At 67.5% G+C, this 57,671-nt stretch carries 54 protein-coding genes, 2 tRNA genes and 1 other RNA gene (1 of these 57 running past the window's edge); 38 read left to right on the forward strand and 19 right to left on the reverse strand.

The genetic code is table 11. The annotated features are described in order from the left end of the window. A partial coding sequence (locus EII34_RS15820; protein WP_185711087.1) for an isopeptide-forming domain-containing fimbrial protein occupies positions 1–1,763 on the forward strand: 1,763 nt, incomplete at its 5' end. Between the two features lie 63 nt (positions 1,764–1,826). Here EII34_RS15820 and EII34_RS00005 read toward each other — a convergent pair. Beyond that, positions 1,827–1,900: transfer RNA gene (locus EII34_RS00005), tRNA-Ile, on the reverse strand. 90 nt (positions 1,901–1,990) lie between these two features. On the opposite strand from EII34_RS00005, the gene EII34_RS00010 reads away from it, so the two are divergent. The 8 genes from EII34_RS00010 to EII34_RS00045 all read left to right on the forward strand — a co-directional run bounded on the left by EII34_RS00010 (position 1,991) and on the right by EII34_RS00045 (position 11,035). Further along, entirely contained in the window at positions 1,991–2,962 is a 972-nt protein-coding gene (locus EII34_RS00010) for a phosphodiester glycosidase family protein (RefSeq protein WP_124841536.1), read from the forward strand. Continuing rightward, a complete protein-coding gene (locus EII34_RS00015) occupies positions 2,959–4,011 on the forward strand; it encodes a bifunctional glycosyltransferase family 2/GtrA family protein (protein ID WP_185711088.1) in 1,053 nt (350 codons plus the stop codon). The genes EII34_RS00010 and EII34_RS00015 overlap by 4 nt, the downstream gene beginning before the upstream one ends. An 18-nt stretch (positions 4,012–4,029) precedes the next feature. Continuing rightward, complete coding sequence (locus EII34_RS00020; RefSeq protein ID WP_124841540.1) at positions 4,030–5,676, forward strand: DUF885 domain-containing protein; 1,647 nt, start codon at positions 4,030–4,032, stop codon at positions 5,674–5,676. 18 nt (positions 5,677–5,694) lie between these two features. Next, positions 5,695–8,739, forward strand: coding sequence for a glycine--tRNA ligase (locus EII34_RS00025; RefSeq protein ID WP_221620169.1), 3,045 nt, complete (start codon positions 5,695–5,697; stop codon positions 8,737–8,739). A gap of 20 nt (positions 8,740–8,759) precedes the next feature. Continuing rightward, the gene (locus tag EII34_RS00030) at positions 8,760–9,182 is read left to right on the forward strand and encodes a hypothetical protein (RefSeq protein WP_124841544.1); all 423 of its coding nucleotides are present in this window, start codon (positions 8,760–8,762) and stop codon (positions 9,180–9,182) included. Between the two features lie 227 nt (positions 9,183–9,409). Then, on the forward strand, positions 9,410–9,778 hold the full coding sequence (locus EII34_RS00035; RefSeq protein ID WP_124841546.1) for a roadblock/LC7 domain-containing protein: 369 nt from the start codon (positions 9,410–9,412) through the stop codon (positions 9,776–9,778). 5 nt (positions 9,779–9,783) lie between these two features. Further along, on the forward strand, positions 9,784–10,257 hold the full coding sequence (locus EII34_RS00040; RefSeq protein ID WP_260424987.1) for a PAS domain-containing protein: 474 nt from the start codon (positions 9,784–9,786) through the stop codon (positions 10,255–10,257). Position 10,258: 1 nt separating this feature from the next. Beyond that, entirely contained in the window at positions 10,259–11,035 is a 777-nt protein-coding gene (locus EII34_RS00045; protein WP_260424988.1) for a phosphate/phosphite/phosphonate ABC transporter substrate-binding protein, read from the forward strand. 61 nt (positions 11,036–11,096) lie between these two features. Here the strand turns inward: EII34_RS00045 and EII34_RS00050 are convergent, their stop codons facing one another. From EII34_RS00050 to EII34_RS00065, 4 genes are all read right to left on the reverse strand, one after another. After that, the gene (locus EII34_RS00050; RefSeq protein ID WP_124841548.1) at positions 11,097–12,575 is read right to left on the reverse strand and encodes a carbohydrate-binding domain-containing protein; all 1,479 of its coding nucleotides are present in this window, start codon (positions 12,573–12,575) and stop codon (positions 11,097–11,099) included. Between the two features lie 10 nt (positions 12,576–12,585). Continuing rightward, positions 12,586–13,323: a polyphosphate polymerase domain-containing protein gene (locus EII34_RS00055; RefSeq protein ID WP_124841550.1), complete on the reverse strand. Its 738-nt coding sequence runs from the start codon at positions 13,321–13,323 to the stop codon at positions 12,586–12,588. Then, on the reverse strand, positions 13,323–13,892 hold the full coding sequence (locus EII34_RS00060; protein ID WP_124841552.1) for a DUF4956 domain-containing protein: 570 nt from the start codon (positions 13,890–13,892) through the stop codon (positions 13,323–13,325). Before EII34_RS00060 ends, EII34_RS00055 begins: the two co-directional genes overlap by 1 nt. 109 nt (positions 13,893–14,001) lie before the next feature. Beyond that, the gene (locus tag EII34_RS00065; RefSeq protein WP_124841554.1) at positions 14,002–14,856 is read right to left on the reverse strand and encodes a hypothetical protein; all 855 of its coding nucleotides are present in this window, start codon (positions 14,854–14,856) and stop codon (positions 14,002–14,004) included. 112 nt (positions 14,857–14,968) lie between these two features. Here EII34_RS00065 and EII34_RS00070 point away from each other — a divergent pair, with 112 nt between their 5' ends. From EII34_RS00070 to EII34_RS00085, 4 genes are all read left to right on the forward strand, one after another. Then, positions 14,969–16,045 carry an AAA family ATPase gene (locus EII34_RS00070; RefSeq protein ID WP_124841556.1) on the forward strand — a complete coding sequence of 359 codons (1,077 nt, stop codon included), beginning with the start codon at positions 14,969–14,971 and terminating at the stop codon, positions 16,043–16,045. Between the two features lie 70 nt (positions 16,046–16,115). After that, positions 16,116–17,108, forward strand: coding sequence for a DUF58 domain-containing protein (locus EII34_RS00075; RefSeq protein ID WP_395858059.1), 993 nt, complete (start codon positions 16,116–16,118; stop codon positions 17,106–17,108). Next, entirely contained in the window at positions 17,105–18,064 is a 960-nt protein-coding gene (locus EII34_RS00080; RefSeq protein WP_124841558.1) for a VWA domain-containing protein, read from the forward strand. Before EII34_RS00075 ends, EII34_RS00080 begins: the two co-directional genes overlap by 4 nt. Further along, positions 18,061–19,020 (forward strand): VWA domain-containing protein, encoded by a 960-nt coding sequence (locus EII34_RS00085; protein WP_124841560.1) that lies wholly within the window; start codon positions 18,061–18,063, stop codon positions 19,018–19,020. Before EII34_RS00080 ends, EII34_RS00085 begins: the two co-directional genes overlap by 4 nt. A 1-nt stretch (position 19,021) precedes the next feature. Here EII34_RS00085 and EII34_RS00090 read toward each other — a convergent pair whose 3' ends face one another. Continuing rightward, positions 19,022–19,801, reverse strand: coding sequence for an LLM class flavin-dependent oxidoreductase (locus EII34_RS00090; protein ID WP_124841562.1), 780 nt, complete (start codon positions 19,799–19,801; stop codon positions 19,022–19,024). Positions 19,802–19,839: 38 nt separating this feature from the next. Here EII34_RS00090 and EII34_RS00095 point away from each other — a divergent pair, with 38 nt between their 5' ends. The 9 genes from EII34_RS00095 (at position 19,840) to EII34_RS00140 (ending at position 28,403) form a co-directional block, all read left to right on the forward strand. Then, complete coding sequence (locus EII34_RS00095; RefSeq protein WP_124841564.1) at positions 19,840–21,276, forward strand: recombinase family protein; 1,437 nt, start codon at positions 19,840–19,842, stop codon at positions 21,274–21,276. Between the two features lie 181 nt (positions 21,277–21,457). After that, positions 21,458–21,670, forward strand: a complete 213-nt coding sequence (locus EII34_RS00100) for a hypothetical protein (RefSeq protein ID WP_003780572.1) — start codon at positions 21,458–21,460, stop codon at positions 21,668–21,670. After that, positions 21,670–21,918 (forward strand): hypothetical protein, encoded by a 249-nt coding sequence (locus EII34_RS00105; protein ID WP_003780556.1) that lies wholly within the window; start codon positions 21,670–21,672, stop codon positions 21,916–21,918. The genes EII34_RS00100 and EII34_RS00105 overlap by 1 nt, the downstream gene beginning before the upstream one ends. 351 nt (positions 21,919–22,269) lie before the next feature. Then, positions 22,270–23,682, forward strand: a complete 1,413-nt coding sequence (locus EII34_RS00115; RefSeq protein WP_260424989.1) for a Rep family protein — start codon at positions 22,270–22,272, stop codon at positions 23,680–23,682. A 125-nt stretch (positions 23,683–23,807) separates the two neighbouring features. Continuing rightward, positions 23,808–24,269: a hypothetical protein gene (locus EII34_RS00120; RefSeq protein WP_003780588.1), complete on the forward strand. Its 462-nt coding sequence runs from the start codon at positions 23,808–23,810 to the stop codon at positions 24,267–24,269. Next, positions 24,266–25,552 carry a relaxase/mobilization nuclease domain-containing protein gene (locus EII34_RS00125; RefSeq protein WP_076067769.1) on the forward strand — a complete coding sequence of 429 codons (1,287 nt, stop codon included), beginning with the start codon at positions 24,266–24,268 and terminating at the stop codon, positions 25,550–25,552. Before EII34_RS00120 ends, EII34_RS00125 begins: the two co-directional genes overlap by 4 nt. Before the next feature lie 37 nt (positions 25,553–25,589). Continuing rightward, complete coding sequence (locus EII34_RS00130) at positions 25,590–26,045, forward strand: hypothetical protein (protein ID WP_008731400.1); 456 nt, start codon at positions 25,590–25,592, stop codon at positions 26,043–26,045. 88 nt (positions 26,046–26,133) lie between these two features. Beyond that, the gene (gene cmtR, locus EII34_RS00135) at positions 26,134–26,502 is read left to right on the forward strand and encodes a Cd(II)/Pb(II)-sensing metalloregulatory transcriptional regulator CmtR (RefSeq protein ID WP_003780589.1); all 369 of its coding nucleotides are present in this window, start codon (positions 26,134–26,136) and stop codon (positions 26,500–26,502) included. Further along, a complete protein-coding gene (locus EII34_RS00140; protein WP_124842572.1) occupies positions 26,499–28,403 on the forward strand; it encodes a heavy metal translocating P-type ATPase in 1,905 nt (634 codons plus the stop codon). Before cmtR ends, EII34_RS00140 begins: the two co-directional genes overlap by 4 nt. 33 nt (positions 28,404–28,436) lie before the next feature. Here EII34_RS00140 and EII34_RS00145 read toward each other — a convergent pair whose 3' ends face one another. Both EII34_RS00145 and EII34_RS00150 read right to left on the reverse strand, forming a co-directional pair. After that, positions 28,437–28,688 (reverse strand): LLM class flavin-dependent oxidoreductase, encoded by a 252-nt coding sequence (locus tag EII34_RS00145; RefSeq protein WP_221620147.1) that lies wholly within the window; start codon positions 28,686–28,688, stop codon positions 28,437–28,439. 27 nt (positions 28,689–28,715) lie between these two features. Further along, a complete protein-coding gene (locus EII34_RS00150; RefSeq protein ID WP_185711089.1) occupies positions 28,716–30,578 on the reverse strand; it encodes an alpha/beta hydrolase family protein in 1,863 nt (620 codons plus the stop codon). A gap of 129 nt (positions 30,579–30,707) precedes the next feature. Between EII34_RS00150 and EII34_RS00155 the strand changes: the two genes are divergently transcribed. Then, a complete protein-coding gene (locus EII34_RS00155; protein ID WP_124841571.1) occupies positions 30,708–31,232 on the forward strand; it encodes a DUF3145 domain-containing protein in 525 nt (174 codons plus the stop codon). Positions 31,233–31,298: 66 nt separating this feature from the next. Here EII34_RS00155 and EII34_RS00160 read toward each other — a convergent pair whose 3' ends face one another. The 6 genes from EII34_RS00160 to EII34_RS00185 form a co-directional block, all read right to left on the reverse strand. After that, a complete protein-coding gene (locus EII34_RS00160; protein ID WP_124841573.1) occupies positions 31,299–32,555 on the reverse strand; it encodes a beta-ketoacyl-[acyl-carrier-protein] synthase family protein in 1,257 nt (418 codons plus the stop codon). 76 nt (positions 32,556–32,631) lie between these two features. Beyond that, on the reverse strand, positions 32,632–32,877 hold the full coding sequence (locus tag EII34_RS00165; RefSeq protein WP_124841575.1) for an acyl carrier protein: 246 nt from the start codon (positions 32,875–32,877) through the stop codon (positions 32,632–32,634). Positions 32,878–32,910: 33 nt separating this feature from the next. Further along, entirely contained in the window at positions 32,911–33,909 is a 999-nt protein-coding gene (locus tag EII34_RS00170; protein ID WP_395858060.1) for a beta-ketoacyl-ACP synthase III, read from the reverse strand. Between the two features lie 8 nt (positions 33,910–33,917). After that, positions 33,918–34,871, reverse strand: a complete 954-nt coding sequence (locus tag EII34_RS00175; protein ID WP_124841579.1) for an ACP S-malonyltransferase — start codon at positions 34,869–34,871, stop codon at positions 33,918–33,920. A gap of 114 nt (positions 34,872–34,985) precedes the next feature. Continuing rightward, a complete protein-coding gene (locus EII34_RS00180; protein WP_124841581.1) occupies positions 34,986–36,176 on the reverse strand; it encodes a PucR family transcriptional regulator in 1,191 nt (396 codons plus the stop codon). A 34-nt stretch (positions 36,177–36,210) separates the two neighbouring features. Continuing rightward, positions 36,211–37,593 (reverse strand): ABC transporter substrate-binding protein, encoded by a 1,383-nt coding sequence (locus tag EII34_RS00185; protein ID WP_260424990.1) that lies wholly within the window; start codon positions 37,591–37,593, stop codon positions 36,211–36,213. Positions 37,594–37,772: 179 nt separating this feature from the next. Here EII34_RS00185 and aceE point away from each other — a divergent pair, with 179 nt between their 5' ends. The 3 genes from aceE (at position 37,773) to EII34_RS00200 (ending at position 43,323) form a co-directional block, all read left to right on the forward strand. After that, complete coding sequence (gene aceE, locus EII34_RS00190) at positions 37,773–40,577, forward strand: pyruvate dehydrogenase (acetyl-transferring), homodimeric type (protein ID WP_124841583.1); 2,805 nt, start codon at positions 37,773–37,775, stop codon at positions 40,575–40,577. Positions 40,578–40,676: 99 nt separating this feature from the next. Continuing rightward, positions 40,677–41,084: a DUF3052 domain-containing protein gene (locus EII34_RS00195; protein WP_124841585.1), complete on the forward strand. Its 408-nt coding sequence runs from the start codon at positions 40,677–40,679 to the stop codon at positions 41,082–41,084. Between the two features lie 25 nt (positions 41,085–41,109). Then, positions 41,110–43,323 carry a 6-phosphofructokinase gene (locus EII34_RS00200; RefSeq protein ID WP_124841587.1) on the forward strand — a complete coding sequence of 738 codons (2,214 nt, stop codon included), beginning with the start codon at positions 41,110–41,112 and terminating at the stop codon, positions 43,321–43,323. Positions 43,324–43,329: 6 nt separating this feature from the next. Here EII34_RS00200 and EII34_RS00205 read toward each other — a convergent pair whose 3' ends face one another. The 4 genes from EII34_RS00205 to EII34_RS00220 form a co-directional block, all read right to left on the reverse strand. Then, a complete protein-coding gene (locus EII34_RS00205) occupies positions 43,330–44,259 on the reverse strand; it encodes a hypothetical protein (protein ID WP_124841589.1) in 930 nt (309 codons plus the stop codon). Positions 44,260–44,328: 69 nt separating this feature from the next. Next, positions 44,329–45,180 carry an alpha/beta fold hydrolase gene (locus tag EII34_RS00210; RefSeq protein ID WP_124841591.1) on the reverse strand — a complete coding sequence of 284 codons (852 nt, stop codon included), beginning with the start codon at positions 45,178–45,180 and terminating at the stop codon, positions 44,329–44,331. Between the two features lie 25 nt (positions 45,181–45,205). Next, positions 45,206–45,279 (reverse strand) — tRNA-Val (locus EII34_RS00215). A 57-nt stretch (positions 45,280–45,336) separates the two neighbouring features. Beyond that, positions 45,337–45,789 (reverse strand): GatB/YqeY domain-containing protein, encoded by a 453-nt coding sequence (locus EII34_RS00220; RefSeq protein WP_124841592.1) that lies wholly within the window; start codon positions 45,787–45,789, stop codon positions 45,337–45,339. 72 nt (positions 45,790–45,861) lie between these two features. On the opposite strand from EII34_RS00220, the gene prfB reads away from it, so the two are divergent. The 7 genes from prfB to ssrA all read left to right on the forward strand — a co-directional run bounded on the left by prfB (position 45,862) and on the right by ssrA (position 51,683). After that, positions 45,862–46,977, forward strand: coding sequence for a peptide chain release factor 2 (gene prfB / locus EII34_RS00225; RefSeq protein WP_124841594.1), 1,116 nt, complete (start codon positions 45,862–45,864; stop codon positions 46,975–46,977). Between the two features lie 118 nt (positions 46,978–47,095). Continuing rightward, entirely contained in the window at positions 47,096–47,782 is a 687-nt protein-coding gene (gene ftsE / locus EII34_RS00230; protein WP_124841596.1) for a cell division ATP-binding protein FtsE, read from the forward strand. 14 nt (positions 47,783–47,796) lie between these two features. Next, complete coding sequence (gene ftsX / locus EII34_RS00235; protein WP_221620148.1) at positions 47,797–48,699, forward strand: permease-like cell division protein FtsX; 903 nt, start codon at positions 47,797–47,799, stop codon at positions 48,697–48,699. A gap of 17 nt (positions 48,700–48,716) precedes the next feature. Beyond that, entirely contained in the window at positions 48,717–50,129 is a 1,413-nt protein-coding gene (locus EII34_RS00240; protein WP_124841598.1) for a M23 family metallopeptidase, read from the forward strand. A gap of 9 nt (positions 50,130–50,138) precedes the next feature. Continuing rightward, on the forward strand, positions 50,139–50,627 hold the full coding sequence (gene smpB / locus EII34_RS00245; RefSeq protein WP_124841600.1) for an SsrA-binding protein SmpB: 489 nt from the start codon (positions 50,139–50,141) through the stop codon (positions 50,625–50,627). An 80-nt stretch (positions 50,628–50,707) separates the two neighbouring features. Next, entirely contained in the window at positions 50,708–51,292 is a 585-nt protein-coding gene (locus EII34_RS00250; RefSeq protein ID WP_185711090.1) for a DUF1707 domain-containing protein, read from the forward strand. A 22-nt stretch (positions 51,293–51,314) separates the two neighbouring features. Then, positions 51,315–51,683: a transfer-messenger RNA gene (ssrA, locus tag EII34_RS00255) on the forward strand. A 37-nt stretch (positions 51,684–51,720) separates the two neighbouring features. Here ssrA and EII34_RS00260 read toward each other — a convergent pair. Continuing rightward, complete coding sequence (locus EII34_RS00260; RefSeq protein ID WP_124841604.1) at positions 51,721–52,959, reverse strand: alpha-amylase family protein; 1,239 nt, start codon at positions 52,957–52,959, stop codon at positions 51,721–51,723. A 71-nt stretch (positions 52,960–53,030) separates the two neighbouring features. On the opposite strand from EII34_RS00260, the gene EII34_RS00265 reads away from it, so the two are divergent. The 5 genes in view from EII34_RS00265 to EII34_RS00285 are tightly spaced (at most 57 nt apart) and all read left to right on the forward strand, a layout consistent with a single transcriptional unit that may run on beyond the window. After that, positions 53,031–53,642, forward strand: coding sequence for a TetR/AcrR family transcriptional regulator (locus EII34_RS00265; protein ID WP_124841606.1), 612 nt, complete (start codon positions 53,031–53,033; stop codon positions 53,640–53,642). Between the two features lie 18 nt (positions 53,643–53,660). Next, positions 53,661–54,221, forward strand: coding sequence for a YqgE/AlgH family protein (locus EII34_RS00270; RefSeq protein WP_124841608.1), 561 nt, complete (start codon positions 53,661–53,663; stop codon positions 54,219–54,221). A 57-nt stretch (positions 54,222–54,278) separates the two neighbouring features. After that, positions 54,279–54,983 carry an MtrAB system response regulator MtrA gene (mtrA, locus tag EII34_RS00275; RefSeq protein ID WP_124841610.1) on the forward strand — a complete coding sequence of 235 codons (705 nt, stop codon included), beginning with the start codon at positions 54,279–54,281 and terminating at the stop codon, positions 54,981–54,983. Positions 54,984–55,035: 52 nt separating this feature from the next. Beyond that, positions 55,036–56,526, forward strand: coding sequence for an MtrAB system histidine kinase MtrB (gene mtrB, locus EII34_RS00280; protein WP_395858061.1), 1,491 nt, complete (start codon positions 55,036–55,038; stop codon positions 56,524–56,526). Continuing rightward, positions 56,526–57,671, forward strand: the 5' portion of a protein-coding gene (locus EII34_RS00285) for a GerMN domain-containing protein (protein WP_185711091.1). The gene runs 543 nt beyond the window's last position; 1,146 of the gene's 1,689 nt are visible here — the first part of the coding sequence; its start codon is at positions 56,526–56,528; the stop codon falls past the right edge of the window. Before mtrB ends, EII34_RS00285 begins: the two co-directional genes overlap by 1 nt.

Below are 57,671 nucleotides of genomic sequence, written 5' to 3' on the forward strand. Positions count from 1 at the left end.
CGGTGGCGGTGTCGGTTGATCCGGCGGCGGTCACCCCGAAGGCCGATTTCGACGGTGTGGCGAACACCACCCTGGTGACCGACCAGGCGATCAAGGCCGGTGCCACCCACACCTTCACCGTCAAGGCGAAGGCCAAGGTGGCGCTGGATGCCACGGCCGAGGCCCGGGAGTGTGAGCTCCAGGCCGGCGAGACCGGGACGGGTCTGCTCAACCAGGCCACCATGACCAGTGGCGGCAAGACCGTCGAGGCCCGCGCCTGTGAGCCGGTCAGGCTGCCTGCGGTCCAGCTGGTCAAGACCCACCGTGACTTCACCCAGGACAACGACAAGGTGTCCATCACCTACGACGTCAAGGTGACCAACACCGGGGATGTCGCCACCTCCTACTCCTTGACCGACACCCTCAGGTTCGGTCCGGGGATCACCGTCGACGGTGTCGAGGTGACTGCGGTCGATCCGGCCGATGTGAAGGCCGCAGCCGACTTCGACGGTCGGGACAGGGTCACCCTGGTCACGGACCAGCGGATCGACGCCGGTGCCAGCCACACCTTCACCATCACGGTGACAGGTACCGTCGCCGAGACCATCTCGGCCGAGGCGACGAACTGTGAGCTCCGTTCCGGTGAGACCGGGACCGGGTTGCTCAACGGTGCCGTCCTCACCTGGGCCGGCGGTGAACTCGCCGACGAGGCCTGTGAACCGGTCAAGATTCCCGGCAGGCCGCAGGTGAACAAGGTGGTCACGGACTTCGAGCAGCAGGGGCAGGACGCCTCGATCGCCTATGAGGTGACGGTGACCAACCCGAGTGAGTTCGATGCGACCTACTCGTTGAACGACGAGCTGAGGTTCGGTGAGGGCGTGACCGTGGTGCCGGGCTCGGTGACGGTGACGGCTGATCCTGCCGACATCGTCCCGGCCGCCGACTTCGACGGTGTGGCGAACCCCACCCTGGTGACCGATCAGGAGATCAAGGCCGGGGCCACCCACACCTACACCGTCAAGGCGAAGGCCAAGATCAGGATCGGCTCCGCGGCAACGGCCCTGGAGTGCGAACTCCAGACCGGCGAGAACGGCACGGGTCTGCTCAACCGGGTGGAGATGGTGACAGGCGGCCAGTCGCAGACCGCACGGGCCTGTCGCCCCGTCGAGGTGCCTGACCTCCAGCTGAGCAAGATGCAGCGTGACGTCGCCCAGGACGGTGCATCGGTCGCCATCACCTACGACGTGCGGGTGACCAACACCGGTGGCATCGCCACCTCCTACTCCTTGGCCGACACCCTCGCCTACGGTGACGGGATCGAGGTCAGCACCGTCGAGGTGAGTGCGGTCGATCCGGCCGATGTGAAGGCCGCAGCCGACTTCGACGGTCAGGACAGGGTCACCCTGGTCACGGACCAGCGGATCGACGCCGGTGCCAGCCACACCTTCACCATCACGGTGCGGGGCAGGGTCACCGAGAAGGTCACGGCTGCCACGGCCGACTGCGAGGTCCACGGGGCCGAGCGGGGCACGGGTCTGCTCAACATGGCCGACCTCACCTGGATCGGGGGCGAGCTGAGTGACCGTGCCTGTGAGCCGGTCACCCCGCTCCCGCCGAAGCCGGAACCGACGCCGTCGCCCAGCCCGGCCCCGTCACCGACACCGACGGTGACACCCAGCCCGGCCCCGTCGCCGACACCCAGTCCGGCTCCGAGCCCGAGGCCGACCCCGGCGAAGCCGGAGCCGCCGAAGGTCAGGCCGGGTCTGCCCAAGACCGGTCGCTGACAGGAGAAACCCCGTGGGTCCCATCGGACCCACGGGGTTTCCCGTCCCTCGTCATCGGTGAGGTGGGGCGTGCGGGGCTCGAACCCGCGACCCAAGGATTATGAGTCCTCTGCTCTGACCGGCTGAGCTAACGCCCCTTGGAACGAGAACAGTCTAGAACAGGGCCTCATGCCCGGCTCGAAGGACGGTCACAGGGGGAGCACAGCGTCAGCCGTGACGGTTGACCCATGACGAATTCCACAGCCATGAAGAAGATCTCCCGCCGTGCGGTCATCACCGGCAGCGTCGGGATGGTTGGTCTCACCGCTGCCGGAGGCACCGCGTGGGCCCTCGACCGATTCCTCATCGAGCACGCCGATGTCACCTCGGCCTCCGACTACGAAGGGTTGCCCGGCACCCAGAGCGGTGGCACCACCGCGAACATCAGCAGTTCCGCCGACGACGGGGTGATCGACGGGTTGAGCTACACCTCGTCGGACAGGAGCATCACCATCACCGCGCACAGCTCGGGCAGTGGGGACTCGGCCCTGGCCTGGTACGTCGCCGATGTGCGCCTCGGTGATGCCACGTTCCTGGCCAGCGCCTTCGCCAAGGACACCTTCGGCACCAACATCATCGACACTCCCTCCTCGATCCTCTCCCAGGTGGGTGGGCTGTTCGCCGTCAACGGGGACTACTACGGCTTCCGTGACACCGGCATCGTGATCAGAAACGGCGTCGCATTCCGGGATGAACCTGCTCGACAGGGTCTCGCGATCATGCGTGACGGATCGATGGTGAGCTACGACGAGACCGCCACCAGTGCTGCACGGCTCATCGCCGACGGCGCGTGGCACACCCTGTCCTTCGGGCCCACGCTCGTCGACGGTGGCGTGGTGGTGCCCGGCATCGATGAGGTCGAGGTGGACACCAATTTCGGCAACCATTCCATCCAGGGCAGACAACCACGTACCGGGATCGGAATGATCGAACCCAATCACTTCCTCGTCATCGTGGCCGATGGACGCAGTCCTGGGTACAGCACAGGCACGACCATGACGGACTTCGCCGGTCTGTTCACCGATCTCGGTGCGCAGGTGGCCTACAACCTCGACGGTGGTGGATCGTCGGCGATGGTCTTCAACGGTGCCCTGGTGAACAACCCGCTCGGCCGCGGCAAGGAACGGGGCACCTCGGACATCCTGTGGATCGGGAGGTGAGCGTGGTGCTCGTCCTGATCCCTGCATTCGAACCCGGTGACTCGCTGATCCGACTCGTTCGGGACCTCCGTCGCCACCCCCGGCAACCGGAGATCCTCGTCATCGATGACGGATCCGGGCCGGACTTCGACGAGGTCTTCGCCCTGTCGCGTCTCCACGGTGCCGAGGTGCTCCGCCACCACGGCAACCGAGGCAAGGGCCATGCCTTGAAGACCGGTTTCGCCCACGCCCGCCGTGCCCATCCGGGTGAGGTCGTGGTGTGCGCCGACTCGGATGGCCAGCACGAGGTGGCCGACATCATCAAGGTGGCCGACGAGGTGGATCCGGGAGCGCATGAGATGGTGCTGGGGGGACGCCGTTTCACCGGACGGGTGCCGCTGCGCTCCCGGATCGGCAACACCACCACCACATGGCTGTTCCAGGCCCTGACCGGCATCGGCATCGGTGACACCCAGACCGGACTGAGGGCCTACCCGCCATCGCTGCTGGAGTGGCTGCAATCCGTGCCGGGGGAGCGTTTCGAGTACGAATTGCGCCTGTTGCTCCAGGCCCGCGACGCCGGTGTCGGGATCCGTGAGGTGGGGATCGAGACCATCTACCTGGCAGGGAACGCAGGCTCCCACTTCCGTCCGGTCATCGACTCGTGGCGGGTCTACCGTCCTCTGCTCGCCTTCGCGGGGGCCTCGTTGGTGGGCTTCGTCACCGACACCCTGGTGCTGCTGGCGATGATGACCTTGACCGGGCACCTGTTGCTGAGCGTGGTCACCGCACGAGTGCTGTCCGCGACGCTCAACTACCACCTGGGACGGCGGGTCGTGTTCCGGGCCGGGGACCGCAGTTCGGTGCTGCGTTACGGCGGACTCGCTGCCGGGTTGCTCGTGCTGAACTGTCTGCTCATCGCCGCTCTGGACGCGGTGATGCCGTTGGTGGTGGCCAAGGTGCTCACTGAGCTGAGCCTGTTCGCGGTGAGTTTCGTGGTCCAACGGGCCGTCGTCTTCACCGCTGAGCAACCGGTCGAGGTGGCGCCGGCTGGATCTGTCGGGCGGTGATGGCTCTATCCTTGGGCCATGCGCAACCCCTCCGCCATCGATGCCATCGCTGAATCCCATGTCGACGCACTGGTCGCCCACAACCCGGAACATGCCACCGACCTCGGTGTCCCGGGCCACGATGACAGACTCAGTGACCACGGTCCGCAGGTCGTGGAGCAGTGGGCTGAACACCTGCGGGATGTTCTGGGACAGCTGGAGGCGGCCGAGGCCGTCGATGACGTGGACCGGGCGACCAAGGCCGCCATGCAGGATCGCCTCGGGCTCGAGTTGGAGTGCATCGAGGCGGGTGACCACCTGTCAGCCGTCAACAACATCGACTGCCCACTGACCTGGACCCGCGACGTGTTCGACCTGATGGCCACGGACACCGACGAACACTGGGCCACCATCGCGGCCCGCTTGAGGGCCGTCCCGGGGGCCTTCGCCAGTTGGACCGAGACCCTGCGTCGGGGCATCGCCGTCGGCAACGTGCCGGCCAGGCGGGCCGTGCTGGATGCAGTCGGCCAGGCACGTGACCTGTCCCGGGACACCGGGCGGTTCCAGCAACTGGTGGGGGAGTCCGGACGTGACGGAGCACTCCAGGACGAGATCGAGAAGGCGGCTCTCACCGCCCGGGAGGGGGCTGCCGTGCTGGCCGAGTTCCTCGCAGAGGAACTGGCCCCGGTGGCGCGGGAGGCCGACGGGGTGGGCCGGGAGCGTTACCAGCGGGCCTCGCGTGAGTTCCTGGGGGCGCGCATCGACCTGGACGAGACCTATGAGTGGGGGATCGAGTCCCTGGCCCGCATCACCGCTGAGCAGGAGGAGGTGGCGAAGCAGATCTCCGGCGGCACCGTCGCCGAGACGATCGAGCAGCTCAACGCCGACCCCGCCAATGTCATCCACGGCACCGAGGCCCTCAAGGCGTGGCTCCAGGCCACCGCGGACGAGGCCATCGAGGCCCTCGACGGCAAGTACTTCACCCTCGATCCTCGGGTGCGCACCGTCGAGGGGATGATCGCCCCCTCGGCCACCGGCGGGATCTACTACACCGGCCCGTCGTCGGACTTCTCCCGTCCGGGGCGGATGTGGTGGTCCGTGCCGGAGGGCGTGACCGAGTTCACCACCTGGCAGGAGAAGACCACCGTGTACCACGAAGGGGTTCCCGGGCATCACCTCCAGGTCGGCCAGGCCGTCGCCCAGGGGGAGAGGCTCAACCGGTGGCGTTCGCTGGCCTGCTGGGTCTCCGGGCACGGCGAGGGCTGGGCGCTGTACTCGGAGCGTCTCATGGACTCCTTCGGTTTCCTCAGCCCGGCGGAGCGACTCGGGATGCTCGATGGACAACGGTTGCGTGCCACCCGTGTGGTGCTGGATCTCGGGATCCATCTGGGCAAGCCCGCTCTCGGCCAGTACGGCGACGGTGTGTGGTCCTACGACAGTTGTCATCGCCTGTTGCGGGAGAACGTGGCGATGGAGGAGAACCAGCTGCGCTTCGAGCTGCACCGCTACCTGGGCTGGCCGGGTCAGGCACCCAGCTACCTCATCGGTCAGCGGATCTGGGAGCAGATCCGCGATGACGCGGCCCGGCGTGGCGGGGAGGGCTTCGACCTCAAGGACTTCCACGACCGTGCACTGGCGGTCGGTTCCCTCCCGCTCGACGTGCTCCGGGAGGTGCTGGCCGGGTAACCTGTCCGCGTGTTGACGATGCAAGACGCCCTCAGGATCCTCTCCGACTACTGGACCTCCCGCGGTTGCCTGACCTGGCAGCCCTTCAACACGGAGGTGGGGGCGGGCACCATGAACCCGGCCACGGTGCTGCGGGTGCTGGGCCCGGAGCCCTGGGACGTCGCCTACGTCGAACCGTCGGTGCGTCCTGACGACGCCCGTTACGGGGAGAACCCCAACCGGCTCCAGATGCACACCCAGTTCCAGGTGATCCTCAAACCGGAGCCGGGGGATCCCCAGGAGCTGTACCTGGGGTCGTTGGAGGCGCTCGGCATCGATCTGGACGCCCACGACGTGCGTTTCGTGGAGGACAACTGGGCCCAGCCCGCCATCGGTGCCTGGGGACTGGGTTGGGAGGTCTGGCTCGACGGGATGGAGATCACCCAGTTCACCTACTTCCAGCAGGTGGGTGGGCAGGATCTCAACCCGATCCCGGTGGAACTCACCTACGGTCTGGAACGCATCCTCATGGCTCAGCAGGGGGTCACCCACTTCAAGGACATCGCCTACTCCCGCAAGCCCGACGGCACCGTGGTCACCTACGGTGAGGCCTTCGGGCAGCAGGAGTACGAGATGAGCCGTTACTACCTCGACGACGCGGACGTCGAGGCCAACAAGAGGCTCTACGAGGCCTACGTGTCGGAGGCGGGCCGGATGGTGGAGGCCAGGCTCCCGGTGCCCGCCCACCAGTACATCCTGAAGTCCAGCCACGCCTTCAACGTCCTCGATGCCCGGGGCGCGATCTCCACCACCGAGCGGGCCCAGGCCTTCGGGACGATGCGACGCCTGATGCGTGACACCGCGGCGTTGTGGATCGAGCGTCGTGAGGAGCTCGGCTTCCCCCTGCTCAAGGTGCAGCAGGAGGCAGAACCCGAGCCGCTGGAGCTCCCGGCCCCGACCACGGGCACGGCACAGACCTTCGCCCTCGAGATCGGGGTGGAGGAACTGCCCCCGCACGTCGTGACCACCACGGTCGGTCAGGTTCACGATGCCATCACCGCCGGGTTGGCGGCCTCGCGGCTGGGCCACGGGGAGGTCGTGGTCGAGGCCACCCCGCGTCGGGTCGTGGTGACGGTGACCGAGGTGGCCGCGATGGAGGAGGACTCCACCACACTGCGCAAGGGGCCGAAGTGGGCCGCGGCCTTCGATGCCGACGGCAACCCGACCAAACCGCTGCAGGGCTTCATGCGTGGTCAGGGCGTCACCGTGGAACAGATCGTCAGGGCGGAGGTCGGTGGCACCGAGCACGCCTGCGTGACGCTCGAGGCTCCCGGGCGCACCGTCCTGGAGGTGCTGCGTGGCATCGTCGAGACCACCGTCTCGGGGCTCCGGGCCGAGAAGAACATGCGATGGTGTGATCCGAGGCTGTCCTTCTCCCGCGCCATCCGCTGGGTGCTGGCACTGTGGGGGGAGCAGGTGGTCCCGGCGCGGATCTCCGATCTCGTCACGGGACGCAACACCTACCTGCAGCGCACCACGGCGGCCACCGCCGGATCGCTGCAGCGTGCCGACGGCGTGCCCGTCGGCATCCACGAGGTCGCCTCGGCCGATGACCTGGTGCCCACCATCGCCCGGGGCGGGATCCGGCTCGGTTTCGAGGAGCGCCGTGCCGCTGTCATCGAGCAGGCCACCCGGCTGGCCGAGGCGGCCGGGGGAGTCGTCGACTTCACGGCCAATGCCTCGCTGGTGGACGAGATCACCAACCTGGTGGAGGAGCCGGTGGGGGTGCTCGGTTCCTTCGACGAGCGCTACCTGGAACTCCCGGACCGGATCCTGGTCCAGGTCATGGCCAGGCACCAGCGCTATCTTCCTGTCCGGGACGCCCAGGGTCGGCTCATGGCGCGTTTCGTGACCATGGCCAACGGGTCCTGCGACCATGAGCTCGTGGCCAGGGGCAACGAATCGGTGCTGCGGGCCCGCTACGAGGACGCCCTGTTCTTCTGGAACCAGGATCTGGAGGTCGAGAACATCGAGCGGTTCGTGCCCGGTCTGGAACAGCTCACCTTCGAGAACCGCCTCGGTTCCATGGGGTTGCGCGCCCGCCGCATCGCCGAGGTCGCCCGAACCCTGGCGGGGCACCTCGGGGTCGATGCTGGCGAGGCCGCGACCCTGCGGCGTGCCGGAGAGCTCGCGAAGTTCGACCTCGCCACCAAGCTGGTGACGGAGATGACCAAGCTGGCGGGTTTCGTCGCCCGTGAGTACGCCCTGCGCAAGGGTGAGCCCCGGGAGGTCGCGGAGGCTTTGTACGAGATGGAGCAGCCGCACACCACCGCTGATGCGGTTCCGCAGTCGAGGCCCGGGGCGCTGCTGGCGCTTGGTGACCGGTTCGACCTGCTCATGGCGATGTTCGCCCTCGGGGCGAAGCCGTCCGGTTCCTCCGATCCCTACGGGCTGCGTCGTGCGGCACTGGGAGTGGTTCGGATCCTGCGGGAGGACACCGCCTTCACCGGGGTGTCGGTGCGTGATGGTCTGCTCGCTGCGGCAGAGGCGTTGCGGGGCCAGGGCGTGGAGGTCTCGGATGATGCGGTGGACCGGGCCGAGGAATTCGTCATCGGACGGTTCGCCCAGCTGATGCGCGACGAGGGCCGCTCGGCCGAGCTGGTGGCCGCGGTGCTGCCCGCCGCCGGGCACCCGGCGGATGCGGCCGCCAAGGTGGGTGACCTGGAGCAGCTGGTCGGGGATCCACAGTGGCGCCGGATCGTCGGGGCCCTGGTTCGTATCCACCGGATCGTGCCGGAGGGCACCGAAGCGACCATCGACCACGAGATCCTGGAGGACGAGGCCGAACGGACCCTGGCTGCTGCGGTGGCGGATCGTCGCCCGAGCCGAGAGGTGGCCCAGTTCGCCTCCGTCGCCCGTGAGCTGGTCCAGCCGATCACGGAGTTCTTCGAGGAGACCCTCGTGATGGCGGAGGAACCCGGGCTCCGGGCGGCACGGCTGGGGCTGCTCGCCTCGGTCGCCGCGCTCGCTCCTCGGGGGCTCGACTGGGCGGCCATCGACACGGCCACCAAGATCACCCAGTGACGCAACGGTCAGGAGGGACCATGGAAACGACACCCAGTCAGGCCGCTGTTGCTGCTCCGCTGGATGACGGTGAGCGCGTCTTCACCTGGGACGGGGTCGAGTTCCGGGTGGACGAGAAGCTCGCCCGAGAACTGGTCAGGGACAGAGCAGGGGCGAGGCTCTTCGACGAGATCGTCGGCGGCTACCTGGCAGCGATGCCCCAGGTGGCGGAGGCCATCCGTGCCGACCTGATGCAGTGGGGGGACTGGTTCGACCCGGCCGTCCTGGGAACCGGTCCACAGGAGATCGCGGCCTGCCTCGGCCCGGTGAGGGTGCACACCGTGTCCCGGAGGTGGGGAACCCGGTTGACCTACACGGAGCACCGACTCGATGAGGACCACCTCCTGGACCTGGAGATCGCCGGTGCCTGGGAGTCCATCGACGAGGTGGTCCTCGACGGGTGAGCGCCACCCCTGGTCAGAAATGAGCAGAAAAAACGTTCACTGGCCGAAAGGTTGACAGAACCACGGGTTCATGCGGGTTTCGCGCCGAGGTGGCTGGCCGAAGGGTGGGGTGCAAGCCTCAACCTTTGGTTGAGGCTGTTGACAGGTTGGATAACTTTCGTCAAACTCAAACATGTCGATTAGCCAAAAAGATGGCATGATCGCGTACCGACAGACGAAGGAAGACCATGTCCAGGATTGATCAGATCGAACAGTTGCTCAAGCGGCTCGTCGCTCTCACCCCGGATCTGGAGGGGGCAATCCTCGTCACCCTCGACGGCCTGCCGATTGCCTCGGCGCTGGCCGGAGGGACCGACGAGGACCGCGTCGCCGCCATGGGGGCCGCAGCACTCGCCACCGGATCACGCACGGTGAGCGAGCTCGCCCGCGGTGAGCTGGAGCAGGTGCTGGTCAAGGGCAGCGAGGGCTACATCGTGCACATCGCCGCCGGTCGAGAGGCCGTTCTCATGGGCATCTCCAACGGGCTGGCCAAGCTCGGGATGATCCTGTTCGAGATGAAGTCCACGGCCAAGGAACTGGCCCGCGAACTCGCATGATCCACATGGAGGACATGACCTGCGAGGGCGAAGCCCAGCAATGGACCTACCACGACGGCACGAGCCGTCGGGTGGTCGTGACCGATGTGGAGACCCTCTTCCCCTCAGGCGAACTGATCGTCTCCCAGACCGACCGTGACGGGATCATCACCACCTGCAACGACGCCTTCGTGCTCATGTCGGGTTTCGAGAAGCACCAGCTCATCGGTGCGCCGCACTCCATCCTGCGCCACCCTGACATGCCGCGGGCTGCCTTCGCGGACCTGTGGAACACCGTGAACCAGGGCAAACGCTGGTCCGGATACGTGAAGAACCTCCGTGCCGACGGTGGGTTCTACTGGGTCTACGCCACGGTGATCCCGAAGATCCGTGGTGGCGAGATCGTCGGGCACACCTCGGTGCGACGTGAGCCGTCGCGTGACAAGGTCGCCGAGATGTCAGCCATCTACCGGCAGATGATCCTGGACGAGGGGCGTTGAGATGAGCATGCACTTCGCCATCAGTCCTGACGTGAACATCAAGAACGTCACCGACTGGTTCATCCTCAACACCAAGGTGCAGCGGATCACCGGACTGGCGTTCACCCCGACCGCCTACACCGACTTCGCGGATCTGCACGCCGCTTTCGAGGACGGTCGAGCGGACGTGGTCTACGCGAACGCGGCAGACACCGCATACCTCGTGCGTGACAAGGGCTATCTTCCGGTGGCCTGGGCGCGAGGGATGGCCAAGGAGGCCGTGGTCGCGGTCTCCGAGGAGAGTGACATCACCGATGTCGCGAGCCTCAAGGGCCCACTCACCGTGGCGGCGACAGATGCCCCGGACGTGGAACGGGTGTGCCGCATCATGCTCGAACCGGCCGACATCGGCTACCGGGACCTGGAGATGACCATCCGCCCGAATCCGGTGCTCGTGGCGAAGGCCCTCATCCAGGGGCACGCCCAGGTCGGTTTCTTCCCGCAGGACGCCTACGACGAGCTCTCGTCGATGGTCCGGATGCAGCTGCGTGAGCTGGTGCGCAGCCGGATCTACGTGGTGCGCAGCAGCCTGCTCGCCAGCCCGCAGCTGGCCGACCACGTCGAGACCCTCTGGCGAGGACTCGACGACCTGGCCAAGGGAGGCACCAACGATGACCTGCTCGCCGCTCTGGGCGCCCCCAACGGGTGGGAACGGCTGGAGCAGGAGGACACCGAGTTCATGATCGACCTCATGGACGCACTGTCCCAGGACGGTGAGGAACCCCGCCGCCGAGCCTGAGACCGGATGTGACGTGTCGTCACCACCGCGCACGGTGGTGACGACACGTCGCGTTCCAGCATCAGGGACGATCCCCACCGGGTCCTCCGGGCCCTCCGCCGGGGCCCTGCATCCCACTGCGGTACTGGTTGGCCGCCACACTGCCCACCACGGTGCCGTCGAGGCTGACCCGGTAGGTGCCGTCCGGGCTGATTCCCGGACCGGAGTAGAGGACCGACGCGTACTGCTTGAGTGATGACTCCGTGGCGATGACGGTGCCCTGGGAGTCCAGGATCGAGACCTCACCCGTGGTGCTGCCTGCCAGCTCCGTGAACACGAATCCCTGGGTGGACTCCTTCGTGGGGGTCTCCGCCATCCCGGCGGAACCGAGAGCCCACAGTTCACCGCCGGTCATGACCAGTCCCTCCTGCACGTCGATCGCCGCATTGCCGTCGTCGACCGGTCCGTGGACCACGACGGAGCCCCCGGAGATGGTGGCCGTGGCGTTGGAGTCGATGCCGTCACCCGCGGCGTCGATGGTCAGTGAACCGCCGGTGACGAACAGGCCGGTCGGGGCGTCGCCGGAGATGTTGACCCCGTCATCGGAGCTGGTCAGAGCGATCTCACCTCCTGCGATGACGATGGTCTGGGCCTCCATCGCCTCCACCGAACCGGTGACCGTGACGGTGGCGTCGGAGATGGCGACATCGGTGAAACCCTTGATCCCGTCGTCACCGGCGTTCACGGTGAGCTCACCACCCGAGAGGAGGACGAAACCACGTTCCGTGTCGGTGTCGTTGTCGGCCTTCACCCCGTCCCCTGCGGCTTCGACGACCACCGTGCCGCCCTCGATGACGACGTAGTCCTTGCCACGGATCCCGTCATCGACAGCGGTGACCTCGATGGTGCCGCCAGCGATCACCAGGCCGTCAGCGGAGTTGATGGCGTCATTGTGGTTGCCGACCACCTTCAAGGTTCCGGAGCCCGTGATGGTCAGGTCACTGGCGGAGTCGATGGCTGATGACGGTGCGGTCTCGGAGGTGTCGGTGTACCCGGTGGCGTCACCCACGGTGTTGGTGGAGCCCGCTGCCAGGATCACGGTCACCTCATCCGCGGTGCTGACCACCAGAGGAGAACCCTCGGGGTTGTCGAGGTCCACACCGTCCAGGATCAGCTGGACGTCCTGACCGTCGGCCGCCACGGTGATCTGGCCCGAGAACGAGCCGGTGAGTCGGTAGGTACCGCCCGTGGTGATGGTCACGTCCGACTCCGCGATCTCCACACCCGAGCCGGATGTGGTGGCCGTGGTGCCGTCGAGGGTGACCTCCACCACTGATGCCTCATCCCAGGTGGCGTCCTGGGCGGTGTGGTGGGACTCCTGGTTGGCGGCGAGCAGGGAGGTCAACTGATCGTTCCCGCTCGTGGTGGAATCGGTCTGCACGATGCTTCGTCCTGCACCGGAGGTGGACGCTGTCGTGGTGTCCGACGTCGAGGCCTGACAGCCGACGAGACCGGCTGCCAGGGCGAGGGAGGCGAGTCCGAGGCGGAGTGTGGTGTTCATTGTCGTCCTTTCAGAAGTGACGGGTGAGGGTGGAGTGCCAACGATTGGTCGGCAGTTCAGGGTGGAGCGCGGCCAGCCCGGTCGCGTACTTCGAGATGCGACCTTGACGGTGCCCGGCGCGCCAGAGGAGCCGGTCCATCGCACCGGGGGAGGAGGCGGACTTCGTCTCGATGATGCTCAGTTCCGGTCGGTGCAGGACCTGTCCTGCACCGACCCAGGTCAGGTCCTGGTCCAGGGTGATCCGGGTGGCGCCGTCAGGGCTGAGCAGTGTGGTGCGGGTGTAGCTCGTCCCCAGACTGGGCCGCAACCATGACGGACGAATTCCGTGGACCCCGCCGGCGGTCAGGCATGAGCTGATGAAGTCGAACTGGCCGGGGGCAAGGGAGTGCAGGGAGTCACCGACGTGGGGGAGACGTCGCTTGATGGTCCTTCCCCGATGGCTGGTCTTGACCTCGAGGAAGACCTCACCCGAGTCGCAGTAGTGTCGAAGACGCACCTTGAACCGGGTGGGGCGACCACGAGCGGCCAGCAGGTAGGAGTCCCGTGCCGGGGTGTCGAAATAGACGGTGCTGTAGTGGAAGCTCTGTCTGCCATCGATCTCCAGCACCCGGGTCCTCGCTGGGAGCAGCTCGATGAGGGGGTGGACGGCACTCAGCGCGAGCGGGTACTTACGGTCCACACGGTCGAGCAGCTGAGAGGTGGAGTTCAGCTCGGTGAGGCTGACCGGGGCCAGGGCATCGAGGCGCATCAGAGGACCTCCACCCCGGGACGGGCGGTGAGGTGGGCACCGGGTCGATGGCGCACCTCGGCGAGTGTCGAGTCATTGACGAAGTCCACCCGTTGCACGTTCACCCCGAGGATCCGCCCACCGAGTCGGTTCGCCAGTTCGTGACGCAGCTCCTGGTCATCGGTGATGGCTCGGTCGAGATGGATGATCTCCCGGCGGGTCGCGGTGCGGAACGAGGGGCGATCCACGACCGCCAGCACTGCGACGATGACGCCCATGAGGATGTAACTGAGCACGGAGTTGGACAGGCCGCCGATCAATCCGAGGGCCAGGGCGCTGAAGTAGTAGGCGACCTCGTGCTGGGCGAGCTCGTCGGAGCGCAACCGGATGATCGACAACACCCCGAACAGGCCGAGTCCCAGTCCGGCTGCGACCTCACTGCCCGACAGCACGATGGACACGGCCATCACCCCGATGTTGACCCCGAGGTAGGCCACCGCGAGGTCGCGACGGTGGTGTCTGGGAAGGTAGACGGCGAAGACGAGAACTGAGATGGCGATGACGTTGGCGAGATGGGGCAGGTGTTCCATGACCGGGCCTTCGGTGATCGGGCGAGGGCACTTCCCTCGGTTCACACACCATCTCGCCAGCCCGATCTGTGTGGTTCCTGTGAGGCCAGGATGACTCAGGTGTGAGTCGTCACAGCTTTCGTTCCGGTGTCGGGCTGCCGGGACCGGACTCGTCGCCGGAGGGCTCCGTCATCGACGGGGTGTCCGAGCGTGACGGTGTGCCCTCATCGGGTCCGGAGCTGCTCTCCTCGGGGCTGCCGGGGCTGCTCCCGGACGGGCTGCCGGAACCACCACCGGATCCCTCACCCGAGGAGGGGATCGGCGGGGGAGGGGAGACCTTGGGCTGGTTCTGGAACACCAGGATCGCGAGCAGGATCGCCACCGCGGTCAGCAGCAGCATGAGCAGGAAACTGACCAGGATCGAGATCCAGCCCGCGCGGTCCTTCCTGCCCGGCCAGGGCAGTGGCCACAGCCGTGTCGTGCCACCCGCGGGGTTGCTCCACCAGTGGAGCAGGAAGTCCGGCCCCTTCGGGGTGCCGAGCTGCGGGGTGTGGACCAGGTCGACGGCTGCCAGGACCCGACCGGCCTCCGCCACGGCCCTGAGTGAACCGTCGAAGGCGAGGGCCACCCACGGGGCCAACGGTGCGTGCGAGGCGACGATCGGATCGTCGTTCTCGTCACGGAACCGAACCGCCAGGCGACCCTCGTCCTGACCCTGACCACCTCGGGCCACGACCGTGTCGATGTGCATGGCGTCCACCTCGCCCGCGAACCTGGCACGGGCTGCGGAGTCCTGGGCGGCGCCGTCGCCGAGCAGGATGAGCATCACGGCGTCCGAGTCGTCCGCGTGGGCACAGTACGCCACGCCGGCAGGAGTGGCGTGGAGTCTGGAGTCGAGCCAGAAATCACCCACCTTCACGGGATCGTGGTCCTGCAGCGGGTGGTGGTCGGCCAGCGCCTGGTGCGGATCGGGAGAGTCAGTCATCAGGGACTATGACACCACATCCGGTGAGCAGGTGGGGGCCGGGGACGGCTCTGGACGGAAATGCTCGCCCATGGCGGTATCGTGGGGGGCGATCGTGACAAGGAGCCATTGAGTGAACAGTCCCCATGCGCAGCCCGGGCTGCCCACCACCATCGCTGAAGCGGCCCATCTGCTCGGCACCGCCATCAGTCAGGTGCAGCGAGTCATCGTCGGTCAGGAACACATGGTCCAGCAGTTGATGGTGGCCCTCCTCGCGAAGGGGCACTGTCTGCTGGAGGGCGTGCCCGGTGTCGCCAAGACCTTGGCGGTGCGGTCGTTCGCCACTGTCGTGGGTGGTGACTTCGCACGTGTGCAGTTCACCCCTGACCTGGTTCCCTCGGACATCGTGGGCACCCGTATCTACTCGGCGACGGCGGAGAGCTTCGAGATCGAACTCGGCCCCGTCTTCGTGAACTTCGTCCTGGCCGACGAGATCAACCGGGCCCCTGCCAAGGTCCAGTCGGCCATGCTCGAGCTGATGGCGGAGAAACAGGTCTCCATCGGCGGCCGGACCTATCCCGCGCCGGACCCCTTCATCGTCATCGCCACCCAGAACCCCGTGGAGTCCGAGGGCGTCTATCCGTTGCCCGAGGCACAGCGGGACCGCTTCCTGGTCAAGGTGGACGTGCCGTACCCGAAGGGCAACGAGGAGTTCGAGATCCTGAGGCGGATGAGTGTCAAACCCCCGATCGCGGAACGGGTGCTGAACCCGGAGCTGGTCCGTCACCTCCAGGACATGGCCGCCAGGGTCTTCGTCCACAACCTCGTCAGTGAGTACATCGTCCGGTTGGTCCTGGCGACCCGGACCCCGTCGGAGTTCGGGATGCCGGATCTGGAACCGGTGATCCAGATCGGTTGTTCCCCGCGTGCCACGCTCGGTCTCGTCGCCGCCGCCCGTGCGTTGGCGCTGATCAACGGACGGGACTACGTGCTGCCCACCGATGTCCAGGCCGTCGCCCGGGACGTGATGGCGCACCGGATCGTGCTCGGTTTCGATGCCGTGGCTGACAACGTCAACACCGCGGAGGTCGTGGACCGGATCCTCGCCATGGTGCCTGCCCCGACCCCGGTGTGGAACGACCAGTCCAGGCAGCAGCGCCACCAGCAGCACGGCTACCAGTCGACGGCACCGTACCCGGGACAGGGCTGAGGCCGTCTTGGCGATCCCCGCATTCCACCCCGCTGCCCCGCCCCGACGAGACGTCGGGGCGGCGACGACGGTGCTGCGTGCCCCCAGCGGCCCCACCATCCCCTTGTCGAAGCTGGCGCCGGAGGCGGCACTGCGACGGCTCGAGCTCACTGTCGTCAGACGCCTCGAGGGTTTCCTCCACGGTGACCACATGGGGTTGCTTCCCGGTCCCGGGTCGGACACCAACGACGCCCGGCCGTACCAGCCGGGGCAGGATGACGTGCGCAAGATGGACTGGGCGGTGACGGCACGCACCACCATCCCGCACGTGCGTGACACCATCGCCGACCGGGAACTGGAGGTCTGGGGGCTGCTGGACGTCACCCCGTCGATGAACTGGGGGACCGAGGGGATCACCAAACGAGATCTGGGCATCGCCGCGATCGCCACGATCGGGTTCCTCAGCCAGCGGATGGGGGACCGGTTCGGCGGCATGCTCCTGCTGCCCGACCGGGTCAGGAGGCTTCCGGCGCGTTCGGGGCGAACCGCTTTGTACGGGCTGTTGCGGCAGATGCTGACCACCCCGATCGTGCCCGACCAGGCACCCGGTGAGCTTGACCTGGCAGAGGGAGTGGAACAGCTGACCCGCAGCCAGCGACGGCGGGGCATGCGGGTCATCGTCTCGGACTTCCTCACCGCGGGGGAGGCGGAACTCGACCCGGACCGGCCACCACCATGGGAACGGGCCATCCGACGGTTGGCGGTCAAGAACCAGGTGCTCTGCGTCGAGGTGCTGGACCGTCACGAGCTGGAGTTCCCGGATGTCGGGGAGATGCTGATCCGTGATCCGGAGACCCAGTTCCTGCGTTACGTCAACACGGCGGACCCCGTGGCGCGGCGACGGATGGACGAGGCCTCGCGGGCCCAACGGGAGCGGGTACGCATCGCACTGCGTCGTGCCGGTGCCGGACACATCCAGCTGCGGACGGACCGGGACTGGGTGGCGGACATCGCGCGCTTCGTGCTCAACTACCGGCGGGTGGCGAGTGTGCTGCATGCGCCGCCCCAGGGGGTGAGTCGATGACCTGGATCGAGTTCAAGACCCCGGAGCGGTTGTGGGTCCTGCTGGTGCTTCCCGCACTCATCATCCTGTACCTCGTGTTGATGAGGCTCAAGGGGCGCACCTCGATGCGCTTCACCAACACGGGTGTGCTCGGCCGGGTCATCGGGTCCCAGCGACGCTGGACCCGGCACCTGGCGGTGGCGATGTCGTTGTGTTCCCTCATCGCACTGGGCCTGGCCTGGGCACAGCCCCTGGGGACCGAGAAGGTGCCACGGGAACGGGCCACCGTCGTGGTCGTGGTGGACACGTCGTTGTCCATGGAGGCCACTGATGTGTCACCGAACCGCTTGGAGGCGGCGAAGGCGGCGGCATCGGACTTCGTCAGCGGCCTTCCTGCGACCTACAACGTGGCTCTGGTGGCCTTGGACGGCTCCCCCTCGATCGTGGTCCCCGCGACAACGGATCGCGGGCCGCTGGAGCGTGTCCTCCAAGGTCTGGAACTGGGCGAGGGGACTGCCATCGGGGACGCGTTGACCGTCTCGCTCGAGGCGATCCAGGCGGCCCCACCCGCAGAGGGTGGGGAACCCCCGCCGGCGATGATCGTGATGCTGAGCGACGGGACCAACACCGACGGGACCGATCCGAGTGAGGGCACCCGGCAGGCGAAACAGGCCGGGGTCCCGGTGTACACGATCGCCTACGGTACCGAGAACGGTTACGTCGACCTTGACGGCAAGCGTCACAACGTGGCCCCGGACAAGGATGCGTTGCGGACGATCTCGCAGACCACCGAGGGGGAGGCGGTCACCGCGGACAGCGTGGCGAGTCTCCAGGACGCCTACAAGAGGATCGGCTCCGCCGTGGGGCTGGAGGAAGTGAAGAAACCCGTGACGGCGCAGTACGCGCTCGGAGCGCTCGGGTTCGCCGTCATCGCGGCGCTCGGGGCCGTCATGATGGCAGCGAGGTGGCCACGATGACCGTGATTCTGGCACTGGAGTTCATGCGCCCCGCCCGTCTCTGGGCCATGGTCATCGTGGCCGGAATCGCCGGGCTCTACGTGCTGCTGGTGAGCCGGCGGCCACGTCCGGGACGCCGCAGCCGGATCCACCTGGTGATCCCGAAGGATGCAGCCTGGAAACGCCATGGTGCGGTGCTGCTGGCCCTGCTCAGCCTGGCCTCCCTCGTGGTGGCCTGGGCGATGCCCACGGACTTCGGCAAGCAGCCCCGTGACCGGGCGACGGTGGTGGTGACCATCGACGTGTCCTGGTCCATGGAGGCCGAGGATGTCAAACCGAACCGTCTGGAGGCCGCGAAGGAATCCGCGAAGGAGTTCGTGCTGAGCCTTCCCGAGAGGTTCAACGTGGCACTGGTCACCTTCGCGGGGACGGCGAACATCGCGGTGCCTCCCACTGTCGACCGAGGTGCCCTCACCCGTGCCATCGACGGCCTGAGCATGGCACCGTCGACGGCGACCGGGGAGGCCGTCTACACCAGCCTGGACGCGCTGCAACTGGTGCCGCCGAATCCCGACGATCCCGAGGACGTGGCACCCGCGGCGATCGTCCTGCTCTCCGACGGGGCCAGCAACATCGGACGGTCCTCCGCCGATGCCGCGAAGGTGTCCCGCGAGATGGGTGTGCCGATCTACACCATCGCCTATGGCACCCAGGACGGATACGTCATCTCCAACGGCCAGCGGCAGCGGGTGGCGGTCAACCACCACGAGCTGTACGTGATCGCCGACAACTCGGGTGGGAAGAAGTTCTCCGCCGAGTCGGCAGGTCAGCTCGGTGAGGTCTACGACGCGATCTCCACCGACATCGGCTATGAGCGGGTCCCCATGGAGGTCACGGAACGCTACGCGGGCTACAGCCTCATCTTCGCCATCCTGGCAGCGCTCGGGGTGATCTCCCTGGGGGCCCGCTGGCCGTGACTCAGCGCCAGCCCAGTCCCGGTGCGACCTCCTTGACCACCGTCTCCAGCAGACGGGTGTTGTAGTCAACCCCCAACTGGTTCGGGATGGTCAGCAGCACGGTGTCGGCCGCGGCGATGGCCTCGTCCTCGGCGAGCTGACGCACCAGCACATCGGGCTCGGCCGCGTAGCTCCTGCCGAACACGGCGCGAAGCCCCGGCTCGATGTAGCCGACGTGGTCCCTGCTGCCTCCTTCGTCGCCGAAGTAGAACCGGTCGATGTCCGTGGTGATCGGCATGATCGAGCGGCTCACCGAGACGCGCGGTTCCCAGTCGTGACCCGCGTCACGCCAGGTCTGGCGGAACAGCTCGATCTGCTTGCGCTGCTGGACGTGCAACGGCTCACCGGATTCATCGGCCTTGAGGGTGGAACTCATCAGGTGCATGCCACGCTCGGCGGCCCAGACGGCCGTGGCATCCGTGCCCGCACCCCACCAGATTCGCTGCCGCAACCCCTCGGAGTGTGGCTCGATGCGCAGGAGCCCAGGCGGGTTGGGGAACATCGGCCGTGGGTTCGGTTCGGCGAAGCCCTCGCCACGCAACACCTCGAGGAACTCCTCGGCCCGGCGACGTGCCATGTCCGACTCGGTCTCGCCGTCCTCGGGGCGGTACCCGAAGTGACGCCAACCGTCGATCACCTGTTCCGGGGATCCCCGGCTGATGCCGAGTTGCAGTCTGCCGCCGGAGATGAGATCGGCGGCCCCGGCATCCTCGGCCATGTACATGGGGTTCTCGTAGCGCATATAGCGGCTGCAACACCCGTTCACGTAAGCTTGGTTGCATGGTCGAACTGGTATCGCTGAGGAAGACGAACGAGGTTGCGGCGTACGTCCGCGCCTCGATGGACCGCAAGGGCGACCGATGGACCGTCGAGACCCAGCTGAGAAAGATCAGGGCGCTGGCCGAGGCCAAGGACTGGAAGGTCGTCGAGGTCTACGACGACAACGCGGTGTCCGCGACGAAGAAGCGCCGTGCTGGCACTCGGTGGGCCGAGATGCTGGAGGACGCCCGTGCGGGCAAGTTCTCGATGGTGGTCGCCGTGGACATGGACCGGCTCCTGCGTAGCACGAAGGACCTGAACACACTGATCGATCTCGGCCTGCGTGTCGTCACCGTTGACGGCGAGATCGACCTCTCGACGGCGGACGGGGAGTTCCGGGCGACGATGCTCGCCGCTCTCGCCCGGTTCGAGGCACGACGCAAGGCCGAGCGACAAATCAGGTCGAACGAGCGCCGACGCGCCGAGGGCATCCCCACGTCCGCCTGGAAGGCGTTCGGCTGGACGAGGGACGGCGAGTTGATCGAGGAGGAGGCCGCCGCCGTACGGCGGGCCTTCGATGCGTTCCTCGGCGAGCCGTCCCTGTCGATCCGGCGAATCCGCGAGGACCTGAACAGCGCCGGTCACTTCACCGCGCGTGGGTCGGAGTTCTCCGTCGATGCTGTGCGCTACCTGCTCGCGAACCCGCTTTACTGTGGCTACATCAAGCACTACGCGTCGGGCGAGCTGTACCCGGTTCAGGGCGAGGCGTTCCCGCCCATCGTCGGCGAGCAGACGTGGCGGGCCGCGGTGGCGAAGCTGGAGGACAACGTGCGGAGGTCGGCGAGGCAGGGGAACCACCCGAAGTATCTCCTGTCCACGATCGGGCTGTGCGGGAAGTGCGGCGCGACGCTCGTCTCGGGGACGAACAGCCGCAAGCAGCCGACGTACCGCTGCGGCGAGCAGTTCCATCTCACCCGCCAGCGCGAGCCCGTCGATGCGATGGTCACCGAGGCGGTGCTCACGCGTCTGTCCTCGGTGGACGTGCACGACCTCGTGATGCCACAGGAGGACGATGGGCCGGATCGCGAGGAGCTGCTGACGGAGCGGAACGCCCTGGTCGATCGGGTGAAGGAGCTGAGCCCGCTGCTGCGCGACATCCATCAGCCGGTCCTGGAGATAACGGCAGCGATCAACGACGTGAAGGCCCGCATCGACGAGATCGACGCGGAGCTGCTCGACCGTTCGGTGTCGGCGGCGGCGAAGCTGCTCGCGGACGTCGAGGAGCCGGTCGGCACCGCGGAGCGCCGCGAGGTGGTCGAGGCGAAGTGGAAGGTGTTGGACGTGGACCGCCGCCGGATGCTCGTGGACGAGCTGGTGACGGTGACCATCGAGCCCATCACGCCCGGTCACGTGAAATTCGACCCCGACCTGATTCGGATAGAGCCGCGTCGCGACTGACTCATGAGTCGACTCGTCATTGCAATGGTGAGTCGACTCGTGGGAGAATGGTTGCAGACAAGAAGATCCCACCGGGGCCGCGACTTAGAAGCGCGGGGTTCTGCTCCCGGATGAGTAGCCGGTCAAACAGCCCAATTACCGTGGCGGGGAACCGGAAGATACTCATGTCTGAGGACTTCCGATGTCTGTCGTTATCGACGTTCCCCGCGCATCCGCGCTCGACCGCCCTGGCCTCGATCAGGGCTCCACTCCTTCTCCGCAGGCAGACGGCCTCGATCCCGTCATCGCCGCCGCTCGTGCTGCTGGTCGTCTGGCCGGTGAACGCCTGGCTCGCACGCCCCTGACCCCGCGACAGCGCGCCGCGGTCGCCGCCGTGATGGGCGGTGGTCACTGATGAGCGCCAACTCCGCCGCCTTCGACCACGTGAACGGCTTCCGCTGGCGACAGGGCGACCCCTCCCTCGCCGAGTCCGAGGCACGTCTCTACGACCTCGGCGTGCTCCGCTCCGTGCTGGAGGAGTCCGTCGAGATCGCCGTCGCCGACGCCCGCGCCGATGGGGTGACCTGGGCGAAGATCGGCGACGCCCTCGGCGTCACGCACCAGGCTGTCATCAAGCGCTACGGCCGGGGCGGTGGTCGCTGATGCGCGCCGACGCACGCAACCTCAGCACCGCTCCCGCCGACCTGACCCCGCCCGGAGGGCCTGGCCTGGCACCCGCCGAAGGCAGGCTGCCCGTCGTCGTGATGACGGTCCGCAGCCGTGCTTCGCACTCTAAGAGTTTCGGGAGCCTCATTCGTTCCTACGGGCGCGGCAAGGGCTTGTCGATTGCCGCGCCCTGCAACAACGTGCCTGGTCAGCGGTCGGTTCCGCCCGCGCTCCGTCGCGTGGCCTCGTGGGATCATTTTGGGTCTCATTTGGGGGTCAATAGGGGGTCATTTAGGCGCCGCACTCTCTCTGAGGCCCTCCGCGCTGTCCGCGGCGGGGGTGGTCGCCGTGGCTAAGCAGGAGAACAACCCGACGAGCATCGGGGCCACGCAGTACCTCGATCCGTCGTACTGGACCTGGGCTGCCGAGGACCCGAACGGGGCCGCGCTGCTCCAGCAGGGAGCCGAGGCGATCCTCGCCTACGTGGTGCAGCGGCTCGAGGCCACCGGCTGCGAGGTCGTCGAGGCCTACGGCATCGTGCATGACAAGGACGAGCGCGAGGTCTGGAGCGACACGGAGAAGGCTCTGGTGATCGAGCCGAAGCCCGATCACCTGCACGCGGTCATCAAGTTCGCCAGCCGTGCGAAGAGCGCACCGCTGGATCGGCTCGCGTTCGGCATCGGCGTCGAGCCCCAGTACGTCGAGAAGCCGGGCCGCGGGCGGTACGCCTACGACAACATGCTGTCGTATCTGACGCACGTGAAGTACGCGGACAAGCACCAATACGCGCCTTCGGAGGTCGCTACGGTGCGTGGGCCTGACTACCTCGGGATCGACGCCCAGCGTCGGGAGACCTGGCTCAAGGGGCGCGCGCACGTGAAGAAGAAGGTCGTCGCCGAGAACTTCGAGGACATGCGCGAGCGCGTGCTCCAGGGCGAGTTCACGCGGGATCAGATCATGCTCACGGACGAGCTGTTCGACATCTACTCGCGGCATCAGCGGGAGATCGACGACGCGCTGTCGGCCTACGGCCAGCGCCGCGCATACCGGGCGGCGGCGAAGCTCCGCGCCGGTGAGTTCTCGACGCACGTGGTGTTCGTCCATGGGGATGCCGGGATCGGCAAGACCCGGTTCGCCACGGACTTCATCACCGAGGCGATCAACGCGGCGAACGCGCACGGCGAGCGGTGGCAGGTCTACCGGGCCGCGACGGGGAACCCGCTTGATGACTGGCGAGGCGAGGAGGTGCTGCTGCTGGACGATCTGCGGGCCTCGGCGATGGATGCGAACGACTGGCTGCTGCTGCTTGATCCGTACAACGCCTCGCCTGCGAAGGCTCGGTACAAGAACAAGGGCGAGGTGGCCCCGCGCCTTATCGTCATCACGGCGACGATCGAGCCTGTCGAGTTCTTCTACTACGCCCGCCAGAAGGGCAACGTGGACGAGGCGTTGGACCAGTTCATCCGCCGCTTGGCCTCGGTCGTGAAGGTCTATCGTGCCGACGACATCAATCGTTACCTCGTGCAGCACATTGGGAAGATCGAGCCCTACGAGTGGCACCAGTGCAGCATCCCGACCGCCGCACACACGCCCGGCATGTACGGCAACGCGTATCACCAGAACGTCGGGTCGCGGGAACTGACCTACGGTCCGGAGACCTCGGCGGAACATGACGCTGAGGGCGCGGTTGCTGAGCTGCTGGGCGGGCTCGCGGTGCGGAGCCCTGACGTGCCGCTGGCGCTGATCGGAGGTGCCGCATGAGCACCGAACGCGATGCGCTCTTCCAGGGGGTCGAGGGGGCCGGAGGCCCCTCGCAAGCAGCCGGGGAGGACATGAGCGCCAGCGAAATGTCCGACACGGCTACTGCTTGCCACTCTGGCGTACAGGTGGAGCAGCAGACCGACTCCCAGGTGAACACCGGTCGGGCTGATGCGGAGGCTGTGCGTCAGAGTCACGGCGGCGCGAAGCGTCGTCGTGGGGGCCGCGCGAAGCTCGATACCGACTTCGGAGAGGAGACGCTCGCGGCGCTTCGCACTCGTGCGAAGCGGCTCGGGCTGGCTCCGAGCACGTGGGTGCGGACCGTCGTCCGGGATGCCCTCCACGCCTCTCGGAGCGAGGAGTTGGACGCCGCCGTGGCCGCGCACCTGCTCGGGGTCGAGGCGCGGGTGCAGGCGTCGGCGGATGCTCGCGAGCTGGCCGCGCAGATTCGCCCGCTGGCGATCAACGTCAACGACCTCGACCGCCGGGCGCGGGCTGGTGAGTCAGTGGCGCTGTCGGCGGAGGTGCCCGAGCTGATCGAGTTGCTGCGCGAGGTCCGCGCCCTGCTCGGGGATCGGGCGGCCTCATGAGCACTACGCACTACAGCCCGAGCGCCAGCGCCGCCGACACGGAGCGCTATATCCGTGGCAAGGAGGACGAGCGGGGCATCGCGATCACGTGCGATGTGCCGGGAGGCCCCGGCGCGTTCTCGGCGCGCGCTCGGTCGCTCACGCAGAACACGACGCGCGAGGTCGAGGCGGTGCATTACCGCCAGTCGTTCAGCGACGAGGAGTTCGACCCGAAGAGTCCGGAGGACGTGCAGCGGGTGAACGATCTCGGTTATCAGCTCGCGAAGAAGATGCACCCGGATTCCGACTGCCTCGTAGTCAGTCATGTGGATGGGCGGGGCAAGAAGCCGCACAACCACATCTTGGTCATCAACCACAACAACCGGACGGGGAAGGCGCTCTCGGACTATCGCACGTTCCACGACCGCAAGGCCGGGAATCAGCGGGGCGTCCAGTCGGCGAACGACCAGCTGATGCGAGAACACGGGCTCTCGGTCGTGAAGCGGCTGGAGCACGCACCGAAGGACTGGGAGCTGCGCCGCGAGGACTTCGCCGAGGGATCGCTCGACCGCGAGATGGGCGACCGGATGAGCGCGGCGCTGGCCGATCCCCGGGCGGTGGACAAGGCCGGTCTGGTCTCGGTGATCGAGGAGCAGAACCAGCGGCTCGGCGATGACGGGGAGCGGGTGCCGCGGATGCGGTTGCACAGCCCCGTCAGCAAGAAGGGCAAGCGCGCCGGGCAAGAGACCTGGACGCTCTACATCGAGGATCGCCGCGGCGAGTCCGGCCGCGCCGAGCGCCGCAAGCGCGCGAGCGCCCTCTCGGCGGACTTCACCCCGGAGGGCGCGCAGGCGTTCTTCGACTACCACCAGCAGCAGAAGGAGAAGGAACATGAGCGCAGCGCTCGACAGGCTGAAGCAGCAGAACGAGCCCGAGCAGTCGCAGCAGCAGCTCGGCAGTCCGGAGACGATGGAGCTGTTGACCTCGATCCTCGCCGCCGTCGAGGCGCAGAACACGAGGATCGCCACGCTGACCGAACAGCAGAAGAAGCTCGCGGGGTTCGTGAAGGTCATGGACGAGGAGACGACGAGGCGGCTGGAGCGGATCACGGCCCCGGCGTCGACCTCCTCGCCCTCCAGCGACGTGTCCGCGAGGATCGCGAGTATCGAGAGCAGGCAGAACGAGATCGCGAGCACGCTCGGCGAGTTCGCGCAGAGTCTCAACGGCGAGAGCTTGAACGCCGCTTCGCGGAGCTTGGTCGCGGAGGCGCAGAAGAATCGCGCGGCTACGGCCTCGGCGATTGAGGGTCTGAAGGCGCAGGTCACAGCGAACCAGAAGCTCGTGAGCCAGGTCGGCGGCGCGGTCCAGCGGATCGAGAAGCGCACCGAGGAACGGGTCGAGAAGGCTGTCGAGCAGGTCGCCGGGGAGGCTTCGGCCACGATGACCGCGAGCCTCGACGCCTCGAACGCGCGGGCGGAGCGGATCATCGCCGCGACGGCGAAGCTGGAGGCGCGACAGCTCTGGTCCGCCGCCGCCGCGATGTGCCTCGTTCTCCTGCCGGTGGCCGTGGTCGTCGCCGGTCTCTGGATGGGCATCGCCGGGCTCATCACGGGTGTTCAGTGGGCGCTGGACGTGGACGGGAGCGTGTGGCTCGGCATCGGCCGGTGGCTCGTGGTCGGCGCTGGCCTCGCCGGGGCCGGCTACGGGCTCTTCGCGTCCGTCAGCTGGGTTGCGGGTCTCGTGGAGACCTGGAAGGGCCGCGGGATGCCGAAGTGGCCCCGCTGGCGCAAGAGGTGATCACGCCTCACGAGGGCAAGCGCGCGCAGCGCGTGCGGCAGCCGCGACAACTGGACATTAGGTCAGCGGCTGCTGTATAGTTCAGTGCATGCTGACCATTGCTTCGCGTCTTGACGTCATGAACCGGCTCGGCCGGGCCATGGCCGACCCGACGCGCTCCCGCATCCTGATGTCCCTGCTCGACAGCCCGAGCCACCCCGCGGTGCTCTCGCGCGAGCTGGGGCTGACCCGCTCGAACGTGTCCAACCACCTGACCTGCCTGCGCGACTGCGGGATCGTGGTCGCCGAGCCCGAGGGCCGCCAGACTCGCTACGAGATCGCCGACCCGCACCTGGCCGCGGCGCTGACGGCACTGGTCGATGTGACCCTCGCCGTGGACGAGAGCGCGCCGTGCATCGACCCGGCCTGCTCGGTGCCGGGCTGCTGCGCCGCGAGCAGTTCGGGGGACGCCTCGTGAGCGCCGCCTGCGGCTGCGACGAGCCGACGACCAGCCCCGCGGACGAGGCAGAGGAGGCAGAGCGCCCGTGGTGGCGTGATCCCGGCCTGGTCGTGCCGATCCTCTCCGGCGTCGCGTTCGGCACCGGCCTGGCGCTGGAGTGGTCGGGGCTGCACATCGCGGCGCTGGTCGCGTTCTGGGCGGGCCTGCTGCTGGGCGCGTACACGTTCGTGCCCGGTGCGATCCGGAATCTCGTTGTGAAGCGCAAGCTCGGGATCGCGCTGCTGATGACGATCAGCGCCGTGGGCGCGGTGATCCTCGGCTACGTCGAGGAGGCGGCCGCGCTGGCGTTCCTCTACTCGATCGCCGAGGCCCTGGAGGACAAGGCGATGGACCGCGCCCGCGGCGGGCTGCGCGCGCTGCTGAAGCTCGTGCCGGAGACCGCGACCGTGCTGCGCGACGGGACCTCCGCCTCGGTCCCGGCCAGGGAGATCGCTGTCGGCGACGTGCTGCTGGTCCGCCCTGGCGAGCGGGTCGCGACCGATGGGCTGGTCCGCTCGGGCCGGTCGAGCCTGGACACTTCGGCGATCACCGGTGAATCGATCCCGGTCGAGGTCGCGCCCGGAGAAGCGGTGTTGGCGGGCGCGATCAACAGCGCCGGCGTGCTGGAGGTCGAGGCGACCGCCGCGGGCACCGACAACTCGCTGACCACGATCGTGGAGCTGGTAGAGCAGGCCCAGGCCGAGAAGGGCGACCGAGCCCGGATCGCTGACCGGATCGCCCGCCCGCTGGTGCCCGGCGTGATGGTCCTCGCCGTCCTCGTCGGCGTGCTCGGGTCCCTGCTCGGCGACCCGGAGACCTGGATCACCCGCGCCCTGGTCGTCCTCGTCGCGGCCAGCCCCTGCGCGCTGGCGATCGCGGTGCCCGTCACCGTGGTCTCCGCGATCGGCGCGGCGACCAAGTTCGGCGTCGTCATCAAGAGCGGGGCCGCCTTCGAGCGCCTCGGCGGCATCCGGCACCTGGCCGTGGACAAGACCGGCACTCTGACCCGCAACCGGCCCGAGGTAACCGCCATCGTCGCCGCCCATGGGTTCGACGATGCGCAGGTGCTTGCTTGGGCTGCCGCCGTGGAGCAGCACTCGACGCACCCACTCGCCGCCGCCATCGCCGCCGCGGGCCGGGGAACCCCCGCCGCGCAGGACGTGGCCGAGGAGGCCGGGCACGGCATCGGTGGCCTGGTCGACGGCCGCAGGGTGGCGGTGGGCAGTCCGCGCTGGATCGACGCCGGTCCGCTCAAGGCCCGGGTCGAGGACCTGGAGGCCGAGGGGCAGACCTGCGTGCTCGTCACCGTCGACGGCTTCCTGGCCGGGGCGATCGGCGTCCGCGACGAGCTGCGCCCCGAGGTCCCCGAGGTCGTGCGGACCCTGCGCGACCAGGGCGTCGAGGTGAGCATGCTCACTGGCGACAACTCCCGCACCGCTGCTGCGCTGGCGAAGCTGGCCGGGATCGGCGACGTGCACGCCGAGCTGCGTCCCGAGGACAAGGCTCGCATCGTCGCCGGGTTCTCGGAGACGTCGCCGACCGCGATGATCGGCGACGGCATCAACGACGCGCCCGCCCTGGCCGGGGCGACCGTGGGCATCGCGATGGGCGCGACCGGCTCCGACGCCGCGATCGAGTCCGCCGACGTCGCCTTCACCGGCCACGACCTCGGCCTCATCCCGCAGGCTCTGCGCCACGCCCGCCGCGGCGGCAGGATCATCAACCAGAACATCGTGCTGTCCTTGGCGATCATCACTGTGCTGCTGCCGCTGGCGATCACCGGCGTGCTCGGCCTGGCAGCGGTCGTCCTCGTGCACGAGGTCGCCGAAGTCGTCGTCATCGCCAACGGACTGCGGGCTGCGCGTGCCCGCAAGCAATAGGTGTTCCGTCCAACGCCATAACTCAGACATGCGCTAACGCATGTCGATCACCCCGGTGCCGATCTCGATGCTGGAGGTCCGTGCCCCGACGGCGGCCAACAGCGGGAAGGGGGAACCCAACTGCTGCGCGAAATGGTGCACCCGGAAGTAGGCACCGTCGATGCCCACCTCCTCGGCGGCCACCGCCAACTCGATGGACTGCAGCAGCGTGTCGGCCCCGGTGCGCACGGCGGAGTGTGGCGAATCGGTCCAGTGACCGAAGTTCAGGAAGCCAATCTTCTTCATACCCGGTAAACAAGTTGAATATTGAATTTATTCCATGGGGGTGCCGCCACTCGAGAGGTTCTCGATGGTGAGCCTGGGAACGTCATCGCTGGGTGTCAGGTCGAGCACCTGCTCCAGGAAGGAGACCTTCGACTCGAGAGCGCTGCGACGAGCCGCCAGGGAACGGAAGCCGTGGCCCTCGTCCTCGAAGGTGACCAGGGCCACGGGGAGACCCTGGGAGCGCACCGCGTCGGCCAGTGAGAAGGCCTGGTCCGGTGGGACGACCTTGTCCTGCAGACCCTGGAGGATCAGCATCGGGGTGTTGAGGCGGTCCAGGTGGTTGATGGGGGAGCGGTCCCGATAGAGCTGTTCCGCCTCCGGCCACGGCCCCACCAGGCTGAAGGTGTAGTGGGACTCGGCCTTGTGGGTGCTGCTGACCAGCGTGGTGAGGTCGCCGATCCCGTAGGAGCTCATGCCTGCAGCGAAGATGTCGCTGCTGACCAGGGCCTGCAGCGTCGTGTAGCCCCCCGCCGAACCACCCGCGATGACCACCTTGCCCGGATCGGCCAGCCCGGCCCGGCAGACCTCCTGGACGGCGGCCTCGACATCGGCGACCTCCAGGACGCCCCATCGGCCCTTCAGCCGCTCCCGGTAGGCGCGTCCGAACCCGGTGGAGCCCGAGTAGTTGACATCCAGCACCGCCACCCCGCGGGAGGCCCAGAACTGCACCGAACGATCGAAACTCGGGTGGTGCACCGAGGTCGGTCCACCGTGGGTGAGAACCAGCAACGGGGTGGGTGCGGTGGCACCCGGCACCGGGTAGAACCAGGACTGGACCGGGCCGACCGGACCCTCGCACCACCGGGCCACGGGCTTCGAGGCGCCCTCCCAGCGCTGTGACGTGACGATCTCGTGGCGCACCCCCGTCGGTGAGATCTGGACCAGCGAGGCAGGCCGGTCCGGCCACTCTGCGATGACGAACAGCTCCTCGCCACGGGCAGCCACGGACTCGATCATCGCGGTTCCGGGCAGCGGGTAGGTGACCCCGCCATCGCTCGGTCTCACCAGGGCGAGGGCACCACGGCCACCGGCGATCTCGACGGTGGCCAGGAGGTCCTCCCCAACCGCCGCTGCAGGTGGTGCATCCAGTACCCAGGTGGGGATGCTGCAGTCATGGGGGACGAGCCACTGGTGGCGGAAGTCACCGTCACGCACCGTCCAGTTCCAGTACCCCGACTCGTCCGAGACCCAGGCAAGCGCCCCGTTGCCCAACCACAGTGGGTGCTGGGCGCTCACCCCATCGGTCACGGCCACCGCGACCAGTGCCGTCGGGTCGTCCAGAGGACAGGTGAACACCCCGGCGGTGTCCCAGCTCATGTCCGGGTGCATCCACTGGAACCAGGCGACCTGGTCGCCGTGCACGGTCACCCCGGCGTAGAAATCGGCTCCGGTGACGAGCACCCGGCCACCCTCGGTGTTGTCCCCGGTCAGGTCCAGGGCGACGATCTCCGTGCGCTCCTCGGGGGCTACCGCGTGGTCCTCCCGGACGCAGACGATCAGATCGTGCTCCGGGGCCAGCGCGAGGCCACCGTAGCGGAACCTCTCCGAGGTCGGGGTCACGGCACGGACCAGGCCGTCACGGGCGACCCAGACCTGCTGGGTGCGGTCGTCGCACCAGGCGACCACGCCGTCCGCCACGGCGTAGGCACCGCCGCCGTACTCCATGACGCGGGTGCGCACCTCGGATTCGGGGGTGAGGTCCTCGACGTGCTGACCATCCCACCGTCGGATGGTGGTGCGGCCATCCTCGGCTGCGATGCTGGCCAGCCAGAACACCCCGTCCCGGCTTGCCCGCACCTGACGAATCGAATCGGTCCCGAGCAGGGCTTCATCCAGAGTCATTCGGCGCATGTCCTCCATTAAACCCCAGACACTCCTGTTGTGCGGGGCTCTCCACTGATGCAGAATGGAGCCGTCCGCACTGTGTGGAGACGCCGATCGCAGGGGAAGGCAATCAGGCCGAACCCCACAGGAGGACACATGAATGCACACCAGGCCGCGACCGGCCTGCCCAGGGCGCGAGGGATGATCTTCATCCACTCGACGCCCGCCGCGCTGTGCCCTCATCTCGAGTGGGCAGCGGCATCCGTGCTCGGACCGGGGGCGGCATGGCACTGGACCGATCAACCCGTCGAACCCGGCACGCGTCGCACCGAGATCTCGTGGACCGCCACGACGGGCACGGGGTCGCGGCTGGCCTCAGCCCTGGGCGAGTTCGCGCGGATCCGGTTCGAGGTCACCGAGGACGCCACCCCCGGGTGCGAGGGAACCCGGTTCTGCTACACCCCCACGCTCGGCAGGTTCGCTGCGACGGTCGGGGTCCACGGGGACGTGTTGGTCCCGGAGGACAGGATCAGGCACGCCATGGCCCAGACGGCAGGGGACCCGCATCTGCTGAGGGATGCCCTCGACGGCCTCATCGGCACCGCCTGGGACGAGGAGCTGGAGGTGTTCCGCTACGGCTCGGAGGACGCCCCGATCCGTTGGTTGCACCACGTGGTGTGACCCGGGACGGGGAGACGACTTGGGGAGCCCGTCGATCGACGGGCTCCCCAAGTCGTCTCGGAGAACTCAGCGCGTGATGTTGGAGTTCGTGACGACCACGGCCACGTTGGCCCCGCCGAAACCGAACGAGTTGTTCACCGCCGCAAGGTCGCCCCCGGGCAGGTCCCGGGGGGCGTTCACCGCGATGTCGATGGGCAGACCCGGCTCCAAGTTCTCGATGTTGATCGTCGGTGGCACGGTCCGCTCCTTGAGGGCCATGACGGTGGCGAAGGTCTCCAGTGCTCCCGCGCCCCCGAGCAGGTGGCCGGTCATGGACTTCGTCGAGGTGACGATGCAGCTCTCGACCGCGTCCCCAAGAGCAGCTGCGATGGAATTGGCCTCGGTGACGTCACCGGGCGGGGTCGAGGTGCCGTGGGCATTGACGTGGACGATGTCGCGTGGTGTCAGCCCAGACGACTCCAGGGCCTTGCGCATCGCAGCCGCCTGACCACGACCCGTCGGCTCCGGCAGCACCATGTCGTGGTTGTCGTTCGAGATGCCCGCCCCGGCGAGGGTGCCGTGGATCCGGGCACCACGGGCCTTCGCGTGTTCCAAGGTCTCGATCACCATGATGACCGATCCCTCTCCGAGCACGAAGCCATCACGTCCGGTGTCCCAGGGGCGTGAGGCGTGCTCCGGGTCGTCGTTGCGGCGGGAGAGTGCCTGCATCTGGGCGAAGGCGTTGAGGGGCAGCGGGTGCACCACTCCCTCCGAGCCACCGACGACGGCGATGTCGCAGCGCCCCAGCCGGATCTGGTCGAGGCCGAGCGAGATCGCCTCATTGGAGGAGGCACAGGCACTCACCGGTGCATGGACCGCGGCAGCGGCTCCGAAGGCGAGACCGAGGTTCGCCGCTGGCGCATTGGCCATGAGCATGGGAATGGTGAAGGGGGAGACCCGTCGGGGGCCCTTCTCCTTCTGGACGTCCCAGTTGGCGATGATGGTGTGGAGACCACCGATGCCGGTGCCGACACACACCGACAGGCGTTCGGGGTCGATGGGGTTCTCCTCGCCCAGTCCGAGCCCGGCGTCGGCCCAGGCCTCCAGGCCTGCGGCCATCGCCAGCTGGGATGCTCGGTCCAGACGTCGGGCCGCGACCCGGTCCAACCGCTCGGTGGGATCACCGAGCACCTCTGCGGCGAAGGTCACCGGGAGGCTCTGCGCCCATTCGTAGGGCAGGGTGTGGGCACCGGAACGGCCTGCGAGCATCGCCTCCCAGGTGCTGGGGGCGTCCGTCCCGAGCGGGGTGATGGCCCCGAAACCGGTGATGACAACCTCGGTCATGAAAACTCCTGGGAATGCGGTGGAGGATGAGGGGTGGCAGGGCCGGGTGACCTGACGGGTCACCCGGCATCGGGCCTCAGGCCTGGGCCCGCTCGATGTAGGCGACGGCGTCGCCGACGGTCTTGAGGTTCTTGGAGTCCTCGTCAGGGATGCTGACCCCGAACTTGTCCTCGCAGGCGTAGATGATCTCCACCATCGACAGCGAGTCCACGCCCAGGTCGTCGACGAAGGACTTGTCGAGCTGCACGTCCTCTGCGGCGACCCCTGCCACGTCGTTGACGATCTCGGCGAGGTCGGTACGGATCTCTTCAGTGCTGGCCATGTTCTTCTCCTAGATGGTTGTCGGCCGATTGGGTCACGGCAGGACGACGACCTGGCCCGCGTACACGAGCCCGGCGCCGAAGCCGATGATGAGGGCGGTCTGCCCGGAGGTGGCCTCGCCCGACTCGAGCAGGGCCTCCATCGCCAGCGGAACCGAGGCCGCCGACGAGTTGCCCATGTGGACGATGTCGCGGGACACGGTCACGTTCTCGGGCAGCTTGAGGTGGCGCAACATCGAATCGGTGATCCGGTTGTTGGCCTGGTGGGGGATGAAGACGTCGAGCTGGTCCGGGGTGAGCCCGGCGGCCTCGAGGGTCTGCTTGGTCTTCTCGGCGATGAAGGTGGTCGCCCAGCGGAAGACGGCCTTGCCGTCCATCGAGATGTGGGGGAGCCGGTGGTCGGCCGCCTCGACATCGGACCAGTCCTCGATCTGGATCGCCTGCGCCTGGGCACCGTCGGATCCCCACACCAGCGGCCCCATCCCGGGGGTCTCACTCGGCCCGATGACGACGGCACCGGCGCCGTCGGAGAACAGGAACGCCGTGCTGCGATCGGTGATGTCCACCATCCGACTGAGTGTCTCCACGCCGATGACCAGCACATGGGTGGCAGCACCGGAACGTACCAGGGACTCCGCCATGCCGGTGCCGTGACAGAACCCGGCGCAGGCGGCTGAGATGTCGAATGCCGCAGGGCCTGCGGACAGGCCGAGCTCGTGGGCGACGTACGCGGCCAGCGCAGGGGACTGCTGGAAGTGGGAGACGGTCGAGCAGATGACCGCATCGATTCGTCCCGGCTCGAGCCCGGAGCGTTCGATCGCCTTGCGGGCCGCCTGGACCGCCATGAACAACGGGGTCTCCTCGTCGGTCGCCCAGCGACGCTCCGTGATCCCGGTGCGCTGCTCGATCCACTCCGGTGTCGAGTCGATCATCGTGCACATCTCATCGTTGTCCACCACGCGGGATCCGCGGTGACCACCGACGGCGAGGATGCAGGCGTGGGGGGCGCCGATGGAGGGGGTGATGCTCATCAGGGGGCCTTTCAGGCGTGCTCGGGGGCGGGGTGCGGGTCTGCCTCGGCATGGGCTCGGCAGAAGGCGCGCGCCTCGTCCAGCTGGTCGGGGGCATTGAGGTTGAACACCTCGACACCCTTGAGGTTGCGCTTGGCGATACCGGTGAGCGTACCTGCAGGTGGCAGCTCCAGCAGTCCGGTGACACCGAGTTCCGCCATCGTCGCCATGCACTGGTCCCACCTGACCGGGTTGGCGACCTGGTTCACGAGCCGGTCCAGGTACTCGCGGCCGGAGCTGACCACCCGACCGTCGGCATTGCTCAGCAGGCGGGTGTGGGGCTCACCCGTCGGGACGGCCCGGGCCAGGGAGGCCAGGCGTTCGACCGCGGGGGTCATGTGATGGGTGTGGAAGGCCCCGGCCACACTCAGCGGGATCAGGCGGGCGCGGCGCGGTGCGGCCTCCGAGAGAGCGGCCAACTGTTCCACGGTCCCGGCGGCAACGATCTGTCCGGTGCCGTTGTTGTTGGCCGGGGTGAGCCCTGCGGTCTCGATGGCAGCGAGCACCTCGTCACGGTCCCCACCGATGACCGCCGTCATGGAGGTCGGGGTGACCGCGGACGCAGCGGCCATGCCTCGACCACGTTCCCGCACCAGCACCATTGCGGACTCGTCCGAGACCACCCCGGCCAGGGCGGCTGCGGCCAGTTCCCCGACGGAGTGTCCCGCGACCACATCGGCCGACACCTCCTGTGCGGCCGACATCAACTGTCGTGCCGCAGCAAGGGCAGAGGCGACCAGCAGGGGTTGGGCCACGGAGGTGTCCCGGATGGTCTCGGCGTCGGAGACGGTCCCGTGGGCCACCAGGTCGACGTCCGCGGCCGCGGACAACCATTCGAGGTGGGAGGAGAAGGACGGGTCCTCGAGCCACGGTGTGAGGAATCCAGGGGTCTGGGCGCCCTGGCCCGGCGCGACGATAGCTAGCACGGGATCAACTCTGCCCCGAGGATCAGGTTTTCGCCGTCATGAATGAAACGAAAATGCTGGGAACGACTTTGTGGGGTTCCCACAACAGCCCCCGTGGTGGTCTCCTCCCCGCAGTCAGACCTGAAGCCTGCCCAGCGTGACCGCGAGGCGCAACACGTAGGCCTCACGCGCATCGGTCGGGTTGTAACCTGTCAACTCCTGGATGCGTTTCAGCCGGTACCTCACGGTGTTGGGATGGATGTACATCGCCCTCGCGGTCGCCTCGGTGGAGGAGCCGGCGTCGAGGAAACCGACACAGGTCTCCAGCAGCTCCTTCGAGGAACGCAGTGCCTCGAAGACCCCACGGGCCAGGGCACGGCGGGCGTGACCGTCACCGGCCAGGGCACGCTCGGGAAGCAGGTCGGACGACAGGAGGGTGCGGGGTCCCTCCGGCCAGGCCTTGGCCGCACGGAAGCCGTAGGCGGCCTCGCGGGCCGAGGTGGGGGCACCACCGAGCCCTGCCATGAGTGGCCCGACCACCACCGGCCCGTCGGCGAAGCAGTACTCGAGCTGTCGCACGAGCGCGCAGGCGGTCTCGGCATCGGTGAGGGGGGCGCCTGCCAGGATGCACACCAGACGTTCCCCCTGGGTCGCGGCCAGGACGTCCAGCCCCAGTCTCGAGGCCGCCCGGCGCAGGTCCTCCACACGAGGTTCCTCGGGGGCCGAGGCGAGCACGACGACGGTGGGGGCCTCGGAGTTCCATCCCAGGGTCGAGGCCCGGGAGAACACCGACTCGTCGGCCTCGTCGCGGACGACGGCGTCGATGACGGTGGCCTCGATCCGTGAGTCCCAGGCTCCTCGGGCCTCCGCGGCCCGGGCGTAGACGGCTGCTGCTGCGAAGGCGATCTCGCGGGAGAAGATGACGATCCCGATCTGGAGCGGCTGTCGGTCCGCGCGTGGCAGGAGCAACTGGATCTGCTCCTCGACGACATCGGTGGTGGTGCGCACCAGGTCCACCGTCTGCTGGAGCGAGATCCGGCCCGCCATGGCACGGGGCGCAGCATCGAAGACCCGCTCCGGGACGAAGTCCTCACCCGAGACCCAGTCGACGAAGCCGTCGATGCCCCCTCTGGCCAGGATGCTGATCCAGGAGCGGGACTCGGCGTCCAGCTCGGCGAACCAGGCGTGACGGGTCTCGAGGGCGGCGAGCGTGGCGGTGTTCATGGTGGATCGCGCAGCACGCAGGCGTTTCAGGATTCCGGCCCGGGTGCGGGTCGAGGCGACGGTGGCCGGCAGGGTTCCGGCGCGAGCAGGTGAAACGGACATGGCACCTCTCAGGGTACCGGGGGTGATCCCGGCGTCAGCCGGTCCTCGGCCAACTGGCCTCGATCTCGGCCAGGACCTCGACGCTGGACCGGTCGAGGGCGATCCAGTTGCTCATCCCCTTCGGGAAGGTCCCGGCCCCGACGGTACTGGGCATCAGGTCCGAGCCGTCGAAGCGGATGACGGTGTTCTCATCGGTCAGCAGCTCGAAGGCCAGCCGGTCGATGGGGGAGGACAGGTTCTCCGGGTCCAGGTGACGATTGGTCGACACCCATCCGGCCGGTGTGACCCTGGCCTTCTCGTTGCTCCACTCCGGGGAGGTGAGATAGGTCTGGAAAGCCCTGACCTCCTCGCGGTCCGAGAAGGCGGCCGCGAACTCCCCGCCGCTGAGCACCGGTCCGGGCTCGACGTCCTGGCCCGGAAGTCGGAACGCGAAGACGTCGCCGTCCTCGGCGATCCGGGTCCCGCTCGGCCAGTTCGCCTGGTAGAAGGACGCCTGCCGGTGCATGAAGCAGGTTCCCTCCAGGACGGGCAACCCCGCGTCCACGAATGGGACGTCAGCCGCGGACTTGACGTTGCCGTGTCCTCCGTTGACGTGGGCCGGGTTCTTGAGGATGGTTGCCACGCGGTCAAGGGCAGCCACGACCCGGGGGTCGTCGAAGGGCATCTCGTGCGCCACCCAGCTGTCGTACTCCGCCGGGGTGACCGTCCGCAGCATCATGTCCTCGAGCCAGTCCGTCGCGGGCCAGCCGGTGCTTCCGCCGGACTCCAGACCGACGCACCACGGCTTGGCCTCCGGGTGCTCGGCGGCGATCCGTTCGGTCAGGGACACCAACTCGTCCCAGGTGGCGGGGACCTCGTAGCCGTTCGCGGTGAACTGTCGCGGGGAGTACCACACCAGGGACTTGGCGCTGGCACCCACCGGCACCGCGTAGAGCCTGCCGTCCACCGAGCCGTGCTCCAGCCAGGTGGCGGTGTAGTTCTGCTCCACGTTGACCAGCGCAGGACCCGTGACCTCCATCACCTTTCCGGGGAAACGCCTGACCAGGGTGTTCAGGAGACCGGGTTGGGGAAGGTAGGCGATGTCCGGGGGGGAACCGGCCTCGATCTTGACGGGAAGCTGTGTCTCGAACTCCCGGGAACCCTCGTAGTTGATCTTCGCCCCCGTGCATTTCTCGAAGGTGGTGAACGAGTCGATGTGAGGTTGGTCCTCCGGGGCGACGATGGGGGTGTAGACGGTGACGGCCTTGCCCGTGAGATCACCGTACTCCTCGTAGCCGAGGCACTCGACAGGGGTGGAGGTCGTCGTCGAACCGGGTGAGGGGGCCGGTCCGTCGTTGCCGGGCACGCAGGCCGACATGGTCGTCAGGCACGCAGCGACCAGGGCGATGGCCACCATTCGTCCGCTGCCACCCGACATCAGTCACCTCATCCCTTATCCCTTGAGCCGGAACCCGCATCGTCACCGTTCATCACACCCGAGACGGATCGGGCCCGGCAAGCCGATCCGGTCACGATCCGGTAACGATTCGTCCCCATCCGGTGGCGAGGATTCGGGAACCAGGTGCCGGACAGTGTTGCCGAGGGCGTGTGCAGGGTATGTTTGATCCACCTGTGCTCAACTTCGACGAGAGGACTCATGTGAGCATCAACGACGAGGCGGGGCCCATCCTCAACGGGCTGCCGACGAACCTCCCCGACACGGACCCGGGCGAGACCGCGGAGTGGCTCGAATCTCTCGATGGGGTCATCGAGCACGGTGGACGCAACCGGGCCCGTTACGTCATGCTGAAGCTCTTGGAGCGTGCCCGCGAACTCCATGTCGGTGTGCCGTCGCTGACCGGTACCGACTACGTCAACACGATCCCCGCCGACAAGGAACCCGAGTATCCCGGTGACGAGGATCTCGAGCGACAGGTCCGCCGTCTCCTGCGCTGGAACGCCGCCGTCACGGTGCACCGTGCGCAACGACCGGGGATCGGTGTCGGCGGGCACATCTCGTCCTACGCCTCCTCGGCGACGCTCTACGAGGTCGGGTTCAACCACTTCTTCCGGGGCAAGGACCATCCGGGAGGTGGAGATCAGATCTTCTTCCAGGGGCACGCCTCACCCGGCATGTACGCCCGGGCCTTCCTCGAGGGTCGGCTGCAGGAGGTGGACCTGGACGGCTTCCGTCAGGAACACAGCCACATCGTCGACGGCAGGGTCCGTGCGCTGCCGTCCTACCCGCACCCGCACCAGATGCCGGACTTCTGGGAGTTCCCGACCGTGTCGATGGGGATCGGCCCCATGAACGCGATCTACCAGGCGCAGTTCAACCGCTACCTGCACAACCGCGGCATCAAGGACACCTCCGACCAGCGGGTGTGGGCCTTCCTCGGCGACGGTGAGATGGACGAGCCCGAGTCCCGAGGTCTGCTGCAGCTGGCCGCGAACGAGGAACTGGACAACCTCACCTTCGTGGTCAACTGCAACCTCCAACGTCTCGACGGCCCGGTGCGCGGCAACGGCAAGATCGTCCAGGAGCTGGAGGCGTTCTTCCGGGGGGCCGGGTGGAACGTCATCAAGGTGATCTGGGGACGTGGCTGGGACCCGCTGCTCGCCGACGACAGCGACGGTGCGCTCGTGAACCTCATGAACACCACCACGGACGGGGACTACCAGACCTTCAAGGCCAACGACGGGGCCTACGTGCGGCAGCACTTCTTCGGACGTGACCCGCGCACGGCCGCGATGGTCAAGGACTGGAGTGACGACCAGATCTGGGCACTGACCCGTGGCGGTCACGACTTCCACAAGGTCTACGCCGCCTACAAGGCCGCCACCGAGTTCACCGGTGCCCCCACCGTGATCCTCGCCCACACCATCAAGGGCTACTTCCTGGGGCGCCACTTCGCGGGACGCAATGCCACGCACCAGATGAAGAAGATGGCGTTGGAGGACCTCAAGTCGCTGCGGGACCGCGTCCACCTGCCGATCTCGGATGAGGTCCTCGAGGCTGATCCGTACCGCCCGCCCTACTTCCGGCCCGCCGAGGACGACCCACGTATGCAGTACCTGCAGTCGCGTCGTCGTGAACTGGGGGGCTACCTGCCGGAACGTCGGGGCGACCGGAAGTTCATCTCCCTGCCGGGGGACAAGGCCTACGAGTCGATCCGGAAGGGTTCCGGCAAGCAGGCCGTGGCCACGACCATGGCCTTCGTCCGGTTGCTCAAGGACCTGATGCGGGACAAGGAGTTCGCGCCGCGGGTGGTCCCGATCATCCCGGACGAGGCCCGGACCTTCGGCATGGACGCCTTCTTCCCGACCATCAAGATCTACAACCCCCACGGTCAGAACTACACCCCGGTGGACGCGGACCTGTTCCTCAGCTACCGCGAGGCGGTCAAGGGACAGATCCTTCACACCGGTATCAACGAGGCCGGGTCGGTCGCGGCCTTCACCGCTGCCGGGAGCTCCTACGCCACCCACGGCGAACCGATGGTGCCGATCTACGTCTTCTACTCGATGTTCGGTTTCCAGCGCACGGGTGACTCCATCTGGGCGGCGGCCGACCAGCTGACCCGTGGTTTCATCATCGGGGCCACGGCGGGACGCACCACCCTGACCGGTGAGGGCACCCAGCACATGGACGGCCACTCGCCGATCCTGGCCTCCACCAACTCCGCCGTGGTCACCTACGACCCCGCCTACGGGTACGAGATGGCGCACATCGTGCGGGAGGGACTGCGCCGGATGTACGGCGAGAAGCCCGAGAACGTCATGTACTACCTGACGGTCTACAACGAGCCCTATCCGCAACCCGCAGAGCCCGAGGGAGTCGACGTCGAGGGCATCCTGAAGGGCATGTACCTGCTTCGTCCCGGCTCCACCGAGGGTGTGGGTGAGGATGCGCGTCGAGCCCAGATCCTGGCCTCCGGGGTCGGGGTGAACTGGGCCTTGGAGGCCCAGGAGTTGCTCAAGCGTGATCACGGCGTGGTCGCCGACGTGTGGTCGGTGACCTCATGGGGTGAGATGGCGCGGGAGGGACGCCTCAAGGACCGGGCCCGGTTCGACGACCCGTTCGGTGAACACGAGCCCACCTGGGTGGAGCGGAAGCTCTCGGACACCCGCGGCCCCATCGTTGCCGTGAGTGACTACATGCACGCCGTTCCCGACCAGATCCGCCCCTGGGTGCCGCGCGGGTACACCACGCTCGGTGCCGACGGGTTCGGATTCTCCGACACACGGGCCGCGGCCCGTCGCCACTACAGGATTGATGGCCCGTCGATCGCGGTCGCCGTGCTGCAGCGTCTCGCCCACGACGGTGAGGTGCCGCAGGAGTGGGCCACCGAGGCGGCAGCCAGCTATCGGCTCGACGACGTCACAGCCGGGACCTCCGGCAAGGCCGGCGACGACGAGTGATCGGGAGCGGTCCGCTGTGAAAAGGATCACCCGGGTGCACAGCACCCGGGTGATCTGGCACTCTAGGAGCGTGGCACCGATGATGCAAAGGGAAGTCCCGTGAGCGCCGCGAGTGAAGCCGACGTGCTCGGACTTCGTCCGGGAATGCTCGTCCAGGAGCTGGGCTGGGATGAGGACACCGACGCGACGCTGCGTGAGACGATCATGGACGCGATCGACGCGGACATGGTCGAGGAGGCGATCGAGGCCGTCGACGTGGTGATCCTGTGGTGGCGTGAGGACGACGGCGACGTCGCGGACGGACTCGTGGACGCGATGACCGATCTGACCGGCACCGGATGGATCTGGCTGCTCACCCCGAAGGTGGGACGGCCCGGTTACGTCGGGCCCAGTGACATCTCCGAAGGCGTCACCACGGCAGGTCTGGCCCTCACCAGTCAGGCCAATGTCAGCACCCAGTGGCAGGCCCACAAGGTGGTGCGCCCCAAGGCGGGAACCCGCCGCTGAGACCACGAGCATGAGGGAGGACCCCATGACCATGACCACACGTATCGGCGTCCTCACCTCGGGGGGTGACGCCCAGGGCATGAATGCGGCGGTGCGTGCCATCGTGCGTGCCGCGATCAAGCAGGGCGCAGAGGTGTTCGCCATCCGGGAGGGATGGCAGGGTGCGGTCCTCGGTGGGGAGCACATCCGACAGCTCGGGTGGAAGGACGTCTCCGGGATCCTCAACAAGGGAGGCACCGTCATCGGGACCGCCCGGTGCCTGGAGTTCCGGGAGCGTGACGGCCGCAGGCAGGCGGTCCGCAACCTGGTGGAGGCCGGGATCGACCGACTCATCGTCATCGGTGGTGACGGTTCACTGAGCGGCACCAGACAGCTCCGGCTGGAATGGGCGGAACTGCTGGACGAGCTGGTCGAACGCGGTGAGGTCCCACGTGAGGTCGCCGACCGACATCCCGTGCTGAACATCGCAGGGTTGGTCGGCTCCATCGACAACGACATGATCGGTACCGACATGACGATCGGAACCGACAGTGCCCTGCACCGCATCACGGAGGCCATCGATGCGATCAGCGCCACCGCGGAGTCCCACCAGCGGACCTTCATCATCGAGGTGATGGGGCGCAACTGCGGCTATCTCGCCCTGATGAGTGCCATCGCGGGAGGGGCCGACTACACCTTCCTGCCGGAGTCGCCGCCACGTGACGGCTGGGAGGACCGGATGGCCGAGGTGCTCGAACGAGGTCGTGAGGCCGGCCGTCGGGACTCGATCATCATCGTGGCGGAGGGTGCCGCGGATCGTCAGGGCGAACCCATCACCGTCCACAGGGTGCAGCAGGCCCTCAAGGACCGCACGGGTGAGGAGGCCCGGATCACGATCCTCGGACACGTGCAGCGCGGCGGGACACCATCAGCCTATGACAGGTGGATGGCCACCGCATGTGGGGTGCGGGCGGTCGACGAGGTGCTCAGGGCGGACGCCGACTCGGAGCCGGTGCTCGTCGGCATGAAGGAGGACGCCCTCCACACGGTCCCCCTGCTCGAGGCGGTGGAGGCGACCCGGGAGATCGCGGAGCACATCGAGCAGGGCGACTACCAGGCGGCGATCGAGGCCCGAGGGGCCGGTTTCATGATGATGATCGACATCTACCGGACCCTCACGGAGGCCCGCCCGGTGGATGCGGACCCATCGGGCAAACGGATCGCGATCATGTACTCCGGTGCGTTGGCACCGGGAATGAACCAACTGGCGCGGGTCGCCGTGCGGACCGGCCTGCACCGGGGGCATCACATGCTCGCGGTGCGTGGTGGTGTCCCCGGTCTGATCGAGGGGCAGTTCGAGGAGATCCACTGGGCCGATGTGGAGGGCATGGCGAACACGGGTGGAGCGAATTTCGGCACCCGACGCTACGTGCCGAGTGAGACGGAGCTCTACTCGATGGCCCGCCAGCTGGAGGACCACCGGATCGATGCCCTCGTGGTGATGGGCGGCTTCCACGCCTACGCGACGGTCGACCTGATGGAGCGGGAGCGTCGCCGCTATCCCGCGTTCAACATCCCGATCGCGTTGGTGCCCGCCAGCATCGACAACAACCTGCCGGGCTGGATGATGGCGGTGGGGGCCGACACCGCGCTGGGCACGATCGTCGACAGCATCGACATGGTGCGGATGTCCGCCTCCGCGAGCGAACGGGCCTTCATCGTGGAGACGATGGGACGTGACTGCGGCTTCCTGCCGCTGGTGGGTGGCCTGGCCGGTGGGGCCGAGAAGGCCTACCTGCCCGAGACCGGCATCACGCTGGCCGAACTCGAGGAGGACATCGCGGCCCTCAACGACGCCTTCGACACGGGACGCAGCTTCTACCTCGCGGTCACCGGCGAGGAGGCGAGCAGTCACTACACCTCGGACGTGCTGGCGAAGTTGTACGAGGCGGAGGGGCAGGACCGGTTCTCCGTGCGCAAGTTCGTGGTCGGGCACATCCAGCAGGGGGGGACCCCCTCCCCGTTCGATCGGATCAACGCGACCCGGCTCGCCTGGAACGCTGTTGCGAACCTGGAGCAACAACTGTCGGACGGGCGAGCCGAGTACGTGGCGGCCGATGCCTTGACGGAGGGATTCTTCGCCCCACTGCGGGACGTGATCATCGACATGGACTGGGACAACAAGCGCCCCAGGACCCAGTGGTGGCGTCGACTCCGCGAGCCCTTCGACATCCTCAGTCGTCGTCCCGGGCAGGAGTGAGGCCGCTCAGCACAGTGGCAGGGTGACCTGGAAGTTGCGTCCTGCGGCGCAGTTCATCGCAGCCAGGTCACCACGGGCCCTCTCGCTCTCCGGGCTGTGCTCGAGGGAGTCCGGGATCATGCTGCGCAGTGACAGCAGGTGGCCGTCGCTGATCCGCAGCACCACGGTGAAGGTGACCGTGACGGCCACCCCGTCCCCGGCGCGGGTCCCGTGGAAGCCACAGGTGATCCCGGAACCCTGGGCAGGATCGATGCCGATCCCGAGTGTCGGAGTCGAGGTGACATCCGTGAATGACTCCTGCTGGGCGGTCGACAGTGTTTCGCAGGCCTCCGCGACATCGCCCTGGACCTCGGCGATGGTGGCCACCTGCAGCCGCACGTCCGTCTCGGCGTGGCTGAGCCGGATCACACGGCGGTCGTTCTCGATGGACTCGTCGCCGTAGAGCCGCCAGCCCGGTGGCGCTGTGAGACTGGTGTCGTTGACCTGGAGTTCACCGATGGCCTCCGGGGCACCCTCGGTGTTCTCCGGGTCGGGTGAAGGGGTCGGGGAGGTCGGCTCACCGAGTGTGCCGGTGGCCTCGTCGGTCGTCAGGATGGGGGAGGGAACGGCACGGTGCCTGATGACGAGGAACCAGCTCGCCACGCCGACGGCGATCACCAGCAGACCGGCCGCCAGGATCAGCAGCCATCGGCGATGAGGGTGGCTGCCGCTCGGTGCTGACGGTGGGTCCGTGACCGGTGTGGGTCGGCTGGTGGGCCGTGGGACGGGGTCCTCCTCGGCAGGAGCGAACCGTCGCCCTGCCCGATTGGGTGGCTGCTCCTCCTCGGGCTCGGGAAGTGCCCGCCGTCCGCTGTGTGCCGGGGGGACGGGGAGCTGATCCTCCGACGCAGGGGCTGCACCACGTCGGGGAACCGCATGCGACCACTCGTCGGCCATCAAGCTCCTTTCCACCGCTCTTCGGCGCACAAGTCTAGGGCGTGTCGGGCCGAAGTCATGCCGGATCGATCACAGCAGTTCGCACAGGACGTGCCCGGCCCGCTGCTCGGTGAGGAAACCGGTGACCGCGCTCCGGAAGGCCGAGGGTTGCTCCACCCAGGGGTAGTGCCCGGACTCGTCGATGACGACGACCTCGGCCCGTGGCAGCACGGCGGCAAGCGACCGGGCGGCGGAGGGGGTGAGGGTCGGATCCTTCTCCCCGGCGAGGATGAGGGTGGGGGCTGGCAGGTTCTGCAGGGCCTCCCGGAGGTCGACGGGGCCGGGAGCGAAGAACTGGGCGGCGGCCTCAGGGTTCCATTGGCCGATCCGGGAGTGCGCCGAGGTGGTGTCGTCCCAGCGTGCGTAGAAGGCCGGGGCCACGGCGTGCTGCCACGCGTGGTGGGCAGTCGCGTCGTGCAGGTCCGGGGGGTGTTCGAGGGTCCGCAGGGCTTCTCGGAACGCCTCGTCGTCCCGTTCGGCGATGATCGCCTCGATGTCGGTGTCGATCTCCAGCATCGGGGGAGGGGTGATGAGCACCAGCTGCTCCACGAGTCCCGGGTGCCCGCTGGCCAGTGCGACGGCGATGCGGCATCCGGCGGAATGTGCGATCACCGTGACGGGGGTGTCCAGGGTGCTGGCGAGTTCCGCCATGTCCTCGGCCTGGGCCCACCATGTGGCGCGGGACGAGTCGACCGGCTGCGGGGTGTCACCGACCCCACGCAGTTCGGGCACCACCAGGTGGAGGTCCTGGGTGAGGCCGGCCAGGTCCTGGAGGTAGGACGGGTGCCGCGCTGGGCCACCGGCGATCACCAGGGCAGGAGGCCCTGCGCCCATGACATGGTGGGCCAAGGGCAGGGAATCACTCAGCACGATGGCAGGCATGTCTCCACCATACGCCGTCCCCGGGTGGGCGCAGAGGGACTTGAACCCCCGACTCCCTGCTTGTAAGGCAGGTGCTCTGACCACCTGAGCTATGCGCCCTCGGGTTCACCGACCCGGCCACTGTAGCGGCCCCGGGTCGGTGAGCCCAGTCGAGGGTCAGGCCAGGGCGTCCTTCACCAGGGTGGCGACGGTCCTGCCCTCGGCCCGGCCTGCCACCCGAGCGTTGACGGCCTTGATGATCGCCCCCATCTGTTTCATCCCGGCTTCCGGGACCGCGGCCACCTCCTCGGCGACGATGGCCCTCACCTCGTCGTCGGTGAGTGGGGCGGGCAGGTAGGCGGCCATGAACTCGGCCTCCTGCTCCTCCTTCGCGGCCAGTTCGAGGCGCCCCGCCTCGGCGTAGGTGGCCGCGGAGTCACGACGCTTGCGCTGCTCCTTCGTGATGACCGCGATCTCCTCCTCGTCGCTCAGCTCCCGGGCGACGTCACCGGCCACCTCCTCCACGGTGATCGCCGCCATCATCATGCGGATGACGGATTTGGTGAACTCGTCCTTCGCGCGGAGGGCATCCGCGAGATCCTTCTTCAGGCGGGTCTTCGTCGCAGCCATGTGCTTCCTTTCTCTTGGCACCCAATTCAACCAGCCCGGCGGGGAGGGCTCTTGCAGGTAGAATGGCGCATCGTGGCTGAAGCAGACCTCTCCCTCGTGATCGACCAGTTGTCCAAGTCCCTCACCTCCATCGAGGCGGTGGCGGACCTGCCGAGGCTGCGCGCGGAGATCGCGCAACTCTCCGAGGAGGTCGCGGCCCCGAACCTGTGGGACGACCAGGACAACGCCCAGCGTGTGACATCGACGCTGTCGGCCCGGCAGGCGGAGGTGGAACGGCTGGAGTCACTGCGGAGCCGACTCGACGACGCCGGGGTGATGCTGGAGCTCGCCGCGGAGGAGGACGACGCCGAGACCCGCGGCGAGGTGGAACGTGAACTGGCGAGACTCACCGAGGAGGTCGAGGCCCTGGAGGTCCGCACACTGCTCTCCGGTGAGTACGACTCGCGTGAGGCGCTGGTGACGATCCGCGCCGAGGCTGGCGGGGTGGATGCGGCCGATTTCGCCGAGAAGCTCATGCGGATGTACCTGCGCTGGGCCGAACGGCACGGTTATCCCGTCGAGGTCTACGACACCTCCTACGCGGAGGAGGCAGGCCTGAAGTCGGCCACCTTCGCGGTCAAGGCCCCCTTCGCCTACGGCACCCTCTCGGTGGAGCAGGGCACCCATCGGTTGGTGCGCATCTCCCCGTTCGACAACCAGGGTCGCAGGCAGACCTCCTTCGCCGGTGTCGAGGTGCTGCCGGTGACGGAGGAGACCGACTCCATCGACATCCCGGAGGGGGACATCCGGGTGGACGTCTTCCGTTCCTCGGGGCCGGGTGGCCAGTCCGTCAACACCACCGACTCGGCGGTGCGGATCACGCACCTGCCCACGGGGCTGGTGGTCAGCTGCCAGAACGAGAAGTCGCAGCTCCAGAACAAGGCGGCCGCGTTGCGCGTGCTCCAGTCCCGGCTCCTGGAACTGGCCCGGGCGGAGCGTGAGAAGGAGATGAACGCGCTCAAGGGCGATGGCGGCAACTCCTGGGGGGCCCAGATGCGTTCCTACGTGATGAATCCCTACCAGATGGTCAAGGACCTGCGCACCGAACACGAGGTGGGCAATCCGGACGCCGTCTTCGACGGTGACATCGACGGATTCATCGATGCAGGAATTCGCTGGCGGAAGCGGACGGAGGCTGCTGCCAGTTGACAGGTGTGCCGCAGCGGCGTGTTGCTGTCGGAGGCATCTCGGTCGGTGTGCTTGACTTCATACTGACCGTGTCCTGGAAGAGTTCCAGGATCTTCCCCTAGTCGGTCGGAGAAACACAGTGATCACGTTCGAGGACGTCACGAAGTTCTATCCCGGGCAGGACCGCCCGGCGCTTCGGAACATCAACCTTGAGATCGGCAAGGGTGAGTTCGTCTTCCTCGTCGGCCAGTCAGGGTCCGGCAAGTCGACCTTCCTGCGGCTGATCCTGCGCGAGTACCGCCCCTCCCAGGGCACGCTCTACGTCGCGGGGAAGAACCTCAGCACCTTGAACCAGTGGAAGGTGCCTGCCCTGCGTCGTCAGATCGGCACCGTCTTCCAGGACTTCCGGCTGCTTCCCGGCAAGACGGTCTACGAGAACGTCGCCTTCGCGCTCCAGGTGATCGGCAAACCGAATCGGGTCATCAAGCAGCTGGTTCCCGACACCTTGAGGCTGGTCGGTCTGGAGGGCAAGGAGAACCGGCTCAACGAGGAACTCTCGGGTGGTGAGCAGCAGCGTGTCGCGATCGCACGGGCCTTCGTGAACCGGCCGAAGATCCTCATCGCGGACGAGCCCACCGGAAACCTCGATCCCGAGACGAGTGTCGGCATCATGAAGCTCCTCGACCGGATCAACCGCAGCGACACCACCGTCATCATGGCCACCCATGACTCCACGATCGTCGACCAGATGCGCCGTCGCGTGCTCGAGCTCCGCCAGGGGGAACTCGTGCGTGACCAGGCCAAGGGTGTCTACGGCAGCAACTGAGAACGAGGATTTCAATGAGGCATTCACTTCGCGAGACCTGGTCCGGGCTCAAACGCAATCTCGCCATGACGATCGCCGTGATCGTCACGACATCGGTGTCGCTCACGCTGTTCGGACTGGGCCTGCTGACCTCCCAGGAGGTCGAGCTCGTCAAGTCCCGCTGGTACGACAAGATCGAGATCTCGGTCTTCCTCTGCACCGAACGGACCACCGGTGGTACCTGTGAGGACGGCAAGGAGACCACCGACGCCCAACGGGAGGCGATCAGGACCGCCCTCGAGGCGAACCCGGAGGTCAAGGAGGTCTTCTACGAGACCAAGGCCGAGGCCTTCGCCGAGTTCCAGCGCGTGTTCAAGGACTCCCCGGTGCTGGCCTCGCGCACCGAGGAACAGATGCAGGACTCGTTCCGGATCAAGCTCGTCAACCCCGAGAACTACAGGGGGGTGGTCAGCGAGGCCCAAGGGCTGCAGGGCGTGCAGAACGTCCAGGACCTGAAGGGGGTCCTCGACCCTGTCTTCAGGGCGCTCAACATGCTCCAGTGGGCCACGCTCGGGATGAGCGTCCTGCTGCTGGTGGCGGCTGCCCTCCAGATCTCCACCACGATCCGTATGGCTGCCTTCACCAGGCGTCGCGAGATCGGCATCATGCGGCTGGTGGGCGCCTCCAATTTCTACATCCTGCTGCCCTTCCTGCTGGAGAGTCTCGTCGCGGCCCTCCTCGGCGTTCTGCTGGCGAGTGCCGCGCTCGGGACCACCTATGTCCTGGTCATCGACAACTACCTGCGCCAGAAGGTGCTCGCCCTGCCCTGGATCGGCCAGTCCCACCTGATGGTGACCCTCGGTGCCATCGCGGCCGTGGGCATCGCCCTGTCCATCATTCCCACACTTCTGGCTGCCCGGAAGTACCTGAGAATCTGACATGTGAGGAGACCAAGGTGAATCGGGATCTTCCCCCTCTGCCCGAGAACCGTAAGCTCACCCGAGTGATGCGTGGCGTCGTGACCCTTGCGGTCGGCATCGCGTTGACCTGCGCCCCGGTCCACGTGGCGGGTGCCGATGAACTCGATGATCGTCGGGACCAGCTGGACGAAGAGCTGAAGGAGCAGCAGGAATCCGTCGAGGGTGCCTCCAACGAGCTGACCGAGGCGGTCAAGGCCTACGAGAGCGCGAAGGGTGAGCTCAGCACCGCGGAGAAGGAACTGGACGAGGCTGAGGCCGCGCGCAGCAAGGCCCAGGAACTTGACGCCCAGCGTGCCGAGGAGTTGAAGGCAGCCGAGGTCCGGCTCGAGAAGGCCAAGGCGGATGTCGACTTCACCAGGGCCTCCTACGATGTCGTCGACCGCCGCACGAGTGAGGAGGTCAACGTCATCGCCCAGCAGAACGGTGGGCTCCTCCAACTCTCATTGTTCCTCAGTGATGCGGAGGCCAGCGAGTTGAACCAGCGTGCCCAGCTCTCCGACACCCTCTTCTCCTCCTCGGCCCTCGAACTCGACGAGTTGACCGAACGGCGCTTCGCGATGGAGTCCGCCGAGACCGAGGCGGCCGAGGCCGAGCAGGCGGCCGAGGAGGCGCGTCAGGCCGCTGCCGAGCAGCTCGAGGTGACCAAGCAGAAGGAGAAGGCCGCGGAGGACAAGAAGGCCGAGGTGGCGAAGAAGGTCGAGGAGAAGGACGCCGCCAAGAAGGCCGCCGACGATCAGTTGGCCGCGGAGAAACAGCGCCAGAGTGAACTGGAGAACGAGTCCGCTGACCTCGACCGTCGCATCAAGCAACGGATCGAGGAGCAGAAGCGGCAGGAGGAGGAACGCCGACGGGCCGAGGAGAGGGCCGCTGCCGAGAAGAAGGCCGCGGACGAGAAGAAGGCCGCGGAGCAGGAGGCCCAGTCGAGGAAGAAGTCCTCGGAGTCGTCGAACACCTCCGGTGGGGGTTCAGGGAACGGGACCGGGGGCGGCACCGGATTCATGCGTCCCGTGAACGGTCGGCTCAGTTCGCCCTACGGGATGAGACTGCATCCGGTGCTGGGGTACTGGAAACTGCACGACGGAACGGACTTCGCCGCCTCCTGCGGTGCCGAGATCCGGGCGGCCGCCGACGGCAAGGTGGTGGAGAAGTACTTCAACTCCGGCTACGGCAACCGCCTCATGATCGATCATGGTCGGGTGGGTGGCTCGTACGTCACCACCGGATACAACCACGCCACCCATTACGTGGTCTCCGTGGGGGAGCAGGTCTCCAAGGGAGAGGTCATCGGATACGTCGGCTCGACCGGGTACTCCACCGGGTGCCATCTCCATCTCATGGTCTGGGAGAACGGCTCCAGGGTGAATCCCATGAGTCGTTGGTTCAGCTAGGATTGACCGATGCCCAGAGAGACCGGACGCAAACTGGTTGCCCAGAACAAGAAGGCCCGTCACGACTACCAGATCGGGGAGTCGTTCGAGGCCGGTCTGGTGCTGACCGGGACCGAGGTCAAGACCCTTCGTCTCGGCCGGGTGAGCCTGGCGGAGGCCTACGCGACCGTGGACGACGGTGAGGTCTGGCTGCGCAACGTCAACATTCCCGAGTACGAGTTCGGTACCTGGCGCAACCATGCGGCCACGCGGTCCCGCAAGCTGTTGCTCAACAAACGGGAGATCGCGCGGCTGGCCCGGGAGACCGAGGCGAGCGGCCGGACCATCGTCCCGCTGTCGATCTACTTCAAGGACGGTTACGCCAAGGTGGAGATCGCGGTGGCCACGGGCAAACGTGACTGGGACAAGAGGCAGTCCATCGCGGAGCGGGACGCCAACCGGGAGGCACAGCGAGCACTGCGTGCCCGCAACCGGTTGGGGAGCAGCCGTCGACGGTGACCTGGGTCACTGCTGGCTGAGGGTTCGCTCAGGGCAATCCCCAATGGAAGCTGGACCGTGGACAGGGCACCATGGTCACCATGACCGATCCGATCCTCTCCGCCCCCGTCACCGATGTGCAACGGGACAGAGCGGTGGAGTACCTGCAGCGCGCCTATGCGGCGTCAGAGATCTCCGACGAGATGTTCGAACAGCGCCTGGGGCTCGCGCTGACGGCGACGACCCGTGCCGAGCTCAACGCCTCACTGCGAGGCCTGGCGCGGGTGGCGCCGTCGATGCTGGTCGGCCAACCAACGGCACCCCCGCAGCCGGTCAACGGGATGAACAACGTCCTGGCGGGGATCATCCATCTGGGCACTCTGCCCAGCATGTTCGTCCTGCCGGCCATCGCCAAGGGGGCGGCCTCACCGCAGTCCCGGATCTCGCTGGAGGCCTCCCGCGCGATGTGTTTCCAGTTCAGCGCCCTGATCTACGGGGCGATCGCGATCTTCCTGACGGCGATGGGGATCACCCCCGCGTCGTTGCTGTTCGTGGGGTTCGTGTCCTGGGCGCTGATGACGCTGTGGTTGGCGATCCGTGCCTTCAACGGGGATCACAGCACCAAGGCGATCGAGAAGTTGATGCTGATGCGTCCCGTGGAGGACCAGCAGCCACGAGTGCGCTAGACTGGTGCAGCACAACTCAAGAGGGGATGACTGGTTTCGACTTGGACGGTTGTTCGAGGAGAAGCGGGCCGAGGACCCACACTCATCTCGTGAACGATGTGTGGAAACCAACAAGTGCCAAGAACAATCGCACTGACTTCGCTCTCGCTGCCTGATCAGCGATCGAAGGGTCACGCCCGGGTTTGCCTTCGACCCGGTGCCTGGCCTCATTCCAGAAGGCTTGCTGGACGACCTGCGTCGCAGGGGTCGTTCGGGACTTCACTGCGACTGGGCCCGGCTGCAACTTGCTGACGTGAGTGCAGGGGCTGAGTGGACCGACTAGTCAGCTGCGCCCGGAGAAGCCCTGGTTCGCCTTTCAAGGACGCGGGTTCAATTCCCGCCATCTCCACCCCGGATGCCCCGGCCACCTGGCCGGGGCATCCGTGCGTTCAGCGGGTGCTCCACAGGGTCTCACCGGAGGAACCACGGATCCACGCCTGTGGGCTGTCGTTGACGTCCAGCTCGATCTCCAGGTGCTGCCCTTCGTCGGCCGAGACCCGGTACCGGTACCGGGTGTTGTCCAGGTGCAGCGTCGTGGTCCGGGCACGCACCAGCCACGGGTGCCTGCGCCTGAGCCCGATGAGGTCCTGGTGGGCCCGCAGCACGTGGGCACCGAGTGGGGACAGCTCCGCCGGAGAGCCCGGGAAGGCCGGACGGATCTCGTCGTCCCCACCGAGGCGGTCCTCCTTGATCCCGGCGAAGGCCTGTTCGTCCCCGTAGTAGATCGACGGTACCCCGCCGAGTGTCATGAGCAGGGTCAGGGCGCACACCGCTGCCTCGTTGCCGATGCGGGAGGCGATCCGGGTGACGTCGTGGTTCCCGATGAAGGTCTGTGGGATGAAGTGCGCCAGGAAACCGTTGTGGCGCTGGAGGGCCCAGTCCAGCTCGAAGAAGTTCCGGTCGTCGAGGGAGGACCAGATGGCCTTCCACAACTCGTACTGGGTGACCGAGTCGATCCGGGAGCGGGCCACGAAATCGACGTAGTCGCCGTGCAGCACCTCGCCGAGGAACCAGGCGTCAGGGTGCCGGTTCCTGGCCGCCGGGATCACCTCGGCCCAGAACTCGGGGGCGACGGAGTAGGCCGCGTCCAGCCGCCACCCGTCGATGCCGCGCTCCAGCCAGTGGTTCAGCACGTGCGTCACGTGCCGCACGGTCGCGGGGGAGGAGTGGTTGAACCGCACCAGTGAGGAGTGTCCCTCGAACACCCGGGGGACCGGGCCGCCGTCGGCTTCCCAGTCGATGTCGAACAGCTGGGCGGAGGGATGCCCGGGGCCTTCGGCCAGCGCGGCGCGGACGTCCGCGTGTTTGGCGCCGACGTGACTGAACACGCCGTCGAGGAGGATGCGCAGTCCGCGCTCCTTGCAGGCGACGACCAGGGCGTCGAAGTCCGCATCATCGCCCAGGCGGGGATCGATGCGCAACAGGTCCGTCGAGTCGTAGCCGTGGGTCTCGGAGGCGAAGATCGGGCCGAGCAGCATCCCGGAGCAGCCGAGCTCGACGGCGTAGTCGAGCCAGTCGATGAGGTGTCTCAACCGAGGACTGGGTGCGCCGTGTGCCTCACGGATCGGGGCTCCGGTGAATCCCAAGGGGTAGACGTGCCACCAGATGGCGTGATCGATCCAGGTCATGTCGACTCCTATTAGTGAACAAGATTCAGTAGTTGCTAGTGATCGTAGTTCAGTAAAGCTATGATGGCAACGTGGCCCGCACCGACAAGAAGCAACGTCTCCGCCTCGACCCCGGGTCCCGGCGGACAGCGATCCTCGACGCGGCCGGGAAGTTGTTCGCTTCACGGCCCTACCCGGAGGTGACGGTGGCGGCGATCGCTGAGGCGGCCGGGGGCTCCGGTGCGCTGGTGTACCGCTACTTCGACGGCAAGGAGGGGCTCTACGCCGAGCTGGTCCACAGGGCCATCGCAGGACTGATGGAACGTCAGGAAGAGGCGATCAGGACACTGGGGGAGCACACCTGTGCCAGGGACCGGGTCCGGGCGGCGCTCATCGTGCTCCTCGACCACATCGCCTCCCAACCCAGGGCCTGGGCCTTTCCCTTCCGTGAACCCGGCGGAGAACCGGCAGCGGTCCTGGAGCTGAGGGTGGATGCCAGGAAACGATACGTCGCCGAACTCGGGGCCCTCCTCAGTCCCAGTGAGCAGTGGCGGCACGACTACGCGTTGTGGGGATGGCTCGGTCACGTCGACGCGGCCTGCCTGCGCTGGGTGGACCAGGGCTGTCCTGCGGACCATAGATGGGCACTACTCGACAGCCTGCTCGGTGCACTCGAGGGAGCACTCGGGGACTGGGCTGCGTGATGTTGGCACAATGGCGACATGATTCCGGGTGAACCACGAGCAGGACAGCTGTTGATCGCGCGTGATCCCGGGGACGGGAGCTACTTCGACCGCAGCGTGGTTCTCCTCCTCGACCACGACGACGAGGGTTCGGTCGGGGTGTGCCTGCACCAACCCGGCGCCCAGCCGCTGCCGCCACCGCTGATGGAGCTGCGGCCGCTGCTCACCCCGCCGGCCGAGATCTTCGAAGGAGGGCCGGTCAACGAGCACGCCGTCATCGGGCTGGCCCAGCTGCGTCGTCCGGGAAGCCACCCCAAGGGCTGGCAGCCGCTGTTCCAGGATGTCGGGTCACTGGCCCTGGACACCCCGTACGAGGAGCTGGACGGCCACTTCTCCCACCTCAGGATCTTCATGGGACTCGCAGGATGGGGACCGGGGCAGCTCATCGGGGAACTGCTCCGGGGCTCCTGGTTCCGTACCCCCGCCACGCCGGAGGAGATCTTCGCGACCCCGGAGCGACTCTGGCAGCGGATCCTCAGACGGTGCGGTGGTCAGTGCGGGCTCTGGTCCACCTGGACCGACACTCCGTCCTGGAACTGAAAACCCGATCGGGACGACCGGATAGCATGGTGGGCAGGTCCGAGCAGGAGGTGGACGTTGGCAGAGGCACGCAGTCGCAGCCTCATCCTCATCGTCGATGACGACGCGGCGCTGTCCGAGATGTTGCAGATCGTGTTGCGTCAGGAGGGGTTCGACACGGTGCACTGCGGGACCGGGACCGGAGCCCTGTCCGCGATGCGGGAGTCGCGTCCCGACCTGGTGCTGCTCGACCTGATGCTCCCAGGACGTGACGGGGTCAGCATCTGTCGCGACATGCGGGCCGAGTCGGGGGTCCCCATCGTGATGCTCACCGCCAAGTCCGAGACCGACGACGTCGTGGCCGGACTGCAGGCAGGAGCTGACGACTACGTCGCCAAGCCCTTCAAGGCGAAGGAACTGCTCGCCCGGATCCGCACCAGGCTGCGGCGGGTCAGCACGGATCCCGGCACTGATCAGTACACCATCGGGGATCTCGTCATCTCGACGGCGGCCCACACGGTCAAGCGTGGTTCGACGGCGCTGTCGTTGACACCGCTGGAGTTCGACCTCTTGCTGGCCCTGGCCAAGCGTCCCACCCAGGTCTTCACCCGGGAAGCGCTCCTCGACGAGGTCTGGGGGTACCGCAATGCCACCGACACCCGGCTGGTCAACGTCCACGTCCAGAGATTGCGTTCCAAGGTCGAACAGGACCCCGAGCACCCGAAGATCGTGGTGACGGTGCGTGGCATCGGATACCGGGCCGGTGAGTCGCAGCAGTGGTGAGCGGGGAATCCGCCGCCTGATCCAGCTGTGGTGGAGTTCACTGCCGCTGCGGGTGCTGGCCAGCACCTTCGTGACCTCCTGCGTGATCCTGGTTCTTGCCGGTGTGTTCCTGATGCAGCAGACGGCCGATGGGATCGTCGACGCCAAACGGGCCTCGGCGGTGCGGGAGGCCGCTGGCATGCAGCGCTTCATGCAGGAGCAGCTGCTGTTGCCGGAGCTGAGGGGCGTGGCGACCTACGAGCAACTCAGCCGTCTCGCAGAGCTGGCAGGAGCCCAGGCCGGACAGTTCCAGGTGATCATCCAGGGCCCGGCATCCCGTGTCTACTCGGCCACTGACATCCTGTACGAGTCGATCCCCGATGAGCTGATCACCCAGGTCGACGACAGCGACGGGATGTTCATCGTGCCGACCAGGCTCTCCGCCTCGGCCACGGTGCTCAACCGGCAGCCGGGTCTGGTCGTCGGGTCCACGCTGGTCTCGCCGCTCGGCGAACGGTTCCCCGTCTTCTACGTGTTCCCGATGACCAGTGAGGTGGCGACACTCGGCAACGTGCAACGGGCCGTCTACTCCACCGGAGCCGTGCTCCTGGTCGGGCTGACCGCCATCGCCTACCTGGTGACCCTGCAGGTGGTCAGACCGGTCCGCAAGGCCAGTCGCACCGCGCTGCGGCTGGCCTCCGGGCGGCTGGATGAACGCATGACGGTGCGTGGCAGCGATGACCTCGCCTCCCTGGCGGTCTCCATGAACACCATGGCCTCGGACCTGCAACAACGCATCCGGGAACTGGAGGAGCTCTCCGCCGTGCAGCGCCGCTTCGTCAGTGATGTCAGCCATGAACTGCGGACCCCGTTGACGACCATCAAGATGGCGGCCGATCTGCTCTACGAGGGACGCGATGAGCTCCAACCCCAGGATCGGCGCACCGTGGAGCTCATGGACTCGGAACTCGAACGGTTCTCGGCGATGCTCGCAGACCTGCTGGAGATCTCACGCTTCGATGCCGGGGCGGCCGTGTTGGCCCTTGAGGAGGGCGACCTGATCGGACTCGTGGCCACGGAGATGGAGGCACAACGCAGCTTCGCTGCCAGCCAGGGCAGTGAACTGCGGCTGCACGTCGACGGTGAGGCCACCGCCGAGATGGACACACGTCGGATCAGTCGGATCCTGCGCAATCTGCTGACCAATGCCATCGACCACGGTGAGGGCCGTCCCATCGATGTCACCGTCGCGGGGGATGACGACGCCGTCGCGGTGACCGTACGGGACCACGGGGTCGGCTTCGACGCCGACCAGTCGGCCCGCGTCTTCGACCGGTTCTGGCGGGCCGACCCGTCCCGGACCCGGCATGCCGGGGGAACCGGACTCGGCCTGGCGATCGCCCTCGAGGACGCGCGGCTCCACGCGGGCTGGCTGTCGGCATGGGGACGCCCCGGCCGTGGGGCACAGTTCCGGCTGACCCTGCCGAGACGACCGGGGATCGTGCTGAACAGCTCCCCGTTGCCCATCATCCCCGTCGACATCATTGCGCGGAAGGAGTTGTGATGCGTCACCCGGGACTGCTGGTGGGACTCCTGGTGGTGCTGCTGTCAGGCTGCACGCCACTGCCGACCTCGGGGCCTGTGGTCGAGGTCTCGGTGAACACACAGGGCCGAGGGGTCCAGATCGCCCCGGAACCACCCGCCGAGGGCATGACACCGGTTCGCGTCGTGGAGGGGTTCCTCCAGGCGATGTCCGACCCGACCGGGAACTACGCGGTGGCTCGGCAGTACCTGGCGGCCCCGGCGGCGACGACCTGGGACCCCGGGGCCCGAACGGTGATCTACGACGGAGGGCTGACCGAGACGGACGGAGTCGTGACCCTCCAGGGGAGGGAGCGCGGACTGCTGGATCACGATGGTCGCTTCCGGGTGCTCAGTGGCGAGCTGGGGCACGACTTCGAACTGGTCGAGGAGGACGGTGAATGGCGGATCGGGGCGGCACCGGAGGGGGTCCTGCTCTCCGGCTACATCTTCAACCGCTCCTACGCGATGGTGAGGTCCTATTTCATGCTCCGTGGCGGCCAGGCCGTCATCGCGGACGTCGTGCACACCCCGGCGGTGGATCTCACCCCGGAACGGGTGCTGCGGGCGCAGCTCGCCGGACCCTCGCCAGAACTGGCACATGCCGCCCGCAACGCCATCCCGCACGGGGTCGCCCTCGGCCCGGGTGGGGCCGCCGTCGATTCCGAGGGCATCGTCTCCGTGGACCTGATCGGTCTGCCGGACAACCTCCCGGATGAGGCCCGTCGTGCTCTCGGGGCCCAACTGTTGTGGTCGTTGGCCTCCATCCCCCGCGTGACCGGGTTGCGGGTGAACGCAGACGGGGTGCCGTGGGCGATTCCCGGGCAGAACGCCGATCGGGTTCTGGAACTGACCTCCCAACAGGGGTACCGGTCGTTGTCGAGGGCCACCGCCGTCGACCTGTACGGGGTGCGGGACTCCAGGCTCGGCAGGCTCAGCCCGGAGGGCAACTTCATCCCCATGGGAGGGGACGGCGAGCCCCTCGACATGGCGGCGATCTCCCTCGACGGCGCCACCATCGCCCAGGTCGCAGCCGAACCCGGACAGGTGCGGATCGGTCCTGCCGCCGGGGCATTGACCTCGTTCGACAGCACCGTGCGACAGGTCAGATCGGCCCAGTTCGCCGCG

It is taken from the genome of Arachnia propionica (assembly GCF_003859805.1).
Classification (GTDB): domain Bacteria; phylum Actinomycetota; class Actinomycetes; order Propionibacteriales; family Propionibacteriaceae; genus Arachnia; species Arachnia propionica_C.

Coding starts and splice junctions, on each gene's coding strand:
- EII34_RS00200 (WP_124841587.1), top strand. CDS start 41,110: ATGACCATGACCACACGTATCGGCGTCCTCACCTCGGGGGGTGACGCC.
- EII34_RS00250 (WP_185711090.1), top strand. CDS start 50,708: ATGACCGATCCGATCCTCTCCGCCCCCGTCACCGATGTGCAACGGGAC.
- EII34_RS00270 (WP_124841608.1), top strand. CDS start 53,661: ATGATTCCGGGTGAACCACGAGCAGGACAGCTGTTGATCGCGCGTGAT.
- EII34_RS00210 (WP_124841591.1), bottom strand. CDS start 45,180: ATGCCTGCCATCGTGCTGAGTGATTCCCTGCCCTTGGCCCACCATGTC.
- ftsX (WP_221620148.1), top strand. CDS start 47,797: ATGAGGCATTCACTTCGCGAGACCTGGTCCGGGCTCAAACGCAATCTC.
- EII34_RS00145 (WP_221620147.1), bottom strand. CDS start 28,688: ATGAAGAAGATTGGCTTCCTGAACTTCGGTCACTGGACCGATTCGCCA.
- EII34_RS00045 (WP_260424988.1), top strand. CDS start 10,259: ATGAGCATGCACTTCGCCATCAGTCCTGACGTGAACATCAAGAACGTC.
- EII34_RS00085 (WP_124841560.1), top strand. CDS start 18,061: ATGACCGTGATTCTGGCACTGGAGTTCATGCGCCCCGCCCGTCTCTGG.
- EII34_RS00125 (WP_076067769.1), top strand. CDS start 24,266: ATGAGCACTACGCACTACAGCCCGAGCGCCAGCGCCGCCGACACGGAG.
- EII34_RS00065 (WP_124841554.1), bottom strand. CDS start 14,856: ATGACTGACTCTCCCGATCCGCACCAGGCGCTGGCCGACCACCACCCG.
- EII34_RS00165 (WP_124841575.1), bottom strand. CDS start 32,877: ATGGCCAGCACTGAAGAGATCCGTACCGACCTCGCCGAGATCGTCAAC.
- EII34_RS00100 (WP_003780572.1), top strand. CDS start 21,458: ATGTCTGTCGTTATCGACGTTCCCCGCGCATCCGCGCTCGACCGCCCT.
- aceE (WP_124841583.1), top strand. CDS start 37,773: ATGTTTGATCCACCTGTGCTCAACTTCGACGAGAGGACTCATGTGAGC.
- cmtR (WP_003780589.1), top strand. CDS start 26,134: ATGCTGACCATTGCTTCGCGTCTTGACGTCATGAACCGGCTCGGCCGG.
- EII34_RS00260 (WP_124841604.1), bottom strand. CDS start 52,959: ATGACCTGGATCGATCACGCCATCTGGTGGCACGTCTACCCCTTGGGA.
- EII34_RS00020 (WP_124841540.1), top strand. CDS start 4,030: ATGCGCAACCCCTCCGCCATCGATGCCATCGCTGAATCCCATGTCGAC.
- EII34_RS00090 (WP_124841562.1), bottom strand. CDS start 19,801: ATGCGCTACGAGAACCCCATGTACATGGCCGAGGATGCCGGGGCCGCC.
- EII34_RS00030 (WP_124841544.1), top strand. CDS start 8,760: ATGGAAACGACACCCAGTCAGGCCGCTGTTGCTGCTCCGCTGGATGAC.
- EII34_RS00185 (WP_260424990.1), bottom strand. CDS start 37,593: ATGTCGGGTGGCAGCGGACGAATGGTGGCCATCGCCCTGGTCGCTGCG.
- EII34_RS00180 (WP_124841581.1), bottom strand. CDS start 36,176: ATGTCCGTTTCACCTGCTCGCGCCGGAACCCTGCCGGCCACCGTCGCC.
- EII34_RS00160 (WP_124841573.1), bottom strand. CDS start 32,555: ATGACCGAGGTTGTCATCACCGGTTTCGGGGCCATCACCCCGCTCGGG.
- EII34_RS00060 (WP_124841552.1), bottom strand. CDS start 13,892: ATGGAACACCTGCCCCATCTCGCCAACGTCATCGCCATCTCAGTTCTC.
- EII34_RS00155 (WP_124841571.1), top strand. CDS start 30,708: ATGAATGCACACCAGGCCGCGACCGGCCTGCCCAGGGCGCGAGGGATG.
- EII34_RS00105 (WP_003780556.1), top strand. CDS start 21,670: ATGAGCGCCAACTCCGCCGCCTTCGACCACGTGAACGGCTTCCGCTGG.
- EII34_RS00220 (WP_124841592.1), bottom strand. CDS start 45,789: ATGGCTGCGACGAAGACCCGCCTGAAGAAGGATCTCGCGGATGCCCTC.
- EII34_RS00035 (WP_124841546.1), top strand. CDS start 9,410: ATGTCCAGGATTGATCAGATCGAACAGTTGCTCAAGCGGCTCGTCGCT.
- EII34_RS00205 (WP_124841589.1), bottom strand. CDS start 44,259: ATGGCCGACGAGTGGTCGCATGCGGTTCCCCGACGTGGTGCAGCCCCT.
- EII34_RS00050 (WP_124841548.1), bottom strand. CDS start 12,575: ATGAACACCACACTCCGCCTCGGACTCGCCTCCCTCGCCCTGGCAGCC.
- EII34_RS00010 (WP_124841536.1), top strand. CDS start 1,991: ATGACGAATTCCACAGCCATGAAGAAGATCTCCCGCCGTGCGGTCATC.
- EII34_RS00055 (WP_124841550.1), bottom strand. CDS start 13,323: ATGCGCCTCGATGCCCTGGCCCCGGTCAGCCTCACCGAGCTGAACTCC.
- EII34_RS00080 (WP_124841558.1), top strand. CDS start 17,105: ATGACCTGGATCGAGTTCAAGACCCCGGAGCGGTTGTGGGTCCTGCTG.
- EII34_RS00025 (WP_221620169.1), top strand. CDS start 5,695: ATGCAAGACGCCCTCAGGATCCTCTCCGACTACTGGACCTCCCGCGGT.
- smpB (WP_124841600.1), top strand. CDS start 50,139: ATGCCCAGAGAGACCGGACGCAAACTGGTTGCCCAGAACAAGAAGGCC.
- EII34_RS00150 (WP_185711089.1), bottom strand. CDS start 30,578: ATGCGCCGAATGACTCTGGATGAAGCCCTGCTCGGGACCGATTCGATT.
- EII34_RS00095 (WP_124841564.1), top strand. CDS start 19,840: ATGGTCGAACTGGTATCGCTGAGGAAGACGAACGAGGTTGCGGCGTAC.
- EII34_RS00040 (WP_260424987.1), top strand. CDS start 9,784: ATGGAGGACATGACCTGCGAGGGCGAAGCCCAGCAATGGACCTACCAC.